The sequence below is a fragment of the Sphingobacterium nematocida genome, from assembly GCF_900168125.1.
GTDB classification, from domain to species: domain Bacteria; phylum Bacteroidota; class Bacteroidia; order Sphingobacteriales; family Sphingobacteriaceae; genus Sphingobacterium; species Sphingobacterium nematocida.
In genome coordinates, this window is record NZ_FUZF01000007.1 from 57,672 (window position 1) to 115,342 (window position 57,671).

General features: G+C 38.6%; 49 protein-coding genes (2 of these 49 cut by a window edge). 20 read left to right on the plus strand and 29 right to left on the minus strand.

The window, feature by feature from the left end; translation table 11 throughout:
- On the plus strand, positions 1-682 hold the 3' portion of the coding sequence (locus B5X76_RS22155; RefSeq protein WP_217699644.1) for a LuxR C-terminal-related transcriptional regulator. It extends 626 nt beyond the left edge of the window; only the last 682 of its 1,308 coding nucleotides appear in the window; its start codon lies off the left edge, out of view; its stop codon occupies positions 680-682.
- Positions 683-784: 102 nt separating this feature from the next.
- Here B5X76_RS22155 and B5X76_RS09505 read toward each other — a convergent pair whose 3' ends face one another.
- The 18 genes from B5X76_RS09505 to B5X76_RS09590 all read right to left on the minus strand — a co-directional run bounded on the left by B5X76_RS09505 (position 785) and on the right by B5X76_RS09590 (position 21,941).
- Entirely contained in the window at positions 785-1,285 is a 501-nt protein-coding gene (locus B5X76_RS09505; protein ID WP_079642982.1) for an META domain-containing protein, read from the minus strand.
- A 222-nt stretch (positions 1,286-1,507) separates the two neighbouring features.
- A complete protein-coding gene (locus B5X76_RS09510) occupies positions 1,508-2,314 on the minus strand; it encodes a hypothetical protein (RefSeq protein ID WP_079642877.1) in 807 nt (268 codons plus the stop codon).
- A 1-nt stretch (position 2,315) separates the two neighbouring features.
- The gene (locus tag B5X76_RS09515; protein WP_079642878.1) at positions 2,316-2,825 is read right to left on the minus strand and encodes a heavy-metal-associated domain-containing protein; all 510 of its coding nucleotides are present in this window, start codon (positions 2,823-2,825) and stop codon (positions 2,316-2,318) included.
- Between the two features lie 7 nt (positions 2,826-2,832).
- The gene (locus B5X76_RS09520; RefSeq protein WP_079642879.1) at positions 2,833-3,312 is read right to left on the minus strand and encodes a TlpA family protein disulfide reductase; all 480 of its coding nucleotides are present in this window, start codon (positions 3,310-3,312) and stop codon (positions 2,833-2,835) included.
- Positions 3,313-3,506: 194 nt separating this feature from the next.
- A complete protein-coding gene (locus tag B5X76_RS09525) occupies positions 3,507-3,935 on the minus strand; it encodes a hypothetical protein (protein ID WP_079642880.1) in 429 nt (142 codons plus the stop codon).
- A gap of 187 nt (positions 3,936-4,122) precedes the next feature.
- Complete coding sequence (locus B5X76_RS09530) at positions 4,123-5,466, minus strand: TlpA family protein disulfide reductase (RefSeq protein ID WP_079642881.1); 1,344 nt, start codon at positions 5,464-5,466, stop codon at positions 4,123-4,125.
- Positions 5,467-5,508: 42 nt separating this feature from the next.
- Entirely contained in the window at positions 5,509-6,729 is a 1,221-nt protein-coding gene (locus B5X76_RS09535; protein WP_079642882.1) for a thioredoxin family protein, read from the minus strand.
- A 21-nt stretch (positions 6,730-6,750) separates the two neighbouring features.
- On the minus strand, positions 6,751-8,262 hold the full coding sequence (locus B5X76_RS09540) for a retropepsin-like aspartic protease (protein ID WP_176141034.1): 1,512 nt from the start codon (positions 8,260-8,262) through the stop codon (positions 6,751-6,753).
- A 13-nt stretch (positions 8,263-8,275) separates the two neighbouring features.
- The gene (locus B5X76_RS09545; protein ID WP_176141035.1) at positions 8,276-9,439 is read right to left on the minus strand and encodes a TlpA family protein disulfide reductase; all 1,164 of its coding nucleotides are present in this window, start codon (positions 9,437-9,439) and stop codon (positions 8,276-8,278) included.
- Positions 9,440-9,603: 164 nt separating this feature from the next.
- Positions 9,604-11,184: a PKD-like family lipoprotein gene (locus tag B5X76_RS09550; RefSeq protein ID WP_079642885.1), complete on the minus strand. Its 1,581-nt coding sequence runs from the start codon at positions 11,182-11,184 to the stop codon at positions 9,604-9,606.
- Positions 11,185-11,199: 15 nt separating this feature from the next.
- Positions 11,200-12,006: a DUF4843 domain-containing protein gene (locus B5X76_RS09555; RefSeq protein ID WP_079642886.1), complete on the minus strand. Its 807-nt coding sequence runs from the start codon at positions 12,004-12,006 to the stop codon at positions 11,200-11,202.
- A gap of 9 nt (positions 12,007-12,015) precedes the next feature.
- Complete coding sequence (locus tag B5X76_RS09560) at positions 12,016-13,440, minus strand: RagB/SusD family nutrient uptake outer membrane protein (RefSeq protein ID WP_079642887.1); 1,425 nt, start codon at positions 13,438-13,440, stop codon at positions 12,016-12,018.
- A gap of 8 nt (positions 13,441-13,448) precedes the next feature.
- Positions 13,449-16,976 (minus strand): SusC/RagA family TonB-linked outer membrane protein, encoded by a 3,528-nt coding sequence (locus B5X76_RS09565; protein ID WP_079642888.1) that lies wholly within the window; start codon positions 16,974-16,976, stop codon positions 13,449-13,451.
- 166 nt (positions 16,977-17,142) lie between these two features.
- Positions 17,143-18,264 (minus strand): FecR family protein, encoded by a 1,122-nt coding sequence (locus B5X76_RS09570; RefSeq protein WP_079642889.1) that lies wholly within the window; start codon positions 18,262-18,264, stop codon positions 17,143-17,145.
- A gap of 70 nt (positions 18,265-18,334) precedes the next feature.
- A complete protein-coding gene (locus B5X76_RS09575; RefSeq protein ID WP_079642890.1) occupies positions 18,335-18,898 on the minus strand; it encodes an RNA polymerase sigma factor in 564 nt (187 codons plus the stop codon).
- Between the two features lie 137 nt (positions 18,899-19,035).
- Positions 19,036-19,920: a tRNA (adenosine(37)-N6)-dimethylallyltransferase MiaA gene (gene miaA, locus B5X76_RS09580; RefSeq protein ID WP_139375266.1), complete on the minus strand. Its 885-nt coding sequence runs from the start codon at positions 19,918-19,920 to the stop codon at positions 19,036-19,038.
- Between the two features lie 14 nt (positions 19,921-19,934).
- Positions 19,935-21,107 (minus strand): Gfo/Idh/MocA family protein, encoded by a 1,173-nt coding sequence (locus B5X76_RS09585; protein WP_079642892.1) that lies wholly within the window; start codon positions 21,105-21,107, stop codon positions 19,935-19,937.
- Positions 21,108-21,161: 54 nt separating this feature from the next.
- Positions 21,162-21,941 (minus strand): hypothetical protein, encoded by a 780-nt coding sequence (locus B5X76_RS09590; RefSeq protein ID WP_079642893.1) that lies wholly within the window; start codon positions 21,939-21,941, stop codon positions 21,162-21,164.
- Between the two features lie 23 nt (positions 21,942-21,964).
- Between B5X76_RS09590 and def the strand changes: the two genes are divergently transcribed.
- Positions 21,965-22,549 (plus strand): peptide deformylase, encoded by a 585-nt coding sequence (gene def, locus B5X76_RS09595; protein ID WP_079642894.1) that lies wholly within the window; start codon positions 21,965-21,967, stop codon positions 22,547-22,549.
- A gap of 38 nt (positions 22,550-22,587) precedes the next feature.
- Here the strand turns inward: def and B5X76_RS09600 are convergent, their stop codons facing one another.
- Positions 22,588-23,643, minus strand: coding sequence for a sugar phosphate isomerase/epimerase family protein (locus B5X76_RS09600; protein ID WP_079642895.1), 1,056 nt, complete (start codon positions 23,641-23,643; stop codon positions 22,588-22,590).
- 394 nt (positions 23,644-24,037) lie between these two features.
- Here B5X76_RS09600 and B5X76_RS09610 point away from each other — a divergent pair, with 394 nt between their 5' ends.
- Entirely contained in the window at positions 24,038-25,780 is a 1,743-nt protein-coding gene (locus B5X76_RS09610; protein WP_079642897.1) for an aromatic amino acid hydroxylase, read from the plus strand.
- Here B5X76_RS09610 and B5X76_RS09615 read toward each other — a convergent pair.
- On the minus strand, positions 25,777-27,003 hold the full coding sequence (locus B5X76_RS09615) for a glycosyltransferase (protein WP_079642898.1): 1,227 nt from the start codon (positions 27,001-27,003) through the stop codon (positions 25,777-25,779). The two genes, B5X76_RS09610 and B5X76_RS09615, sit on opposite strands and share 4 nt — an antisense overlap.
- Positions 27,004-27,088: 85 nt before the next feature.
- On the opposite strand from B5X76_RS09615, the gene B5X76_RS09620 reads away from it, so the two are divergent.
- The 5 genes from B5X76_RS09620 to B5X76_RS09640 all read left to right on the plus strand — a co-directional run bounded on the left by B5X76_RS09620 (position 27,089) and on the right by B5X76_RS09640 (position 32,260).
- Positions 27,089-28,825, plus strand: a complete 1,737-nt coding sequence (locus tag B5X76_RS09620; protein ID WP_079642899.1) for a GMC oxidoreductase — start codon at positions 27,089-27,091, stop codon at positions 28,823-28,825.
- Between the two features lie 6 nt (positions 28,826-28,831).
- Positions 28,832-29,464 (plus strand): gluconate 2-dehydrogenase subunit 3 family protein, encoded by a 633-nt coding sequence (locus B5X76_RS09625; RefSeq protein WP_079642900.1) that lies wholly within the window; start codon positions 28,832-28,834, stop codon positions 29,462-29,464.
- Between the two features lie 61 nt (positions 29,465-29,525).
- Complete coding sequence (gene miaE, locus B5X76_RS09630; RefSeq protein ID WP_079642901.1) at positions 29,526-30,107, plus strand: MiaE family protein; 582 nt, start codon at positions 29,526-29,528, stop codon at positions 30,105-30,107.
- A gap of 128 nt (positions 30,108-30,235) precedes the next feature.
- Positions 30,236-31,270, plus strand: coding sequence for an Atu2307/SP_0267 family LLM class monooxygenase (locus tag B5X76_RS09635; RefSeq protein ID WP_079642902.1), 1,035 nt, complete (start codon positions 30,236-30,238; stop codon positions 31,268-31,270).
- A gap of 141 nt (positions 31,271-31,411) precedes the next feature.
- Positions 31,412-32,260 (plus strand): DUF4349 domain-containing protein, encoded by an 849-nt coding sequence (locus B5X76_RS09640; RefSeq protein WP_079642903.1) that lies wholly within the window; start codon positions 31,412-31,414, stop codon positions 32,258-32,260.
- Between the two features lie 36 nt (positions 32,261-32,296).
- Here B5X76_RS09640 and B5X76_RS09645 read toward each other — a convergent pair whose 3' ends face one another.
- Complete coding sequence (locus tag B5X76_RS09645; protein ID WP_079642904.1) at positions 32,297-32,944, minus strand: hypothetical protein; 648 nt, start codon at positions 32,942-32,944, stop codon at positions 32,297-32,299.
- A 150-nt stretch (positions 32,945-33,094) separates the two neighbouring features.
- On the opposite strand from B5X76_RS09645, the gene apaG reads away from it, so the two are divergent.
- From apaG to B5X76_RS09665, 4 genes are all read left to right on the plus strand, one after another.
- Entirely contained in the window at positions 33,095-33,481 is a 387-nt protein-coding gene (gene apaG / locus B5X76_RS09650) for a Co2+/Mg2+ efflux protein ApaG (protein ID WP_079642905.1), read from the plus strand.
- Positions 33,482-33,752: 271 nt separating this feature from the next.
- A complete protein-coding gene (locus tag B5X76_RS09655; protein ID WP_079642906.1) occupies positions 33,753-35,618 on the plus strand; it encodes an ABC-F family ATP-binding cassette domain-containing protein in 1,866 nt (621 codons plus the stop codon).
- 61 nt (positions 35,619-35,679) lie between these two features.
- On the plus strand, positions 35,680-37,539 hold the full coding sequence (gene mnmG / locus B5X76_RS09660) for a tRNA uridine-5-carboxymethylaminomethyl(34) synthesis enzyme MnmG (RefSeq protein ID WP_079642907.1): 1,860 nt from the start codon (positions 35,680-35,682) through the stop codon (positions 37,537-37,539).
- Positions 37,540-37,738: 199 nt separating this feature from the next.
- Positions 37,739-39,298 carry an Ig-like domain-containing domain gene (locus B5X76_RS09665; RefSeq protein ID WP_245801016.1) on the plus strand — a complete coding sequence of 520 codons (1,560 nt, stop codon included), beginning with the start codon at positions 37,739-37,741 and terminating at the stop codon, positions 39,296-39,298.
- Between the two features lie 9 nt (positions 39,299-39,307).
- Here the strand turns inward: B5X76_RS09665 and B5X76_RS09670 are convergent, their stop codons facing one another.
- Positions 39,308-39,817, minus strand: coding sequence for a gamma carbonic anhydrase family protein (locus tag B5X76_RS09670; protein WP_079642909.1), 510 nt, complete (start codon positions 39,815-39,817; stop codon positions 39,308-39,310).
- Between the two features lie 4 nt (positions 39,818-39,821).
- Entirely contained in the window at positions 39,822-41,414 is a 1,593-nt protein-coding gene (gene nadB / locus B5X76_RS09675) for an L-aspartate oxidase (protein WP_079642910.1), read from the minus strand.
- A gap of 482 nt (positions 41,415-41,896) precedes the next feature.
- Here nadB and nadA point away from each other — a divergent pair, with 482 nt between their 5' ends.
- The 3 genes from nadA to B5X76_RS09690 all read left to right on the plus strand — a co-directional run bounded on the left by nadA (position 41,897) and on the right by B5X76_RS09690 (position 45,998).
- Entirely contained in the window at positions 41,897-42,895 is a 999-nt protein-coding gene (gene nadA / locus B5X76_RS09680; RefSeq protein WP_079642911.1) for a quinolinate synthase NadA, read from the plus strand.
- Between the two features lie 33 nt (positions 42,896-42,928).
- On the plus strand, positions 42,929-43,969 hold the full coding sequence (gene thiL / locus B5X76_RS09685) for a thiamine-phosphate kinase (protein WP_079642912.1): 1,041 nt from the start codon (positions 42,929-42,931) through the stop codon (positions 43,967-43,969).
- A 118-nt stretch (positions 43,970-44,087) separates the two neighbouring features.
- Positions 44,088-45,998, plus strand: coding sequence for an acetoacetate--CoA ligase (locus B5X76_RS09690; protein WP_079642913.1), 1,911 nt, complete (start codon positions 44,088-44,090; stop codon positions 45,996-45,998).
- A gap of 34 nt (positions 45,999-46,032) precedes the next feature.
- On the opposite strand, the gene B5X76_RS09695 is transcribed toward B5X76_RS09690, so the two are convergent.
- Positions 46,033-47,640, minus strand: a complete 1,608-nt coding sequence (locus tag B5X76_RS09695) for an acyl-CoA carboxylase subunit beta (RefSeq protein ID WP_079642914.1) — start codon at positions 47,638-47,640, stop codon at positions 46,033-46,035.
- Positions 47,641-47,777: 137 nt separating this feature from the next.
- Here B5X76_RS09695 and B5X76_RS09700 point away from each other — a divergent pair, with 137 nt between their 5' ends.
- The 3 genes from B5X76_RS09700 to B5X76_RS09710 are packed head-to-tail and all read left to right on the plus strand — an operon-like array spanning position 47,778 to position 50,470.
- Entirely contained in the window at positions 47,778-48,929 is a 1,152-nt protein-coding gene (locus B5X76_RS09700; RefSeq protein WP_079642915.1) for an acyl-CoA dehydrogenase family protein, read from the plus strand.
- On the plus strand, positions 48,919-49,773 hold the full coding sequence (locus B5X76_RS09705) for a beta/alpha barrel domain-containing protein (protein WP_079642916.1): 855 nt from the start codon (positions 48,919-48,921) through the stop codon (positions 49,771-49,773). The genes B5X76_RS09700 and B5X76_RS09705 overlap by 11 nt, the downstream gene beginning before the upstream one ends.
- A complete protein-coding gene (locus B5X76_RS09710; protein ID WP_079642917.1) occupies positions 49,766-50,470 on the plus strand; it encodes an enoyl-CoA hydratase/isomerase family protein in 705 nt (234 codons plus the stop codon). The genes B5X76_RS09705 and B5X76_RS09710 overlap by 8 nt, the downstream gene beginning before the upstream one ends.
- Positions 50,471-50,472: 2 nt before the next feature.
- Here B5X76_RS09710 and B5X76_RS09715 read toward each other — a convergent pair whose 3' ends face one another.
- Positions 50,473-51,246: a segregation and condensation protein A gene (locus B5X76_RS09715; protein ID WP_079642918.1), complete on the minus strand. Its 774-nt coding sequence runs from the start codon at positions 51,244-51,246 to the stop codon at positions 50,473-50,475.
- Positions 51,247-51,457: 211 nt separating this feature from the next.
- On the opposite strand from B5X76_RS09715, the gene dxs reads away from it, so the two are divergent.
- The gene (gene dxs, locus B5X76_RS09720; RefSeq protein WP_079642919.1) at positions 51,458-53,386 is read left to right on the plus strand and encodes a 1-deoxy-D-xylulose-5-phosphate synthase; all 1,929 of its coding nucleotides are present in this window, start codon (positions 51,458-51,460) and stop codon (positions 53,384-53,386) included.
- 382 nt (positions 53,387-53,768) lie between these two features.
- Positions 53,769-55,196, plus strand: coding sequence for a chromosomal replication initiator protein DnaA (gene dnaA / locus B5X76_RS09725; protein WP_079642983.1), 1,428 nt, complete (start codon positions 53,769-53,771; stop codon positions 55,194-55,196).
- A gap of 153 nt (positions 55,197-55,349) precedes the next feature.
- Here the strand turns inward: dnaA and B5X76_RS09730 are convergent, their stop codons facing one another.
- From B5X76_RS09730 to B5X76_RS09745, 4 genes are all read right to left on the minus strand, one after another.
- The gene (locus B5X76_RS09730) at positions 55,350-55,712 is read right to left on the minus strand and encodes a hypothetical protein (protein WP_079642920.1); all 363 of its coding nucleotides are present in this window, start codon (positions 55,710-55,712) and stop codon (positions 55,350-55,352) included.
- A gap of 192 nt (positions 55,713-55,904) precedes the next feature.
- Positions 55,905-56,252 carry a hypothetical protein gene (locus B5X76_RS09735; RefSeq protein WP_079642921.1) on the minus strand — a complete coding sequence of 116 codons (348 nt, stop codon included), beginning with the start codon at positions 56,250-56,252 and terminating at the stop codon, positions 55,905-55,907.
- 99 nt (positions 56,253-56,351) lie between these two features.
- Positions 56,352-57,395, minus strand: coding sequence for a tetraacyldisaccharide 4'-kinase (gene lpxK, locus B5X76_RS09740; RefSeq protein WP_079642922.1), 1,044 nt, complete (start codon positions 57,393-57,395; stop codon positions 56,352-56,354).
- Positions 57,392-57,671 carry the 3' portion of a gliding motility lipoprotein GldH gene (locus B5X76_RS09745; RefSeq protein WP_139375267.1) on the minus strand. Its footprint extends 182 nt past the window's final position, so 280 of the gene's 462 nt are visible here — the last part of the coding sequence; its start codon lies beyond the right edge, outside the window; its stop codon occupies positions 57,392-57,394. The genes lpxK and B5X76_RS09745 overlap by 4 nt, the downstream gene beginning before the upstream one ends.

Sequence of the window (57,671 nt, forward strand, 5' to 3'; positions counted from 1 at the left end):
ATTTACGATTGCCTGTGTAGCTTTATTTACACTAACAGAAATTCAGGTTTTTCGCAATCTGGCCAGTGTATTCTTTTACCTATTTCCTAGTATTTGTGTATACCACGCTGTACGGATGTTTAAAAAAGATGTCTATGCCCGATTTCTGATTTTATTTTATGGGTTGATGCTGCTTGTTGGTGTGGCATATACGCTTCAGAAATACCTTGACTCTCCCTTTCTTTCATTTTTTGATATGAACGTATTTCGCTTGACGAGTATTCTCGAAATTATTGGTGTTAGTTTTGCCTTGATATTTAAAGTACGTGCCTTGCAGAAAGAAAATGAACAATACCGAGCTGATCTAAGAAAACACCTGACTCTCCTCGAAGAGCACGCAATATCCTCAAAACAAGATTTTGAAGCAAGTGAACCACCGCCAAATAATGTGAATACATCTTCAATCCTTATCAGGAGCTTTACCGATGACATCGCCGATCAGTATGAGCTGACTGAAAGGGAAACGGAAGTACTGGCCTGTATCTGGAATGGGGATTCAAACCAGGATATAGCCGATCAGCTCTATATATCCATCAATACGGTAAAATTTCATGTGAGCCGGCTATATGTTAAATTGGATGTAAAAAATAGAAGTGAAGTGCGGTCCATGAAGGGAAAAGTGGCACGATCGCTACCTCTTTAGCTTTTGTTGCTGGCTATACTTAAGAAGCGCGTTCGATAGGATTATCGAACGCGCTTCTACTTTATAAATACCACATCGGCGTCTATTGCCTTATGGTTGTTGCTATTTTTTGCTAAATTTCAGTACGATAATATCTCCTGAAATAAAGAAAAGCTCATTGTTTTGAATATCAAATTTGGAGACTGTTTCTAAGGCTTGCATGAATTCATTATAAGCAACTCCTTCACAGTGCATCATCGTACCTACCAATTTATCTCCGATCTTGATGGAGCTTCCTTCGTTACTCTCGTAAGTCCCTCCAATGCCATTACAGCCATTATTGCCTTCTACTTTCTTTTCTTTGGTATTGAACGTTAAAGTAGGCGCTTTGTCCTTAAACAGCTCAGCTACGGTCTTGCCTCCAGCAGAAGGTGTCGTCATAGCACTTAAGACCCAGCTTCCTTCTAATGCCTCATGGGTTAGTTTAGGTTGCTCTACTGTTTTTGTCGTCTCTATGGAATCCGTGTTAACTGCAGGCTCCCCTTGATTGCTACCTGTACGGGAATTACATGCTGTAAAAAACAATGATGCGACTAAAGCTAATGATAATAGATTCTTGTTCATTACTACTTTTTTTGAGGTTAATACTCTATTGAATTTCTTAAGCATGGAACGAACAATATTCCTGCCAAAATCAAATACCCCAGGCAAGGACAACTATTAACCAGTCGAATACATAAGCACCAAAAACAGCTTAGGCCGGTTTAATAAACCGGCCTAAGCATATGGGTATAACACCAGTTTAACCCCGCATACTATCTGTAATAACCTTCTTCAAAAGCGTTCTTATTTCGTGACGTTGAAGAAAGTATACTCCAGCTTTAGAAATACCCCATCTTTTACCGGACGATGTACCGAACCATATAATTGCTTTTGATAAGCAAGATCAATACGTGCCTGGCTATTGATGATAAACTGTACCGCTGGTACAACGTCCATGTACGACCTTCCATTTTTGGTAATCGTCTGCCCTACCAGTTCGAGCATGGCATTGATATTGGTCTGTTTGTAGCTCGTATAGCGGTTGGGATACATCAACCTTCCGACGGAAAAAGTGTAGTTTACCGCATCTTGGCCCTGTAGCTCCGGGAAATTGTTGCCATCATTGTCTAAGGCCCGCGCGTAGCTTACATTGGTACTGAGGGCGACTTTTTTGATCAGTTGGGTAGCAACCAATCCAACTTCGAAACCAGAATTCTTTCCCATAAGATCAATCGCCTCCTGTCTAATCGGTGTTTTATTCCAACTATACCTTCCAAAAGCCGCCATCCTGAAATGACTCTGTAAATCATCTACAGAATAAAACCGGTACTTGGCATAAGCACTGGCTCCGGCTAAATCAAGTCGACTTCCGGAATTATCAAAGTAGCTAGAAGCCCGAACCATGAGATTCTTATTGATACCCCAGGTTACTTCCGGAGAAAGGGCATACATATAATCGTTATCAAGGTCACTCTTCATCAAAGACTGTCCTACACGCACACTAAGAGAGCCTGCCGGCACATTGCTGGCAGGTTCTGTGACTACAAATAATTCCTGTGCGTATGCACCTATAGAGCTGCATACGAAAAAAATTAGGATTATATACCTCATACTATAATGCTACTATATGGTATACCTTATCGTTTTCTGATGAATAGCTACCATGCTTTGCATAGGTTTTTGATAGCTTCTTATATTCCTTCTGTTTTACGAAACCTTTATCTACGACTCTGTACTGGTTTGAGCCAGCTTTCTTGTCTTCAATAAACACCAAAGAGTCGTCTCCTACAGTAACTTGCTGCGCAGCAGTAGCCTCTGGCGATAGTGTCAAAACCATGGAGCCAACAAAGAAGCCGGCTTTTTCAACAGCATCCTTTAACACCTTGGGACTTACGGCTTGATTAGCATTGAAAGAAATCGTAAAAGTATTGGTATTCAGATCTGTAGCCACATCGGATATCTGTGACAGGGATTTTAATTGTTTATTGATCGCATTGGAGCACATCGAACAGGTAAGTCCTGTAGCCATGATGTCTACTTTTGAAATCTGTGAATAACCTGCAACACTAGTGAATATTAATGCAAAAGCTGCTATAAATGATTTTATTGTGATCGTTTCCATCGTTATGTTATTTTTTTATTTGTGAAATAATTTGTTCTTCTGTGGGATTGATTGCGATAAGCTTGCCGAAGCTGTCAAACAAATAAGCCGCCGGTAAAGCATCGACACCAAAAAGTAGGGCTGATGGGGCATCAAATCCTTTGGGATCGATCAATTGTTGATGTTTTAATCGGTCTTGCTGGATAGCTTTGAGCCATTTTGCGCTGTCGGTATCGATAGAAATCCCTACAATTTCAAAGTTTTTGTCTTTGTACTTATCGTACAGTTTTACAAGATGCTTATTAGCTTTGCGGCAGGGCAAGCACCAAGATGCCCAAAAGTCGACCAAAATGGTCTTTCCTTTAAAGGAATGGAGTTCTACACTGCTATTTTTGTCATTTTGTAATGTAATATCAGGAAGCGTATCTCCAATCTTTAGCTGCGCATAAGAGCCGGTAACAGCCAGTAAAAGGATCATTACCACTCCGAGTATATGTATTGCTTTCATATGAGCATAATTTGTATTTTATTCGCACTGTTGATACGAGCTCGGACATATAATATTGCTATTATACACCATCAGTATGAGAATTCAGTTTATTTACAACCTGGATTCTTTACAACAAGTATCTTATACAATGAATGTTTACCTGAAAAAGGTATTTTGAAAAAGACAGACCATGGGCTGTCAGGAAGGAATTTTTAGCTTATTTTAGGCGGAAGCCAAATAGCTCGCGCATCATTGGAGTGAAATATTTCTAGGTAAAAATATTTTTGCTTTTTTTCCGAAAAATTTAAAAAAGTACCATTATCAGCCACGCTGGCGGCCAATGGTGTCTTCACGTCTAACGAATAAGATACACAGGAACAACTTTTACAGCCGGCCTTACATTTATGTGTTTTGGTAGCTTCCTTTTTTTTCTCTTTACAGCAAGACTTTTCAGATGACACTTTTTTACAACATACTTTAGCAGCTTCGACACGTATTGCCATAGCCGATTGAGGCCCCATGAGAAGGGCTATAACAACAAATAATAGTATGTAAATCTTCTTTGCCATCGTTACAGATGAATAAAGGTAGTACTTTTTAATTTTTTTTCTACCAAAAACACTGTAATCATACTGATACATGATTTAGAAAAAAGAGAGGCTGTCTTTCGACAGCCTCTCTATACACAAAAAAATGACGGATTTGGAACTATCTCTTCGCCCCGATTGAAGCGTAGCGAAATAGATAGCCAGCTCCAACATAGCGATAAAACCCATCAATAAATAATGATATTCAGCAAAATAACAATCGAGTTCAGATTTATAGTCTTTATTTTTTCAACCACTCGTCCAATAACGATTTCAGCTTTGGATCAGATGGACGTGGGCTATCTGCTGTGATCAGATTTCCTGCTTTATCTATTAAAATATACCGTGGGATACCTGTGACTTTATAGGCATTGGATAGTTCATTATTTGTGCCTGCATGGATCTGAAGACCTTTCATATGTTTTGTCTTCACATATTCTTCCCACTTGGGCTTATCTTGATCTACAGATACGCCGACAAATGCAACAGGTTTATCTTTATACTCCTCATTTAACCTTTCCCAGTGTGGTTCTTCTGCACGGCATGGTCCGCACCAGGTCGCCCATAGATCAACCAATACCAACTTTCCTTTTAAATCGTCCAAAGCCACTTTCTTTCCGGTAATATCTGGATAGGCAAACTTAAAAGCGGGAACGCCTGTTTTTGTCTCTACGAGCTTGGCTTCCACGGCAGCTGCACGTTGCTTTTGCTCTTCTAACGTAAAATATTTGTTAAATGCGGAATTCATTTCCTGAAAATCATTGTACGAGCGCGAACTCTCTAACCTCCCCACCACAAATTGTCCTTTCAGTACATCTTCCGGAATAGCTGCTACCTGCTGCTCGAAAGTAGGCCTGCTGGATAGATCGACCTTTCTGTATACTAAGCCCGTTAAAAAACGATCTCCGTAAGGCATATCTAATAATTGCTTTGTAAGATAACGATCTGCTTGAAATGTGGTGTAAAACTCACTCATCTCTTCTTTGCTTGGATGTGCCGTACGAGGCATGTTTAAATACGACGTGGCATAATATGCAAAATCATAGTCAATCAATGTCGGGAAAAGTGAATCAAACTTTGGATTGCCTGTTTTCACAGATTTACCGATAGCAGGAATTTTACTTTTGAAAGCCTCCACTTCGGGAAAAAAATCTACATAGGTACTCATTCCCCCTGGGGTAGTTCCTTTTTCTTTAAAAGTTTGTGCCTGCTTATCCCAAGCATAAAGCGCTTCGTTCTCTTTGCTATTTTTGCCAACGAGATCATACCCTGCCTTTTTCACTTTATAGTTGACCTCTTCTCCTCCTTTAAAGTAAAAACGGTTTAAATCCGTTTGATTCAATGCATTGCCTGTACCAACAGAATACAGGCCCTCGTACTCTGGCGTAAAACGAAAGGCAAAACGCCCCTGTCCATCAGGAGTAGATGTTGCTATCTCGATCAATCTTCCGTTGTACACCTTAAACAAGCTAACTTTTTTATAAGGTGTGCTCTCAAAAGAACCATTGATATTACTAGCCTGCTGTGCCTGTGCAACGAGCAAACCGAGCACCGCTGTGCACAGTAAAATTGTCTTTTTAATCATTATAATTCGTGTTTATTATTAATTTTTATTGCTGCTATTCAACTAGTCCATTGAAAAACCTAAAGTTCGCTTCAAATCCTTCGCCTCAAAACCACCTGCGTCTTTTCTCTTGATTGCAGCCTGCATAGCTAAGGCTTCCTCCTTTTTGATCTTATAATAGGGATTCGTAAAATCACCGGTTAAAAATTGCTCAACCGCCTTATCTGCTTTCTTAAAATCTCCCAAATACGTATACAATAACGTGAGCTTATATTGATCTGTAAAATCTAGTGGCCCCTTGCTGTTCTGATCCTCATACTCCGCCAATAATGCTTTAAGTAGAGCTTTGTTACTCTTTTGGTCGATGATGACTTGACCTAAAGCATTGCTACGTTCTTCCCACTTGGGATAAAGAGTATGCTTATCTATTAAAGCTAAATACGTCTTGGCATCTTTGGAGGAACTGTAATAGTCTGCCACAAAATGAGGCAGGAAAACTGGCCATAACTTGTCATTATACACCGGACGAATGTAAGAAATCAAAGCCTCCAGACTATCTAATTGTTGTGCTGCTCCATATTGCTTACTTTTCGCTTTAGCTACATTATTTATTTTATTCATCAGTAGACTTCCGCCATATAGCTCGATTAGCTTCGGAAGATTATTGTATGCCCAAAGATTATACTTCGGAAAATTGGTTACCGAGTTGGCTAAAAAGGCTTGCTCGTTGAATAAATCTTTCTGTTGATCTAAATAACCCTCCAATTCTGAAAAAGGATGATTTACGCCTGTTTTGATAAAGCGCTCACTATAAGCTGCTGGGTATTCTCTATCCAAATTTGTATCGAACGCTAAATAGTCTTTAGCTGCTTCCAACTGTACAGCCTTTTGTAATAAAGGAACGAATCTGTTTACGCCAAAAAATCCAGATTCTGTCAAAATAGCCTTCCCCTCTTTATTCAAAATGACGTAGGTAGGAAAGCCAGAAGCTCCATATTTCCGTGCCAACTTTTTGCCATCCAATTCTTTCATGACATCGGTTTTGTACAAGATGTAATTTTGTTGGATCTCCTGCTGAACGGAAGGATCGGGCAATACGCGCTTGTCCATCTCGGCACAGGGCATACAACCGACAAAATACATATCGATCAGGATTAGCTTGTTTTCCTTTTGTGCCAGCGCTTTACAATCTTCAAAAGAACCTTTAAAAGATTGGTCTTTCTGCGCGTAAACGCTTACTATTCCTATGCAAAGCATAAGCAAGAGACTTGATATCTTCTTCATTATGGATTTATCTAAATAAGTTTATAAGTTCGTTATGTTTCCACCTTCGATTTCAACCGCAATTTCTTCACCAGCGATAGCCTTTTGCTGTATTTCAGTGATAAGTTCCGGCTTTTTACCCAGCTTATCGGCGGCATAATTCCCTAAGCTTTTAATCTCAGCTCCTTTAGCGAGTTGTACCTTGGCCTCTCCGAAGCCCGCAGTGCCCAATACCACTAATTTGCCGTCATTGTCCCAACCCAACTGATAGTTTTTTAGCACAAAGTCCTGTGGCATGCTATGCAGTTTATTCGGGCTGAAAAAAACTTCTCCTTCGGCCAGATTGATTGTCATATTGTATCGGCCTAGTAAACGTACGCCGATAGATCCATCAGCACCCGGATTCCAGTTTTCATTATTGGATGATCCGCCCATTAATGTGACAGGAAGTCCCGACATCGGGTTTAACCCCGTAATGTTGAAGCCGAAACTCTTGCCCATGAAAGTCGGAGAAGAGATTCCCATGCTTACGGTAGCTGCCTGTACTTCGGGTTTAAAGCCGGAGACCAATAGCTTATTCTGCCGAACAAATGGTCTAAAACATATCAGGTCATAAGATGCACCTGTATCAAAAACAAAGTTTCCTGCATATTTTTTTCCCTGTACTATCTCAAGCTCCCCAGGTAGCATCATAATTCCAGATGGCATGCCGACCTGCACAGTATGTCCTTTACCTTCATATCTATATGGTCCAAAACTGTATAAGGAAAGCATATTGTTATCGTAATCGATGTGGGTAATGTAGCGACGGATGAGTGCATTACCAATAATGCCTTCGGCATTATCTCTGCCCATCTCCGGAAAAATCGCAATCCCCATTTCTTTAAGAGAAAGGGTATCCAGCAATACCGTATTATTATCTGAAACTTGTATTGTTTTGTTTCCGCCGACTACAGAAGCATTATTTTCGCGGGTTACTTTTAATCCGATCTCATCGGCCAACGTTTGGCTCAAGGCCATACCGTCAGCTCCGGTGTCAAACAAAAGATTTAACGGTCTTTCAAATCCATTGATCTTTACTTTCAAAACGATGGAGCCATTATGATTTTCGAAAGGGATCCGTGCAACCAGACGTGATTGTATCTCGCGCTTCAACCCATATAACAGATCAAACTGAGTGACGTACAATAGTTGTCCTTTCGTATTTACCAACGCTTGAGACACCGCTTTCTTTCCATCCTTTTCGGTAAATTCGACCTTGTAAAGTATTCCTTTATCGGTCTTTCCCTCGCCCAAAACCTGTACTGACGTAGCACCATAGTTTTTGATCACTTGATCCAATCGGAATTTAGCCCCTTCTGCCGTATGTCCCGCTACTGCAAACTCATCAGCCAGATATCTAGAGAGACCTGAGGTATCTTTGCTTTGCAAGGATTTATTCATCGCTATTTCAAATAACGACTGATCCTTTAACTGTGCCTGTACAGTACTAATACCAAACAACAGCGCTGCTGATACCAGTATAATTAACTTACTTTTCTTTCTGCTCTGCATAGAATCCTCTGTTTTAGTAACCGTATATATGCTTAAGAGCGACATCAATATCATCTGTTGCTGAAGCTGTGATTCTCAAAATGACCTTGCCTTCGGCATCGACCAATATCTTGGTCGGAAAACCTGTGATACCATAGGATTTAACAACGTCAAACTGCTCCTTATTCTCATTGTTTAAAACATTCACCCAATGTATCCCTAATTCATCTATCGCTTTCTTCCAGGTTGCACTTGCTTCATCCAGGGTTTTGCCTCGCTCTTGCGCTACGCCTACGATTTCAAAGCCTTTGTCTTTGTACTTCTCATGCAGTTCTAAAAGATGCGGCATACCGGCACGACAAGGACCACACCAGCTTCCCCAAAAGTCAATCAGAAAAACTTTTCCTCTTAAATCATCTAATTTAAACGGCTTTCCTGTAGCGGTCGTCCTTGCAAAGGTCTGGGCGGCTGTGCCTTTGGTGGTAACAATCTCCCGCTGTATGTTGCTTTGGATTTCTTTACCCATTTTTGTGTTATGATAACGATGATCTATCGCAGCAAACGCTTTAGCATAATTATCCGTCGTGTAAAGGTTTTTAAGCCTATACAATAAGAATAAGCTAACATAGGAGTGAGGATGGGAAAGAACAAATTTCTTTTGTAATGCTCCTTCTTGTCTATGAAACTCACTAAGCTGTTTCATTAAGATCTTCCCTTCTTCCGTATCGCTCTTTATTTCTCCTTTTTTTATTGGCTCATATAAAGCTGTAATCTTACGCGAAAAGTCTGCGGTAGATTGCCGAAGGATATTGTAATCATTATTTTCCCCTCCTCCAGATACCTCAGCTAATTCTAACTCATCTTGCTGCCCTGTAATCTTGATATCATCTTTGTGAATAAAAATATTTAAAGGCCTATACATAGCCCCATTCATTGGATCTGAACCTGTAAATCTCAACATTCCGTCAACAACTAAAGCCTGTTTAGGAACAGTAAGCTGAAACGACCCAGACATTACATTTGCGGATGCCCGAAAATCCTGTCCATTATGGTCCGTAAATGAAAACCAAACTTTTTGAATCTGATCGGCGGAACCTTGTTTTAATATCCCGCTAACAAGAAGGCTATCTCCCTGTGCATAAGAAAGCGCAGGAAATATTATTAAACCTGCAATAATTAAACTCCAGAATCTATTCATCTTTAAATTTTTACTTTTCAAAAAATGCATAAATCAAATAGATTCCTCTTTCTCCCTCACGAAAGAGATAAAGAGTAACTATAACTGATATACCATTACTAATAATAGTGTTAGGGACAGATGTTCCTAACACTATTGCTTTAAGATTAACGTATTTTAATATATTACCACCCTAGAGGAAATTCTGCTTCCGTCACATCAGCCACTCTGCCGAATCCATTAAAGGATAGGAATGTTTTGTAGTCCGCGTTAAACTGTGGCGTATCAAACACTTCAACTTTACCAGAAGTCTGTGGCGCAACAGGATCTAATGAAGCGACAACTAAACCGACTACGTCTGGAAGAAACCTTTTCCCATAGGTGTTAGCATTATTTGGATTAATAACACTACTATAGGATACTGATGTACTTCTCAAATATTTGAATACAGTTATTTCCTTATTGCCGTAATCTTTCATAAGCTTTACACTACTTTCACTTGGATCATACTGGTATATTTTTCCACCCACAGCATATTGCAAATAACCATAACGAGGATCAACCTCAAAGTGCTGGGCTTGGGCTATACCGGGCAGTGATGTAATATCTGTTAAAAAATTGGCGGAAAAAGCACTTGCGGTATTTGTCATTCGGGCTAGAAAATATTTCCCAGACTTGGTCAATACCGCATAAGCCTGTCCACCAAATGCAACCGTTTGATTCATCCAAACCATATCCATGTCCACTTTATTCGGATTGAATGCCGCATTATTTTGGTCATAAGTCAATGGTGTCTGTGAAACAGCTACAGCTGAGCTCATATTCCTCACGAAACGCTTATTGGTAATATCATACATCAGACAGGAAGGTCCTGCTGTTGGTGCGATAAATGGTGATACTTTAAAATATGTGCCATCTGCAAGTCGGTTTATCGGCGTTCCTACATTGACCTGAAAAACAGCATACTTTACAAAAACGTCATTCCCCTTTACCACATAACCATCCCTACTGGCTGTGGGGCGAATGGCATCAATGGTTTCAAATTCAGTAGGGTTAACTGTCTCATATTTAAAACTGTATTGATCAGACCAGATAAATCCGTCAGTAACATTTGTTTTCTCTGTATTTTTATCGGTGCCGACATACACAAAATACTTAACACCATTCCCTGTAGCTGGTGTTTGATTTGACCAGGTAGTAATAAACTTAGGTTTACCCAATAGAGACATAGTATTTTTACTAACATCCTTGATACTATCCTGGAAGTTGGTATGATGTTTTGAGTAATTTGCTAAAGTATGATTCCACTCGAAGAGATCAATTTTTGATTTTCCATTATCATCAGATAATATCATCCATCCACCATTAAACCCAGAACCAACCCTTATCGTAAATTTTTGTTCCCATAATAGATTCGTAGATTTTTCTTTTGCTTTAAAGTAAACCGTATAATCGCCAATAGGTAAAGAAATAACTTCATTCAGATGTTCTTTGGTACTAATTCGTAATGGTTCTTGGTTTAAACCTTGACGATAGGCTAACCATTCAAAATCATAATCACTTGAAGAGAGCGAACTTCCTGACGAGTGGCTCAACTGAGGAACAATTCCTGGATTACCGCCAATTTTCATAACATATGTTTTTTCAATTCCTTGGATAAAAACACTGTCAATACTGTGATAATTATAACTTCCCAAATCTTTTTTACAACTATAACTAAGTAGTAATAAAATCGGAAAAAACATGTATTTTATAGTCTGTTTCATTAGATATCAATATTTTTAACTTGCGTTAGGCCCAACAGTGATTAATTGTTTGTTTTCATCGTAATAAAATCTATCTTCCGAAGCCTCCTTACCCAACCAATACTTCATGTAAGAACCCCAAAAAGTCAGTCTAGCTATTGAAAAGTAATTAGCTTCCGTATATTGGGGATCGGTAAAATGCTCCATATCTTCATTAAAAAGCTTAATGATAAGATTCAATTTTGCTACAGAAAATTTACCAAGATAGCCCTCAGCCGTTGATCTTCTGGTAGCCCAGAAATAAGGTTCTTCAAAAATATTATCTACTATAAGCCGGAAGTCCAGTATTGGAACTCTTCTTTGCATATTATTGGTATATCTGTAATAGATATCTGTATTGAAGTTCTCATTAGGCAACAACCTGAAAGAAGTAACAAACCTACTTTTTTTCATTTCCTCTGTTTTCTTGATATTCAATCTAACAAAACCATGATTTTTTCCGGCAGGAACGACTAGACTACCGTCCGTAAAGGTATAGTGTTCATTTTCTTTAAGTGTAGCATTGGAATTGGTTGATATTTTAAAAACCCTATCTACGTCATAAATCGGCCCCGTAATAGATACCTGAATCGGCACATCCGTTGATATCAAATCTTGAGGCAAAAAACCAAATCTCACATGCAGGCTATCTGTAGGAGTGGTTGCACTTGCTGTCGAATATGGTAATGAAAAATAGATAGACGAGCCACTTTCAGACTCGTTATAAAAATCTAATGCTTTCTCTTTACAGCCAACGAGTGATAAGAAGAGAACAACAATGTATATGTATTTAAACTGTTTCATAGTTTTTTTCTAACGGTTTGCTAATTCTTCGTCTGGAATGGGTACTACCCAAGCAGAGCTAGGGATAGTTCCGTTATTATTATTCGGAAATGAAGATAATATACTCGTAATTTTACGGCGTTTATAGTAATACCAAAGTTGACCTTCACCAAAAAACTCCTTTCTGTACTCTTTCAGTATTTCTGTTTTAAGATCTACGTTTGGCCCTGCTGTAAGAGATGCCAAGCCTCGTGCATTTAAAACTTTATTTAGATAAGCCAACGCTTTAGTGGGATCGGGCTCTGTCTCTGCTAAAATATAGTACATCTCCGACAATCTGATAACAGGAATAACATTGCGTTGCATCTGTAATCCAGGTCGTTTCTCGGCTATATCTGCGTACTTATAGAATGTCCTATAGGGTACTACAGTAGGACTGGGCTTCCAAGTTGTTTGATAACGATAATCTGCGGTTTTTGTTTCAAATATTTTTTCCAGAAATAAATCAGAACCTCCTGCCAAAACATTGTAAGCTAGTTCAAAATGGAAGTACTTATCGTAGTTGTTATATAAATCATTTGAATAAACAGAAAAGAGTAACTCTGTATGGAATATACGATCGGGATTCTGCAAATCTGCTGTAATTTTTGATCCCACTATCCAAGGAAATAAGAGATCAGACACAGCTACAATTTTTTTGGCAGCCTCATTAGCTCCGGCAAAATCCTTTCTCAGCAAAAGAATCCGTGCCTTTGTAGCCAATACGGAAAAATAATTGAAGCGTTGATTATTTTGTAATCTATAACCTAAAGCCTTGACTGGATCATTTTCTAAAAGAGGAAGAGCTTTGTTGATATCTGAAAGTACGGAATCTAATAAGTTATTTGCAGGTAACAAGGGCTGTATCTCTTCGCCGACTTGAGAATAGTAAGGAATAGAGTTCAATGTAGAGTCCTTACTATCATATATCGGCCCATAAAATCTAAATAAATCAAAATGCAAGAACCCTCTTAATCCTAATAGTTCGCCCTTCATAGTCTTCATCCGGTCAGTACCCAACACCTGCTCACCGGTCTTATCGATGTTTTCTAAGAGCTTATTTATGTTAGCAATTGCTACATAGGCTTCAGTCCAGATTGCATCAAATCTTTTAACAACGTCTTTATCCGTATAATCATAACTTCCTATTTTTGACCACTTATTAACTGGACTTCCATTCGTTTTGAATAACTGTGCAAAAATATCCGGTACGGTCAATGTTAGATTATCTCCATACAAACTATTGGACGATAAATTCAAATAAATTCCATTTATGGCCTCTTCATAACCTTCTCTAGAAGAAAATACCTGTTCTTCGGAGAAGCGATCTTCAGGCTGCACATTAAGCCATTTCGTACATGAGCTTGTGAATGTCAGTAAAGACAACACAAATAATATAAATATTGTATTTTTCATCTTATTTCTTATTGAAAGTTAGCGGATAAACTAAATGACACGGTTCTCGCAAACGGATAATCTATCCCCCGCTCTCGCTTTACAGTAGACCAACGGAATATCTCATTCAAATAACCCGTAAATCTTAAATTACTCAATCGAGCGCTCTTCATCCAACTCTTTTCCCTTAAATCATATCCAAGACTAGCAGATTCTAGAGTAAGCGTATTTTCTTTTTGAATAAAACGAGAGGATGGCTTCGTTGATTCATCAATACCATTTTGCTTATTCCAATCGTTTAACTGGATTTTTCTAAACTCAGCAATATCTCCAATATTTTTCCACCGGGAATAGAGTGCTCGCTTATCTTGGTTATGATCTACCATTTCATCCCAAGTAATATTTTCTACCTTATTAAATAAAGCGGTATTGAAAACGCCTTGATTAATAATGTACCTAAAGTTTAAACCAAAGGTCAACCCTTTATAGCTTAAGTTAGAACTGATTACACCTTGAAATTTTGGTGCTGAATTTGCTATTACCACCTCGTCTGCCCAATCATATTGATATGTAATTGTGCCATCTCGCTTTCTAAACAGTTCATTTCCTGTACTTGGATCTATTCCCAAAGACGGTACGGACCAGATATCATTCGGAGAACCTCCATCGCGGTATTTGGTTAAACTCTTACTTTCTCTAAGACTCTTATTTAGCGTTTCCAAAATCGACCCAAAACCTGAATAAGTTTGTTTAACAGAAGATGAGGTCAAACCTAATGTCCAGACAATCCTTTCTGATGGCCTGAAAATAGGAGAATAACGAGAAATTAATTCTATTCCGTCAACAGTCAGTTCTCCTGCATTTATTGGGTAATTCTTTAATGCAGTTGATGGGGGCAACGATATACCGACAACCATAGGATCGGTAAACTTTCGGTAGGCATTCACCTGTAAAGACATACGACCATGGAATAAGTTGGCATCTAAACCAAAGCTGCTTTGTGTGGTCTTTTGCCATTGTAAATTTGGATTGCCTAATGAAGATAGATAAATCCCCTGTCCAAAATAATTGTAGTCTTTATAATAATTATAAGTGCTGATCGATGTATAACTAGAAAAGTTTTGATTTCCTGTAATACCAATATTTGCACGTAAACGTAAAATATCGATCCAGTTTACTTCTTTTAGAAATGATTCATTATTTAAGTTCCAGCTCAACCCTGCTGAGAAAAATGGGGAATAAACATTATTTGTTCCAAAGGAGGTGGATCCATCATAAGTAAAGGACAAATCTGCATTGTAACGACGATCATAAGAATAGTTCAACGAGCTGACCAACGAATTCCTTCGCGTGATTCTTGTTGAAGCCTCTGGTTTACCATCTGTAGCATACCCGTAAGCAAACCGTGGATTTCCGTTACTATTGGTTGGGAAACCTACAGCAAAAAATCCATTACCTTTGTTTGTCTCATCGCTTACCTCTGCCCTTAACAACCCGTTGATTAAATGATTTCCAAAACTTTTACCATAATGAGCACTTATATTTGCGGTATAAGCCATGGTTTCTCTAGTATTTGATCTTAAAGTTCCCCGTTGTAGTACTGGTGTTTGATCAAAACTAAGATCAAGGGGTGATAAGAATACATTCGACTTTGTTGTAAATTTGTTTATCTGCAACGAAGATTCGAATCTCAATGCGTTGTTCAGTTGATAAATCGCCTTCAGATTGTTGGTTAAATCAAAATTGCTAGTTTTATCAAAATTAGGTAACCCTGCGGCATACAACGGGTTATGAATCATTTTTGAAACGGGAATAGAAACACCGTTGTCGTATTGGGTTACTTCACCAATATATCTTTCAGAAATATCTCTCTTTTCATAGTAAGGATTTGTATTAACCCAAGTAGAAAACTTTCCGTATGGTGATTCCTGACTGTTGTAACCGCTTACGTAAAGTTGATTTACAATATTTAATTTCTTACCCCTATAACCGATATTAAGTCTGGTGCCCCAGTTCTTTCCTCCAGAGCCTTTCATCGTTCCGTTATAGTATCGATAATCTCCGCCTATGGAGTAGGTAATGGCATTATCGCCACCACTAACCAGTAACGAATGACGTTGTGAAAAACTATTCTGTAGCGGATCACTCAACCAATAGGAATCTACACCTCTCGCAATTTCTTTTAAATGAAATGAGTAAAGTGAGTCCAAATACTCCTGCCTCTCCCAAGAATCATTACGATAATGACGGGTAAAACGGCCCGACAATCGCTCAAACTCTATCTTCTCAGCAGCATTCATCATATTGTATCCCGATATGTCAGGAAACTCAATATTACCATCTGTCGTGTAATTAAAGATCAACTCCCCTGCTTTGGGTCTAATGGTTTCGATAACAACTACACCATTAGACGCGCGAGATCCATAGGCCGCTGTTGAAGCAGCATCCTTCAACAACGTAACCGAAGCAATGCGATTTATATCTAAATCAACAATTGTTTTTAAAGATGTTTCGAATCCATCCAAAATAAATAAAGGTTGATTTGGGTCCTTAGAAAATTCATCTCTCAGTCCATCTGTAGATATACTGGTTTGTCCACGAAGTTCAATTGTGGGAAGAGCATTCGGATTGCCCCCAGCAAGGTTATTTTCCATGATCAAAAATGAGGGATCTAATGTCTTTAGTGACTGAATAACATTTGTGTTAGAGACAGCTTTTAACTCCTCCATTGTAAATGATGATGTGGCTCCTGTAAAGGTTTCTTTTTTCCTTTCCATCATACCTGTAATAATGACCTCGCCGACTTCATTTTCCTGCTTTTTCAACCGGACAACCATCTGATTTCGCTCCAGACTAGCTTTGATTTCTTTACTTTGATAGCCCAAATAAGAGATGACAATAACTTCGTTAAGCGCTGTGATAGGCAGGTTAAATGTTCCATCTTCTTGAGTTGCTATTGCTCTCTTGGGATCTGATTTAACACGTACCGACGCTCCCTTTATTGGATTACCGCTTTCATCCAAGACCTGTCCGCGAACAACCTGCTGTAATGCAGACTCTACTACTTTGACCATATTGGGTGATAGTTCCCGATTCATTGTCTGCGATTGAAGCTCCCGTCCTTTCTTAATGACAATGGTTTTGTCAAAGTATTCGAAAGTGAAGTTTGCATTCTTCAGCACGTTATTCAACGCCTGATTCAATGGCATATTCTTGACATCGACATCGACTCCTTTAACAGGAGATACATCGGACTTTTTGTAAAAAAAAGTATAGCCACTTTGCTTCTCAAAATCTTTTAAGATAGCTTCTAAACTTGTCTTTTGACGCTTTAGCGTGACCTGTTGGGCGTAGGTACTGGCATCTACCTGAGACAATCCTAGCCCTAGCAGTAAGGTGATTAGGTTGATTTTCATCAATGATCGACATAGCGGTCCTGCTAGAAAAGGCGGGGTCTTTGTTTTTTCAAACACCGCCCGTGGGTTAGTTTGAGATGGCTCAATTAGAGACACGCCATCTTTCCCATTCTGCGAGAACGGATTTAAAGAAATTTTCATTAATTTCGAATGTTGGGTTGTAACGATTAAAAATTAGTTCACTTATTGATCTTCGGCCTTCAACTACTCATCGGGTTCTGCGCCAACAGAATCCGATTTTTGCTTTACTCACCCTGAGCTATCCTGAATTGTGGTATTGTCTTTCTGTTTTCTTCATGTTTTTAGATTATGTAATAGTTAAGTTAATTCGCTTATCAGTGCCCACAACGGCTTTGATCTGCAGCTCCGCATAGTTCAATAGTTCAATAAGTCTATCCAATGGAAGATTTCTCGGAATCTTACCTATATATTGTGCCACATTGTGCTTCCGTTCGTAATCGATATCGATATCATACCAGCGTGCAATCTCTTGCAGTACCTCGCCCGTATTGGTTCCATCAAAACAAAACTGCCCTCTGGTCCAACTCAAAACATCATCAATATTGACGGTCTTGGTCTCTAAACGCTGGCCTATGGAACTCGCCTGCTGATTGGGCTTTAGTATAGCCGTACTTGCGGCTAACGTAACCTGCACTGATCCTTCTGCCAGTGTTGTCTGTTCATTTTTTTCTTGTGGATAGGATTTGACATTAAATTTAGTTCCCAAAACTTGTATTTTCTGTCCTTTAGCTTCTACGATAAAGCGGCTTTTGTTGTTCGTTTTTGTCACTTCAAAATAACCTTCGCCTTCCAATTGTACGATACGATCTCCTGCACCAAAAGAGGAAGGATAGGTCAATTTTGAATCCGAATTGAGTGTAACGCGGGTTCCATCGACTAAGGTCAATTGATAGGTTGCTGCCTTCGGGATACGCAAGCTGTTGGATTGAATCTTTTCTTTGCCGTCTGACGCATTATGATAGCTTACCTTTCCCTCCGCATCCTTGGTGATAATGGTCTCTCCTACTTGCAGACTTTGATTGAGCGCAAGTTGATCTAAATCTATTTCCTGGCCGTTCTCTAAGACAATGATCGCCCTTTCTTTTGCCGGTTCAACCTGTGCCAACTGCGCTAACGTGGCAATCTCCGGTCTATTAATGGTGTTCCATATAAAGTATCCGCCGATCAAGAAGACGGCTGCAGCTGCCGACCAGCGATAGATATGTTTTACATTAAAAGGCTTTGACTCATTCTTAATAGAAAGCAGAATACGTTCTTTGGCTTGTTGCTGGATATGCCCGACCTGAGTATCGTCTACCGTGGAGTTCACATTCAAATCTTCATACCACGAAGTCACCTCACGTCGATCGCTCTCCGTTGTATTTAAAAAATTAGTTAGCTGTTGATATAATCTCTTTATATACATCATAACAAAATGGCCAAAATATAGGGTCAGTTATTAGATAAGTGTATAAAAAGGGAGGTAACCTCTACTCTATTTAGAAAAAAAGTAAAAAATTCTTTGAAATATCACGCAACTTACTGATAGCCTTATTAATATGTTTCTCAACAGTAGACTCCGAAATGTCCATACGCGCTGCTATTTCTTTATTAGTAAGATACTCGTGGCGGCTCAATTTAAAAACGGCCCTACATTTATCGGGAAGATTTTCGATTTCATGGTTCACCATATCGATGACATAGCGATAGTGCAAACGATCCTCTAGGGGAACTGTTTCGTCAAGAAGATCCAGTTCTTCCAAATCCACCGGATTTGCTCGCTTCAACTCCTGGCGATAATGGGCCAAAATAAGATATCTGCAGGAAGAGTAAAGATACGCTGGAAGAGATGCTATCTCCAACATATTATGTCGGTTGCGCCAAAGGGAAAGAAAAAGATCGTGGAGGATGTCCTCTGCCACCTGGTAGTCCGATACTTTGGACAGTATATGTCGGGTGAGGTCTGCTGAAAACAGATCATACAGCAATGAAAAGGCTCTTTCATCTCCTTTTACAATACGCTCTAAAAGCGGCCGAAAATCTGATAATTCGCTCTCCTTCATAACTATTCGCTGCTAAAGCTAACAAATTTATAATACAAACGAATGTGAAACTTACTTCGCGACAAAACGTATGTTCTCCGAATCGACAGCAAATATAAAACAAAGACTACTATTTCTATAGATTATTTTAAACTTATTTAAAACCACTGGATATCAACACCGTCTTTCTCCATCTTCCGGAAATAGGTCATCTGACGCTTGGCGTAACGGTGTATCTCTGTTTCAAGTTTCTGAACAAAATTTTCGTACGATAAAAGCCCTTGTAGGTAATGGCTAATGTATCGATACTCCAAGCCATAATAATCCAATTGGTCATGCGTAAGACCTTTGCCGAGTAAAGCCTGGACCTCCTCGATCATGCCCTGTCCAATGCGCTCGTATAGACGCTTAGAAATACGCGCTCTGCGTGTATTTACATCAGGATTAAGACCAATTACGATCGCTTTATAAACGGGTACGGGGGTAGGCAATACATGCCCCGGTTTGGAAAGCCAGATTAAAATCTCCAATGCGCGCACCATTCTTTTTTTTGATGAACGGTCTATTAAATACCCTTCAGGAATCGGGTAATGATTCAAAAGTTTTTCTATTTCCTCCTTGCTTCTGGACTCTTGCTCTCGTCTCCAATCGAAGTCTGTAGGTATCTGATTGTAGGGTTGGGAAGTAAGTAAGGCCTGCAGATAAAATCCTGTGCCACCGCATACGATTACCCGATTGCCTCTTGCCTTGATCTTAGCATATGCTTGTTCAAAATCGGCCAGAAAACGCGATACATTATACTGTTCGCCCGGTTCAACTATATCAATAAGATGGTAAGGGATATTTTCATATTCCTGAATATCCTTACCTGTACCTATATCCATATCGCGGTAAACCTGTCGGGAATCGGCGCTGATTATTTCTGCACCAAGGGTTTTGGCCAATTGTACAGCGAGCCTTGTCTTACCAGATGCTGTAGGGCCCAAAAGAACTAAAATATCTTTATCAAGAAAGTCTACTTCCTGATAAAGATATTCCAGCATATTTGTAGGGTTTATCACAGGACAAATTTAGTCCATTTTTCGTTACCCTCATTATTTTTTACTACGGTATCTATAAATGCCATACCACGTACTCCATCGGCAACAGTCGGAAAGTCTTGTGCCTCAGCGCTAGGCGTTAAACCTTCCCGCTTTGCGGATACGGTTAATGCGAAATTCCGATAGATATTTGCAAATGATTCCAACAGACCCTCAGGGTGCCCGGCTGGTATGCGTGTATTGTGTGTCGCGAATGAGCTCAACGTGTAAGGCGCCGCATAAGCATTGCCCGTACGGTACAATTGACGCGGCTGATCTAGCATTTTGATGATCAGATTGTTTGGATCTTCATTTGCCCACTCTAATCCCCCCTTTTCGCCGTAAATACGGATCCGAACGGCATTTTCCTCACCTGCTGAAATCTGCGATGCCATAAGAACTCCTTTTGCTCCATTATCAAAGCGCAACAGTACAGAACCATCATCATCCAACAAACGACCTTCTACGAACGTTGTTAAGTCGGCACAGAGTTCTGTAATACGGTGACCAGATACATACTCTGCAAGATGTGCCGCATGGGTACCGATATCTCCCATTACCAAGGATTTGCCGGAACGTTTTGGGTCTGCCCGCCATGCCGCACCAGCATTGCCTTCGCGCTCGGAAAGACGGCTCAACCAACCTTGAGGATACTCTACTACAATCTTACGGATCTTGCCAAAGTGCCCCTCTCTAACCATCGCTTTCGCTTGCTTCACCATGGGATAGCCTGAATAAGTATGCGTAAGGCAAAGAGTACGCCCTGTACGCTGTACAATCTCTTGTAATTCTTGCGCCTCTTCCAAAGAAACAGTCATAGGCTTCTCTACAACGACATCAAACCCACTCTCTAATGCAAGTCGTGCTGGTTCAAAATGGAGAAAATTGGGCGTTACAATGGTCAAAAAATCCATCCGCTCTCCTTCTGGTAACAGCGCTTCTTTTTCAATCATTGTTTTATAATCTGGATAGACACGGTCATCATCAACGAACAACTCTCTTCCGGACTCTTTTGATATCTCCGGATTGACACTGAAAGCTCCGCAAACCAATTCGATTTTTCCATCCATAAAGGCTGCTATACGGTGTACTGCGCCAATAAAAGCGTCTTTTCCCCCGCCGACCATGCCCATGCGTAATCTACGTTTCATATATGTATATTATCTAAGTTTAATGTTGAAGGATGTTAAAATAACAAAAACTATTTAAAGAATAAGTTTTAATTTTAAACTTCCCTTATTTTCAACGTAGTAGTCGATTTGGTCTAGATCTGTAAAATGAAGCTGCCGTCGGCCTCCTATTATGGCAAAGCGCAATGGGGACATAAACCCAACCGGTTTAAAACCTATTGTCTGCAGGGAAGAGTCGTCTGAAGACCAATCCCTGTCGGTATAGGTCATGATATCTTGTGGAGCAAAGTCCTTAATAAAGGATTTCAACAATTTGGATAAACCACCAACGACCAACACGTCTCCTTTGTGGCAAAAACGTATTAACTCAAAGGATCTATAATTCGGGCCTAACGTCTGCATAATACGTCCTCCACTGAATACAGCAACAGAGACCAGCTCCCCTTGATGGAATAGCCCATATCGGTATTTGCCAGGTATTGCTCCCTGAAGATGATGTTCTTCTTGAAAAGCCATGGATACCCCCTTGTCGATACGAGCCACGACAGTACTGCGCGCATAAATCCGCTCTCCTAACCCCTGTAGCCCTCTAACCCGATTGATAATTTTTTGAGGAACGGTCATCAATTGGTCGTAGTCTATATGTATTACCGTCTGATCTTGGCTCTCGGCTGCACGAACCGTTTTGGGGTAATATAAAAACAAGATAAACCGTTCAGTACGAACTTCAACAAAGTCAAGATGCTGCTTTTCCTGTTGGATAAGAAGTTGTTTTCTTAATAGCTGAACAAAGCTTACTATATCTTTCTTTGGATCTTGCACGGGTATAAATTTACGACAAAAATAAAAATTCATACCTTTGCAGAAGATTTAGTAGAATGAAATTACCAATAGTAGCATACGGTGATCCGATATTGAGGAAAAAAGCCGAAGAAATAGAAGAAGATTATCCTCAATTGAAAGAGTTGATTGATAATATGTTTGAAACCATGTACGGAGCACATGGCGTTGGTCTGGCAGCACCTCAGGTTGGCCTTGCTTTGCGCCTATTTGTAATAGATGGCTCTCCCTTCGCAGAAGATGAGGACGGTGAAGGCGACCCAAACCTGAAAGATTTTAAGAAAGTCTTTATTAATCCCATTATTGTAAAAGAGCATGGAGAAAAATGGGCTTTTAACGAAGGTTGTCTTTCTATTCCGGATATTAACGAAGAGGTTTTGCGCCCTTCGAACGTCCTTATTAACTATCTAGACGAAAACTTTGAGGAACACGAAGAAGAGCTGTCTGGTCTAGCCGCACGTATCGTGCAGCATGAGTATGACCATATCGAAGGCAAACTATTTGTAGACAAACTCGGTCCATTGAAAAAGACCATGTTAAAAGGCAAGCTCGACCAAATTTCCAAAGGTCAAATACGAGTGGGTTATAAAATGAAATTTCCGCTTCAAAAGAAAGGAAGATAAAACAAAGCGGCCCGAAACATTTCGGGCCGCTTTCTATTTTAACTTAGTCCTAAGATTTCTTTATTAAATGCCGCATCGGCTCCGGTAGAAGCAAAATCATCAAAAGCCTTGTCCGTAACACGGATAATATGATCGGCTATAAACTTCGCTCCCTCTGTAGCTCCATCAATTTGATTCTTGATACAGCACTCCCACTCCATAACAGCCCATCCATCGTAACCATACTGGGTCAACTTGCTGAAAATAGTTTTGAAGTCTACCTGCCCATCTCCAGGAGAGCGGTATCTACCTGCCCGATTTAACCAACTCTGGTATCCACCAAAAGTACCTTGCTTGCCCGTAGGATTAAACTCGGAATCTTTTACGTGGAATGCCTTAATACGTTCATGATAAAAGTCGATGTACTGTATGTAGTCCAACTGTTGCAATACGAAGTGCGATGGATCATACAACAGACAGGCTCTCGGGTGATTATTTACCTTCTCCAAAAACATCTCATAAGTAATACCATCGAATAGATCTTCTCCGGGATGAATCTCGTAACAGACATCTACGCCACAGTCTTCAAACGTATCAAGAATCGGAGTCCAACGTTTAGCAAGTTCGGTAAACGCCTCGTCCACCAAGCCGTCAGGGCGCTGTGGCCAAGGGTGAAAATATTGCCACAACAACGAACCACTAAATGTGGCATGGGCTGTGATTCCCAGATTCTGAGAGGCTTTAGCGGCATATTTGAGCTGCTGAATAGCCCACTCGGTACGAGCCTTAGGATTGTTTCTGAGCTTCTCTGGAGCGAAGGCATCAAATAACTTGTCATAAGCAGGATGAACAGCCACTAACTGCCCCTGTAAATGCGTAGACAATTCGGTGATTTCCAAACCCGCTTCATTAAGTTTTCCTTTATACTCATCTGCATAGGTCTTGCTCTCCGCTGCCTTTTGCAGATCAAAGTATTTTGCATCTCCTGTAGGAATCTGCAGTCCCTTAAAGCCTAAGGATTTTGCCCATTTAGCGATATTATCGATAGAATTGAATGGTTCTTCTTCAGCAATAAATTGCGCTAAAAAAATACCAGGACCTTTAATTGTTTTCATTCGTATGTGTATAATTATTCGTGCATTTAATTGTTTTCTCGATGGAACTCATGAATGCTTCGCATCTATTTATGAAGGTGTCTAAAAAGGAACCAATAATCGTCATTGCGAACCTGAGGAAGAATAACGAGAATTTCGACCTTTTTAGGCAGTCTCTGTTTATTTTTTTTAAAGTAAGTTTAAGTCGTGTTATACCGCTCTTCTGCAACAAATCGGAAAAAGGCCCGTTTTTAAAACAAGAAACTACGATTTACGAACAATAAAGATAGGATTTTAAAGTGGCAAAACTTATCGATTAGTAACAAAAAGGTTTGTAAAATATTATTTCACGATTCATCTATTTCTTAGAATTTATGCGAGATTTTATTAAGTTTGATAATTAAATAAGCAAGTTATGCACACAAATTATGAGTCAAATCCTATTTTAGACCGCCTACCCCAACACTTAAGGCAGTTTATCAAACCCCAGAATTACGAGGATTATACACCTATAAATCAGGCTGTATGGCGCTATGTCATGCGGAAAAATGTAGACTACCTTTCTAAAGTGGCACATGATTCTTATCTGGAAGGGTTAAACAAAACGGGATTGGAAATCGATAAAATTCCTGACATGTACGGTATGAACCGTATTTTGAAAGAAATAGGATGGGCTGCTGTAGCTGTAGATGGTTTTATCCCTCCCAATGCATTCATGGAATTTCAGGCTTATCACGTCCTGGTCATCGCATCTGATATCCGTCAACTGGAGAATATAGAATACACTCCTGCACCGGATATCATTCATGAAGGTGCTGGTCATGCACCTATTATTGCAAATAAAGAATACGCAGAGTATTTAAGACGTTTTGGTGAAATTGGCAGTAAAGCAATATCATCGGCGCATGACTACCAAATTTATGAAGCTATACGTGAACTTTCGATCCTTAAAGAGGCAGAAGGAACTCCAATAGCCGAAATAGAACGGGTCGAAAAGCTGGTCAATGACCTACAGAATAAAAAAATTGAACCATCGGAGATGGCTTTGATTCGCAATCTACACTGGTGGACTGTAGAATATGGCCTAATCGGAACCCTAGATGACCCGAAAATATATGGTGCAGGCTTACTTTCTTCCATTGGCGAATCGGCTTGGTGTATGCGCGATGAGGTAAAGAAAATTCCATATGATATAAGTGCCGCTTATCAAGGTTTTGACATCACAAAACCACAGCCACAACTGTACGTTACACCGGATTTTGCTTTCTTAAGTCTTGTTCTGGAAGATTTTGCCAATACTATGGCCTTGAGAACCGGTGGGTCTAGTGGCATAAAAAAGCTTATAGAATCTCAGGCATTGGGTACATTGGAGTTGTCTACCGGAATCCAGATATCTGGGATTTTCAACCGTGTCATTGAACACGAAGGTAAACCTATCTACATCCAAACGGGCTCTCCAACCGCGCTTGCTTATCACGACAAAGAGCTGATCAACCATGGTACAGATTACCATAGCCATGGATTCGGTTCGCCAATAGGCAAGTTAAAAGGCATCAACCTCTCGATAGAAGATATGAGCCCCAAAGATCTGCAAGCCTACGATATCGAAGAAGGGAAAGAGGTTCGATTAGAGTTTGAAGGCGGGGTGACTGTAGAAGGACGTATCGTGACGGGACGTCGCAACATTAGGGGCAAAATAATTCTGATAACGTTAGAAAACTGTACGGTGCACCATCACGATGAAGTACTCTTTCAACCCGAATGGGGTACATATGATATGGCTATAGGAAAGAAAGTCGTATCTTGTTTTTCAGGACCTGCAGACAACAGCAGTTTTGATCTAAACTCCCATGTTTCGGAAACAAAAACAATAAAGCAACCGAAAACAAAGCAAAAGCTAGACTTAGAAAAATTATACTTAAGTGTGCGCGAACACCGGACTCAAGTTCATAAAACAGACCTTGATTCTATATTACAAACAGTAAACAACTCCTACCCAGAAGACTGGCTACTTACATTGGAAGTCTGCGAACTAGCGCATAAAGAAGGAGACAACGTCCTTTTTGAAAAATCAAAACAGTTCTTAAACAAGCTAAAGATTTCCAAGCCAGGGATAAGCCATTTAATTGAAGATGGTCTACAATTAATTGTAACTTAAGGCTGCTGCTTATTTTTCACTTCAATCCATAAGGACATATACTTTGTGGATTGAAGTGATTGATGCATCAATATCTTACCGATGAAGTTGTTATTCCTAAACATGCTGGTATTCTCCAATATTTCCCGAATACGACCGAGTAGTATCTCGCTAAGAGAAGTATCCGCACAGGTATAATTAAATAGGCGAAAGCCGATATCTTGTTTTTCCTTCCAAACCTCAACATTTGTATACAAAATGAGGCTTTTTTGAACGAAACGCAATACGTCATCTTCTACAAATCCAGCCCAGTCCTCATTATCGCTCATAGATTCAACGCCGATGCTACTGCTTACAGAAGGTGTACCTGCATACATCGCATCAACTAGCTTTCCCTTTGCTCCTGCACCAAAAGGAATCGGGGCCAACAAGACTTTGTACTGAGCTATAGTCTGACGGGCATCCTCTGCCCTCCCTTTAATATGAAAACCTTCTTTCGGCTTATGAAGTTGAAAAACCTTCTCAGACGCGTAGGCTCCGAAGATATGAAGTTCCACATGAGGTTCTTTCTTTCTGATTTCTGGCCAAATTTTATGCTTTAGAATCTCTACTGTCCTCCAATTAGGTTCATGTACAAAATTACCAATAAAGACAAAGTCTCTGCGTTGCTCGAAAGTAGGCAAAATACCCATATGTATTTCTTGTATTTTTTCCTCTTGAAAGGGCAAATAGAACAATCTTTCTGGAGAGACCGCAAAGCTATTCATCAAAAGATCCATTTCTGTCTTTGAAATAATCAATGATAAATCGGATCGTAAGATTGCTGCTATTTCTCGCTTAGCCACATCAGTATCAAAACTTATGGGGTTGCCCTTTTTAAAGGCCTCCTGTCTTGCTAGTCGAACAAAATGAAGGTCTTCGGTATCTAATATCCGTAACGTATCAGGGCATTGAGCAGCGACGCGCCATCCGTATTGCTCTTCAACCATAAACCGATCAAATATGACAATGCTTGGAGATAGCTGTTGAATAAATTTATCAAAGGACGAATCATTCAATTGAATAGCGTGTTCATTTATTCCTATGCTTTTCAAGTCAAACGAGTATTCACTCTTGCCTGCTGCAGAAGCAAAATGAACTTCGTAGTGATTTGAAAACAAGCGTATCAAATGTAAAATCCGCCAACCGGCAGCCGAAGATGTGGGTTCAGGCCAAACCAGACCAATAAAAAGTATTTTTAGCATTTATGTAATCTATGCTTTTGTTTTTTAATTATCTTTAAACAAACTTAAATACAAAAGTAGAACAATTAAATAAACCTAATAATAGATGACATCTTTTCAGATCATTGAAGATACTACTACCTATGATGCAATTGTTGTGGGATCCGGTGCTGGAGGGGGAATGGCCGGCTACATCCTAGCCCATGCAGGCCTCAAGGTCCTAATGCTTGAGGCCGGACCATTTTTTGATCCCGCCAAAGATGCCCTGCAGCTAAGGTGGCCATGGGAATCCCCGCGCCGGGGAGCGGGTACAACTCGCCCTTTTGGAGATTTTGATGCCGCTTACGGGGGTTGGCAGTTGGATGGCGAACCTTACAGCACAGAAAAAGGTACTGAATTTGATTGGTTTAGAGCCCGGATGCTTGGGGGGAGAACGAATCACTGGGGACGAATTTCACTACGAATGGGACCCGATGATTTTAAACCGAAGGATGGTGTGACCGAACAATGGCCCATAACCTATGAAGAGGTCAAACCATTCTACGATCGGGTAGATCGTCTTGTAGGAATCTATGGTACAGTAGAGAATCTACCCAATGAACCAGATGGCATATTCTTGAAACCACCCAAACCCCGATTAAATGAACTGTATATCACCAAAGGTGCTAAGAAAGCTGGGGTCACTGTAATACCAGGACGGGGATCCGTACTGACGGAAGCGCTTCCAGGAAACAAAGACCGCGGAACCTGCTTTTATTGCGGGCAATGTGGCAGAGCATGTAAGGTATATGGCGATTTTTCCTCTTCATCATGTCTGGTAATTCCTGCAATTAAAACCGGTAATCTTAAGGTGATAGACAACGCTATGGTCCGAGAAGTACTGACCAATGACGAAGGGCTAGCAATCGGTGTGTCGTATGTCAACACGAAGGATATGCAGGAGTACGCGGTAAAAGCCAAAACGGTTATTCTGGGTGCATCTGCCTGTGAAAGTGCACGACTAATGTTAAACTCTAAATCTGCTGCACATCCAGGCGGAATCAGTAATAGTTCGGGCTTGCTCGGTAAATACCTTCACGACTCTACTGGAGCCAGTCTCGGTGGTTTCCTTCCACAGCTCCTTGATAGAAAAAGATATAATGAAGATGGAGTGGGTTCTGTACATATTTACTCTCCTTGGTGGCTTGGTGATAAAAAGTTAGATTTTGCCAGAGGTTATCATATCGAATATTGGGGAGGAATGGGAATGCCTTCTTATGGTAGTATGCACGGCATACCAAATATTAATCACCTTGCTCCGCGAACAGACGGATTGCCTCAGGAAAGCGGTGGATATGGTGCTGCCCTAAAGCAAGATTATAGACGCTTTTACGGATCCAGTGTAGGTATGGCTGGTAGAGGTACCGCTATCGCCCGTAAAGAAAACTACTGTGAAATAGACAACGCCAAAGTAGATAAATTTGGTATTCCTGTATTGAAATTTAACTATACCTGGTCAAATGAGGAAATCAAGCAAGCTAAACACATGATGGAGACTTTTCAATCTATTATGCACGAGATGGGAGCTATAATAACCTCTCCTATTCCTGGTGCGGACACACTATATGGTCTGGAGACCCCAGGAAGAATCATTCACGAAGGCGGCACCACCCGTATGGGTAACGATCCTAAAACATCCGTCTTAAATAAATGGGGACAGGCGCACGAATGTAAAAACCTATATGTGGTAGATGCCGGGCCTTTTGTACAACAGGGTGACAAAAATCTAACATGGACAATATTGGCCCTGTCTATGCGCACGGCGGAATATATACTGGAAGAGCGAAAGAAACTAAATACCTAAGAAAAGATGAATAGAAGAGATTCATTAAAAGCCCTCGGCTTTTTAGCGGCTGGAACAGCTGTTCTTAGCCAAAACTCCTGCAACTCTAAGGACAATACTGCAACGAATGCTGCTGATCAGCCCGATAAATTACCCGGCGTACAGGACTTTGAATATGATAGAACCAAAAAACTTGAAGAAGAAACTTTCTTCAACGAACATGAAATGGCTACGATTACCTGTTTGGTCGATATTATTATCCCTAAAGATGATATCTCCCCTTCCGCATCGGAGGTAGGAGTACCTGCATTTATTGAGTTTATTGTAAAAGATATTCCCGAACATAAGATTCCAATGCGAGGTGGCCTTAAATGGTTGGATATCCGAGCTCAGAAAAAGTATAAAAAAGTATTTATAAATTGTGAAAACAATCAACAGGTTGCTATTATAGACGAAATAGCTTATCCTTCCAAAGCTAAACCAGAGGTCGCACAAGGAGTCAGCTTCTTTTCGAGAATGCGAAACCTTACGGCTTCAGGATTTTACACGACAAAAGAAGGTATAGCCGACTTAGGATATCAGGGCAATAGGCCGGGGGTATGGACAGGAGTACCGGACGATGTATTAAAAGCACACGGATTTAATACTGTTGATGGTTGAAATTAAGAGGTCATCTAGTATAAATTATCTAAGTTTGTAGGTAAACAAATCTAGAATAACAATGTTAGGATTAAAACTATTAACGGATCCGCGTTGGGCCAATGTGGCGGAGTCCAATTTAGAGGAAATTTTGACGGACCATGCTTGGTGCGAGCAAAAGGCCGCTTCCAACGCTATAATGCTGATTACCCAAAATCCAGAATTTGAAGATCTCGTTCATGAGTTAACAGACATCGCTCTTGAGGAAATGGAACATTTCAAAATGGTAATAGAAATTATTAAAAAGCGTGGTTATACATTGGGTAGAGAACGAAAAGATGACTATGTAGGCCAATTAATGAAATTTTCTAAAAAAGATGGCTCCAGAAACCAAGCTTTTATTGATCGTTTACTTTTTGCAGCGATGATAGAAGCCCGTAGTTGCGAACGCTTTCGTGTGCTCTCTCAAAACATCGCAGACCAAGAGTTAGCAAAATTCTATCACGACCTTATGGTTTCTGAAGCTAATCATTATACGACCTTTCTAAATTTCGCACGCAAGTATACAAAAGATGTCGACGTAGAAAAGCGCTGGAAGGAGTGGTTAGCGTTTGAGGGCGAGCTTATACAATCGTATGGCACCAAAGAATATATACATGGTTAATTTTCTTAAACTACCTTAATTTTTATAATACACACGCAGCCTATATTTGTATAAGTTAATATGGTCGGGGGTATCTATATTTGATTGATAATCTTGACTTTTGGTTTTACGCTATACATCAACAAACTATGTTAGAATTAGGAATAGGAATGTTTGGCGATCTACAGATCGATCCTCAAACTGGACAAATACAGTCTACACAACAACGTCTTCAGGAAATAATTGAAGAAATAAAATTGATGGATGAAGTGGGGCTTGACTTTTTTGGAATGGGCGAACACCATCGTGCAGATTACGCTGTTGCTTCGCCAGAAATCATTCTAGCCGCTGCTGCAACGGTAACAAAAAAGATAAAGCTAGGTTCTGCTGTGTCTGTATTAAGCTCGGCAGACCCCGTAAAATTATATCAAGACTTCGCTACGGTAGACTTGATCTCGGGTGGCCGTGCTGAAATCATGGCAGGTAGAGGATCTTTCATTGAATCTTTTCCATTATTTGGTTATGATTTGAAAGACTACAGCGAACTTTTTGAAGAAAAACTGGAATTACTATTGAAGCTTAAGAAAAATGAGACTATAAACTGGACCGGAAAATTCAGAAAATCATTAGTCAATCAAGAAATACATCCTAGAGCGACTAAGGACGGACTACCGGTATGGGTAGCTGTTGGAGGTACTACGTCCTCAGTAATCCGAGCTGCAAAATTGGGACTACCGGTGATGTTTGCTATTATTGGTGGTGCATGGGAACAATTCAATCCCTTATTTGAAATGTACAAACAGGCTTATGAAGATAATGGACATGATATGGCCAAATTTCAGGTCGGAGTACATATGCATGCATTCTTTGGTGAAAACGGTAAAGATGTAGCAGACAAGTATTTTCCGATATATGCTGCTCAAATGAACCGTATCGGTGCTTCTAGAGGCTGGCCTCCATACCAAAAGTCTCAATATGACTTTGGTAGGTCTAGTCATGGTCATCTCATTGTAGGCGATGCAAATGAATCTATCGAAAAAATATTGGCTGTTCAGGAAACATTTGGTCTGACCCGTTTTTCGGCCCATATGGACGTAGGAAGTCCTAATCATATAGATATGATGAAGGCAATCGAGATATTCGGAACCAAGATTGCTCCTAAAGTAAGAGAGGCAACAAAATAAAAAAAAGCGCTTATACAAGCGCTTTTTTTATGGAATAATACTTGTTATTACATCTATCAAGGAAAACCAAAATAGTACGACTGTTTGTAAACAGAAGACGAATAGGGTTTATTTTTATAAGAATTCTAAATATATTGAAAAATGAACAAAACGTTATTTATCGCCCTTCTCTTCGGTCTCACTCTTACTTGGAGTTGCGGACAGGGTAACAAAGAAATTTCAGCCTCTCTTGACGCTAAAACAGCGGAAATGGCCAACGATGAAGCGACAGCTCTTCAAAGCGAGAGTGCGCCTGCCGCAAATAAAACAGAACCGGAAAAAACTGCTTTAGAAAAGAAAATCATCCGTACTGGAAATATTTCGGTAGAGTCTAAGGATTTGAAAAAAAGCAAAACCAGCTTTGATGCTTTAGTGAAGCGGGCTGGAGGTTATTATGAACAAGAGAGCACTTCTTCTGGTTCTACCTACACCCACTATAACCTGACGATTCGGATTCCCTCGTCTCAATTTGATAGTTTTTTAGAGGGGATCGAAAAAGGCAAGGATAAAATAACTGAAAAATCGATCCAGGCACAAGACGTCTCGCTGCAATATTACGACCTTGAATCCCGCTTAAAAAGCAAGAGGGCCTATTTAGATCGGTATCAAAAAATGGTAGTGAGTGCCAAAAATGTAAAAGATCTTCTTGAAATAGAAGAACAGATAAGACAACTACAGGAAGAGATTGAAAGTACAGAAAGTACTTTAAGAGCAGTAAAAGACCAAGTAAGCTACAGTACGATTCAAGTTAACATATATAACTCAGACTCTCTGATGCCGCACAGCGACAGTGGATTTTGGATGAAAGTAAAAGAAGCCTTGGATTTTGGGTGGAAATTAATTGAGAATATAGTTATCGGTTTGGTAGGTATATGGCCCATACTCCTTCTTGCGATAGGCGGTATATTTATCTGGCGTCGGTTTAGAAAAAAAAGAAAAGCTCAACAGTAACTAAAAAGGGGAACTACAAATAGTTCCCCTTTTTAGTTACTTAAGGGAGGATAGATCCATTTTCTTAAAAATTGCAATAAGTTCATCCAGAGAATAACCATCTCCCTCTAATTCGATTACGAATCGCTTGTTATAAACCCATTTTATTTCTGAATCTTTTATTCCCTCATCTGTATCTTCCTTTACAGCGACACGCATACCATCGATATCCATTGTCTTTTCAAAACCTGTTTCCGTTATCTCCTCTTTATCAGCATGTAACCCCATAAACACCAAAGATACTATACTCGATGCCCCCTCGCCCGCCCCATCCATAACATCAACGTTAATCCGTTTAGATCCGTCTTCATTCTTATATTCTGCTTTGGCACTCGCAAAATTCAATGCGCTCATTTCTCCGACCTTCAAAGAAGTTCGTTTCAACCCTTCAAACGTCTCAGGCAATACGCTTTTGAGTACGTCATTAGAAACAGGTGTCTGCGCTTTCAATGTACTTATTTGAGATTCGAGTTCTTTGCTGTACTCTTCTAACTTGCTAAGATTCTTCAAAGCGCCTACAGATTCGGAAACCTGTTCCAGTGCGCCTTTGTCTTCTACTGTCTCCTGTTGCTTAGTACTACTACCACAGGAGCTGAGGATGCCTACTCCCAACAAGGCTGCTAAAATAACTTTTGTTCGGTTCATATTTCGATCATTGTGTTTATAGATAAACAACACGCTCAAAAATTATACCTCAAAGTAAAATAGTCAAAACAATCTAATAAGTTTAAGCTATTTATTATCAACCGTTAATAGAATTATGATTTTTAAAACATAGTTCCTAATTTTGAAAATATGATTACACAGTCAACTGCAGGAATTAACGTATCTGTAGAATGCATCTATCAATCGGAATATTCTAATCCGGACAATATGCATTTTATGTTTGCTTATCGTATAACTATAGAAAACAGCTCAGATTACACCGCACAGCTCGTAAGCAGGCATTGGGAGATATTTGATTCGATCGGAGAACACAAGCAAGTCGACGGTGAAGGGGTCGTTGGTGAACAGCCTATTTTAACTCCTGGAAAATCTCATCAATACGTTTCCGGCTGTAATCTAAAAAGTGAACTTGGCTATATGGAAGGGTATTACGTAATGGTACGTGAAATTGATGGACAGCAATTCAAAGTCGATATTCCCCGCTTCAATCTTATTGCACCGTTCCGTTTAAATTAACAACATACGTTAATAAGTATCTATCTATACTCTTTTTCTGACTAACAAACAATAATTTGCTTATTTTTGTACTTGGATAGTTGTGTCCTTACAAATACGTAACACGTAACAGATTTGCTATTACGCATATTAGTATTTTTATTGTTAAACAATAAACATGGTGATTACGAAGGAAACAGCGATCTAATCTCCAAACGTATTAAAGAGGAGATCAATAAGAAAACAATACAAAATCTTCCCTATAGAAGGGATTGAATATAATAGAAAAAAAGTGAGTATACTTAGCACAGAACAAGTTGGCCATTCCTTTAACGACAGGTGGTTATTTAAAGAATTACATTTCGCGCTTCAGAAAGGAGATCGTGTAGCACTAGTGGGAATAAATGGAACGGGCAAATCCACTTTATTAAAACTACTAGCAGAAGTTTTTCCACCAGAAGAAGGCAAAATTGTCAAGGAAAAAGGTATACGCATAGGTTACCTACCTCAGGAACCTAATTTTATAGGTCTAAACACAATAAATGACTTTATATACAGTGCTGATAATGAACAACAGCAATTGATCAAAGCGTATGAAGATCTTATAGACTCCCCTACTGTAGACGAGCATAAGCTCGCTCTAATAACAGATCAGTTAACTGCCCTTAACGCTTGGGAGTACGAATACAATATCAAAACAATCTTAAATAGACTACAAATATCCAACTTTGACCAAAAGATAGAAAGTCTTTCTGGTGGCCAAAAGAAAAGGCTTTCTCTAGCCAAGTTACTAATAGATGAACCGGATGTATACATTCTTGATGAGCCGACCAACCATTTAGACATTGAGACTATTGAATGGTTGGAAAAACTATTAACAACCGGCCAAAAAACAGTACTCACCGTATCACACGATAGGTATTTCTTGGACAATATATGTACGGAAATCCGCGAACTAGACAAGGCTAAAATACATCTTTACAAAGGGAACTACGCCTACTTTCTAGAGAAGAAAGCCGAACGTGAGTACAACGACGTAATCCAAGCAGAAAAAGCACGTAACTTATTAAGAAGAGAACTAGAATGGATGCGTAGACAACCTCAGGCACGAGGCACTAAATCAAAATCTAGGATAGATGCCTATTATGCCCTGGAAGAAAAATCCAAAGGACCTCGCGCACATGATAAGGTAGAACTTAGTGTTAAGGTATCTCGCCAAGGTTCGAAAATCCTTGAACTAACCAACGTATCTAAGTCCTTTAACAGCAATACACTAATAGAAAACTTCTCCTACATATTCAAAAAAGGAGATAGAATAGGTCTTGCAGGAAAGAATGGAACAGGCAAAAGTACATTTCTAAACCTATTAACAGGAACACTCCTTCCAGACGGAGGCACTGTAGACATCGGCGAAACCACTAAGTTTGGATATTACAAACAAGGCGGACTAAACTTCAACGATGGAGATCGTGTTCTTGATATCGTAAAAAATGTAGCCGAGTATATCAAGATGGCAAATGGTGACACCCTAACAGCCTCTCAACTTTTGACATTATTCCTCTTCCCTCCTGAAAAGCAATTCGGTTTAGTGAGCAAACTAAGCGGTGGAGAAAAAAAACGTCTTCAGCTTATGCGGGTACTTATGGCCAATCCAAACTTCCTGATATTAGATGAACCTTCTAATGATCTTGACATAGACACTTTAAATGTACTTGAGGACTTTCTGATGAATTATCCAGGTATATTATTACTTGTATCGCACGATAGATATTTAATTGACAAGCTCACAGAACAATTATTTATTTTCGACGGCATAGGCAATGTAACCATATATAATGGAAACTACGCAGATTATAAAACAGAACAGGAACTAAAATTAAAAGAAGAGAAATTCTTAGAAAAGCAAATAAAGGAAACTCCTATTCCAACCGCTAATAATGTAGAAAAAAGAAAACTCAGCTATAAAGAACAACACGAATACGACAATATTGAGAAAGAAATAGAGTTGCTAGAAAAAAATATCTCAGAAAAGACAGAACTATTAAACAAAAGCACAGAACACGAAACACTATCCGAGATATCAAAAGAAATCGAAAACCTCCAACAACTGCTTGATAAAAAATCAGACCGTTGGATTGAATTATCAGAATACATTTAATCTGTTCCACGTGAAACATCGAAAATAAAACAATGTTTCACGTGGAACGCTACTAAAAAATATGTTTAATAAATATAACGTAATCGTAGTAGGTGCTGGTCACGCAGGCTGTGAAGCTGCAGCAGCGGCTGCCAACTTAGGGTCCTCTACCCTCTTAATAACTATGAATATGGGGGTCATCGCTCAGATGAGCTGCAACCCAGCTATAGGTGGGGTCGCAAAAGGACAGATCGTACGGGAAATAGATGCAATAGGTGGATACACGGGAATTATTGCCGATAAATCTACTATCCAATTTAGAATGCTCAATAAATCGAAAGGCCCCGCTATGTGGAGTCCGCGAACACAAAATGACCGTATGCGCTTTGCCGAAGAATGGAGACTTCAACTCGAAGCAATACCAAATCTGGATATGTGGCAAGATACAGTGAAAGAGGTTATAGTAGAAAATGGAAGAGCAAAAGGTGTGATTACCTCTTTGGGTATACGTATAGAATCTGATGCTGTAATCTTAACAAACGGCACTTTCCTCAACGGTATAATACATATAGGTGAGAAAAAATTTGGAGGAGGTCGAACCGGAGAAAAATCCGCGACTGGGCTTACCGAACAACTCGTATCCTTAGGCTTTGAATCGGGACGAATGAAAACGGGAACTCCCCCACGTATAGATGGCCGTAGCTTAAACTACACACTAATGGAAGAACAATGGGGGGATGAAGAAAAAAGTCGATTCTCATATACAGATGTGGCTATGCCGACAGAACAACGTTGCTGCTGGATTACCTATACAAATGATAAAGTTCACGAAGTACTTAAGACGGGTTTCGAGAAATCTCCTATGTTTACCGGTAGAATAAAAGGGCTCGGACCGAGATACTGTCCCTCTATTGAAGACAAGATAAATAGATTTGCAGAACGAGAACGTCATCAAATATTCGTTGAGCCAGAAGGATTTCAGACCGTAGAGATATACGTAAATGGCTTTTCGACCTCTCTCCCTGAAGATGTACAACAAAAAGCACTACGTCTTATTCCGGGATTTGAGAATGCAAAAATGTACCGCCCAGGGTATGCTATTGAATACGACTACTTCCCTCCTATGCAACTAGACCTTACCTTAGAAACACTAAAGGTTAAAAATCTATTTTTTGCTGGACAAATAAACGGTACCACCGGATACGAAGAAGCCGCTGCCCAAGGCCTTATAGCGGGTATCAATGCACACCAGAAAATAAATGATCTGCATGAATTGATTATGAAACGTTCTGAATCTTACATTGGTGTTCTCATAGACGATTTAGTAACAAAAGGAACGGAAGAGCCTTACAGAATGTTCACCTCCCGTGCTGAACATCGCCTGCTCTTAAGACAGGATAATGCAGATATAAGACTAAGTCCAATAGGACACAAACTGGGACTGATATCAGATGAGCGTTTAAGAAAAGTGGAAGAAAAAATATCTAATTCGGATAAACTAGTTGAACATATGAAACAATTATCTGTATCGCCTGAATCAATAAATGACATTCTAACGAGAGAAAACTCCTCCCCGATTACACAAAAAGCTCGAATGTTTAATATGTTAACAAGACCACAGATAAACATCTATCATCTTGCTGAAGCGGATACGGACTTTAAACAGATCCTCGATCAATACGATAAAGAATCTGTAGAACAGGCAGAAATAAAAGTAAAATATGATAGCTATTTCGAGAAGGAAATCGAGATTGTAAATAAGATGAAAAAAATGGAGGATAAAGAAATAAATCCTAATTTTGACTATTCTTCATTAACATCCTTGTCTATTGAGGCTAGAGAAAAATTACTCAAAGTAAAACCTAGAACACTAGGCCAAGCTTCGCGTATATCTGGAGTATCACCATCAGACATAAGTGTATTAATGGTACATATGAGCTAATATATTATATACCAACAAGTTACAGATAAATCAGATAAGTTAAAATAAAGCGATATAAGAGATTATTATAATAATTATGATACAGGAGTCCAAAAATAATAAAAACACGACAGTAAGCTTAAAAACACGCTTATTTCAAAACACAATAATTTTAGGTTTCGTTTTTCTTATATCGCTCACATTTTTTCGCTGTGCAAACATGCAAAGACCAACCGGAGGCCCGAAAGACTCTCTCCCACCAAAAATACTAAATGAGTCGCCGGAAAACTATACTACAAACTTTAAAGCAAAGGAGATAGTACTGACAATGGATGAGTACATCAAGCTCAATAATCAATTTAAAGAGTTTAGCATTTCGCCAGATCTGGACAAGCAGCCTGAGTACAAAATAAGGAAAAAAACGCTTCATATTATACTGCCAGATTCCCTCGAAAAAAACACGACTTACACAATTAATTTTGGGAAAGGTCTTGTTGATTACAACGAGGGAAATCCTATTCTAAATTATAACTATGTGTTTGCTACGGGTCCAGAACTAGACTCCTTACAAATTACAGGATCAGTGACCAACGCTTTCACGAAGGTATTTGATGAAAAGATAGACAAAGACGTCAAAGTCTTGCTTATTCCAACCAGTCAAGACACGATATTTGGAAAACGCAAAGCAAATATATTTACATTAGTAGATTCATCCGGAAATTTTACATTCCGAAATCTTAAGGAAGATACCTATCGTATATATGCTTTAAAAGAACAAAATAACGACCGAATATATAACAATCCAGAAGAATCTGTAGGTTTTATAAAAGACAGTATTGTACTAAATCGTAATATATCGGGCGTAAAAATTGCTTATTCGAAGGGAAAACCTGAAAAATTCAGGACTATTGAAAAGAAAATAGAAAAAAATGGGCGAATCCTATTAACGTTCAACCAACCTATTGACGATCCAAATATTTCTATAATTGAACCTCAGCTCAAAGACGATTCTTATACCATACAATATGCTAATAGCAAAGACTCTTTATTTACATTTATTGACAAACTAGACTTTGACTCTATTAAATTTCAGATAGCCGATAATAAGAATATTCTAGATACCGTACTAATTAGACGATCAAAAAATGAAAAATACGAACGCTTTATAGAGCCTATTCTAAATATAAACAACAAAGTAGATAAAATAAAACATATCACACTGACTGCCACCTACCCTATCGCTAATGTTGACAAAGCAAAAATACTATTGACTGAAGATAGTACTTCCAGACGCAATTTTCAGCTTCAGCAAGATAGCATTGTTAAAAACCTATATCATATTCGTTTCAATTGGAAACCGAATAAGAACTACGAACTTACCTTGGAAGAAAAAGCTATCTTAAGTCCATTTGAGGACTTCAATAAAGAAGTCAAAACCAAATTTACCTTAGATCAATCTGAAAATTATGGAGATATCAAGTTTAAAATTAGTGGTATAGAAAAGGATATACCATACATAGTAGAGCTAATTGACGAGAAAAAAGAGAAAGTTTTCGACTCACGAATCCTAGTAAATACAGCCGAAATATTTTATAATAAGTTCCCTGGTGGTAAGTATAGCTTACGCATTATAAAAGATCTAAACGGAAACAAACGTTGGGACGGAGCCGATGTTTACAAAAAAATACAAGCCGAACCCATATGGTATTTGGATAAAACCTTTACAATTCGCGCAAACTGGGAACAAACTGAAAATATAACACTTAAATTCGACGATTAATAATTACTATTAATGGAACCAAGAAGCATATTTAACGTAGTTATGTGGTAGTTTTTGTAATAAGTCAAGCTGTTCTTCAGTAAGTGGTTTAATCTTCTTAGCAGGTACTCCAGCATACAAAAAACCGGATTCGCAGACTGTGTTCTCTAATACTACGGCACCAGCAGCGATAATAACATTATTTTGTATATGTGCCTTATCCATGACAATAGCGCCCATGCCAACTAGCACATGACTATCAATAACACAACCATGTACAATTGCATTGTGCCCTATATTGACGTACGAGCCAATGTCTGTCCCGTTACGTTCATAGGTACCATGTATAGTTACATTGTCCTGGATATTTGAAAAATCACCTATTTTAATATAATTAACGTCACCACGTATCACTGCATTAAACCATACCGAGCAGCCTTCGCCAATAGTCACATCACCTACGATTGTACTATTAGGAGCTAAATATGTATGATCACCTATGAAAGGAAAACTTTCCTTAACTGGAAGAATAATAGCCATAGATCTATAAAATTGTATCTGCTAATTCATTAGCGTGTTCAGGATAATCCGTTGTATAATGCAAGCCTCTGCTCTCTTTTCGAGTCATTGCGGATTTGACAACCAAATATGCCACTTGTATAACGTTCCTCAGCTCGCAAAGTTTAACGGACAATTTGGTGCCTTTATAAAAAGATTCAGTTTCCTCATGCAATAAGCCTAGACGACGCATCGCACGTTCCAACCTAAAATCTGAACGTACTATACCTACATAATCACTCATAAACTTCTGTGTCTCACGCAAATTATGCGTAACCAATATATCTTCGTTTAATAACTTGGTATTTGAATCGTCCCAATCTGGAACTCCTTCCATAAAAGAAATGGATTCAAACTTCAACTGAGAATTTACAAAAATACGATGTGCGTATACTGCTGCTTCAAGTAAAGAATTGGAAGCCAACCTATTAGCACCATGAAGTCCAGTTGATGAACATTCGCCACAGGCATATAAATTGCCTATAGAGCTAGCCCCAAACTCGTCTACCATTATGCCGCCGCACAAGTAATGAGCGGCCGGAGTAACAGGAATAAAATCCTTCGTCATATCTAATCCGATAGATAGGCATTTCTCATATATATTAGGAAAATGAGATAATAAATCGGCTTTACTTTTATGCGTAATGTCAAGATATACATAGTCTAAGCCAGATTGCTTCATTTCAGTATCAATCGCCCTAGCTACTATATCGCGCGGAGCTAAAGAGCCACGGTCATCATATTCTTCCATAAAGGATTCACCGTTTTGTCTCCTCAACACGCCTCCGAAACCTCTTACTGCTTCAGATATTAGAAATGCGGGATACTCGCTCGGATTATACAACGAGGTAGGATGAAACTGAATAAACTCCATATTCCGAACCTTTCCTTTAGCCCGATAAACCATAGCTATTCCATCTCCCGTAGCTATTATTGGATTGGTCGTACTAGAATATACATGTCCCGCCCCTCCTGTAGCCATCAACGTTACCTTAGCAAGGAACTTTTCCACATTGTTAGTATAAGTGTTGAAAGCGTAAATACCGTAACATACAATGTCTGTAGACCTTTTATCCACATGCTGTCCTAAATGATGTTGCGTAATAAGATCTACTGCAAAATAATGTGTTAATATCTCTATGTTGGGCTCCTGGTGAACCTTCTCCAATAAAGCCCGTTCGATCTCGTATCCAGTAATGTCCTTATAATGAAGGATTCTGTGTTCAGAATGCCCGCCTTCTTTTGCTAGATCATAACTACCAGAATCTTCTCTGTCGAACGAAGTACCATAAGCTATCAATTCATCGATGCGTGCCGGACCTTCCTTAATTACGTTTTCCACAACTTGTGAATCGCATAAGCCATCGCCGGCAATCAGCGTATCTTGGATATGCTTCTCAAAACTATCGTCATGATCTGTCACCACAGCTACTCCGCCTTGTGCATACTTTGTATTGGACTCATCCTCATTAGACTTGGTGACTATCAATACCTTACCTAATTTAGCTGCTTTCAATGCAAAACTCAACCCTGCTATTCCCGAGCCTACTATTAAAAAGTCAACCTTTCTCTCCGACATAAAAAAAACTTAAACCTATAACCTTTATACGTTAACAAATTAACAAAATATGTGGAAAACGTGTAAATAAATAGTGAATTAAATTTAAAAACTATTTTTTACTCCACAATCCACATAAAATACACACATATCCACATCTATAATTAGACAAATACGAACCAGATATTAACAAATTGTAAACATAAATCAATTCACAACTTAATATGGAAAAAATAAAAGACGAAAAATTACAGCATTGAAAATCAAGGCTTATCTGTTTCAATCCTGTGGATAAGTTGTTAATAAAATGAGATTATCTCAAAAATAAAATAAAATCTTACCCACTTATCCCCATTTTCCACAGACTAATAAACAATAAGATTGATTTATATAAAATAGATTATTAATTATTGAAAAAAAGGAATGTGGATTTCGTTTGAATTTCTTTGTTTACTTTTGTGATGTTGATTTAGTCCCATTGATTGACATATTAAAGAAGAGAGATGAATATTACTTTTGAGAGAGACTTAGAAGCCAAAGGCTTTATCGATGTACCTATTGATCCAAGTATTGATTTGGTCGATGAAATAAAAAGACTGAAAAAAGAAAAGAACGCTGTTATTCTGGCACATTATTACCAAGAGTCTGAAATACAGGATTTGGCAGATTATATTGGTGATAGTTTAGGTTTATCGCAACAGGCTGCAAAGACTGATGCTGATGTGATCGTGTTTGCAGGGGTCCATTTTATGGCAGAGACAGCTAAGATACTGTCTCCCAGTAAAAAAGTATTATTGCCAGACCTAAAGGCAGGCTGTTCGCTGTCGGACAGTTGTCCGCCACATTTGTTTGCAAAATTTAAAGAGCAATATCCAGATCATCTGGTGATTACCTATGTCAATTGTACGGCAGAGTTAAAAGCACTTTCGGACATTGTATGTACTTCGAGTAATGCTGTACAGATTGTTGAAAGTTTACCTATTGATCAAAAGATCATTTTTGGTCCGGACAAAAACTTAGGTGACTATGTAAAAAAGAAAACGGGAAGAGACTTGGTACTATGGAATGGCGCCTGTATGGTACATGAAATATTCTCTCAAGAAAAGATACAACGTTTACGAGAAGAGTATCCAGATGCTAAATTTATAGCCCATCCGGAATGTGAAGAACACATATTGCGTGAAGCTGATTATATTGGTTCTACGTCTGGAATGTTAAAGTTTACCATTGAAGATGCGAGTCAGACGTTTATTGTAGCGACGGAATCTGGTATTTTGCACCAAATGCAAAAATCCAGCCCTAATAAAAAGTTTATACCAGCTCCGCCGAATAATGCTTGTGCGTGCAACGATTGTCCACATATGAAGCTAAATACCCTGGAGAAATTGTATAATTGCCTCTATTATGAGCAGCCTGAGATTATTCTTCCTGAAGATGTGATCGTTAGAGCTCAAAAACCCATTGAACGTATGTTGGAAATTTCAGCACAATTGGGCTTGTAATAAATAAAATATGGAAAATTGAGTCAAAAAAATATGTTTGATAATATAGACAAGACAAATATCAGTGAATTAGGAGAATTTGGTTTAATAAAGCATCTTACTCAAGCTGTGGAATTAACCGAAACTTCTACGATTAAAGGGATCGGAGACGATGCTGCAGTATTGGACTTTACCAATAAAAAGACTTTGATTTCTACGGATCTTCTGTTAGAAGGTATTCATTTTGATTTGCGTTATGTTCCTTTAAAACATTTGGGGTATAAAGCTGTACAGGTAAATTTAAGTGATATTTATGCTATGAATGGCATCGCATCGCAAATTACCTTCTCCATAGGCTTGTCATCAAAGTTTCCATTAGAAGCTGTCGAAGAAATCTATGAGGGAGCGTTAATAGCCTGTAAAAAGTTTAATGTTGATTTGATTGGCGGTGATACTTCTGCTTCAGCTCAGGGATTAGTAATTTCGGTAACTAGTATTGGTTATGCCGATGAGGGGGATATCGCCTACCGGTCCGGTGCCAAAGAAGGGGATTTGATATGTGTTTCGGGAGATCTTGGCGGGGCCTATGTGGGATTACAGTTATTGGAGCGTGAAAAGAAAATTTATTTGGAGAATCCTAATATACAGCCGGATTTGGAGGGTAAAGATTATATTGTTGAGCGGCAGTTGAAACCCGAAGCTCGAAAGGATGTTGTTGAGCTATTGGAAGCGTTGCACGTGAAACCTCATGCTATGATCGATATTTCCGATGGTTTAGCTTCTGAGATTCTACATATTTGCAAAGCTTCAAATGTGGGGTGTAAGCTTTACGAAGATAAAATACCTATCGATCCAATGACTTATGAAACTGCCCGGGAATTTGGTTTGGATCCTACCGTGTGTGCGCTTAGTGGTGGCGAGGATTATGAACTTTTATTCACTGTACCTCAGTCTGATTATGATAAAATAAAAGGACAATTGGATATTTCGGTAATTGGCTATATTACAGAGGCTGCTGCTGGTTGTGCCATGATATCTAAGTCTGGTCACGAGCACGAAATTAAAGCACAAGGATGGAATGCTTTTAATAAATAAGCGATCATAGCGAGATATAAAGAAATTGAAAGTCCAAATTACGATATATGTATAATTCTTGCTTATTTTGTGGCTTAAATTGCTAATTTTGCAACTGTAATAGCCGAAAATAAACATTATGAGCAAAGCTTTATGGACTCCATCGTCCGAGTATATACAAAAGTCTGGACTTTTTAATTATCAACAGTTTTTAGAATCTGAAAAAGGAAGAATATTTTCTTCTTACCATGATTTGCACCAATGGTCTATCGACAATCTGGATGAGTTTTGGACTAGTCTGCTCTCCTACTTTGATATTTCTTATTCTGGTACGTATAGTCAAGGTGTGACCTTGAATTCGAAATCAACAGATTTTATTGATACACAATGGTTTGAAGGCATAGAGTTGAGTTATGCAGAACATATTTTCAAACAGACAACTACAGAACGGCCAGCGCTTAAATTTGCTAGCGAATCGATAGGATACGAAGAGGTCTCCTGGAAAGAATTGGCAGAGATGGTTAGCCGTATTCAACAATTTCTTATTGAAAAGGGGGTAGAAAAGGGGGACCGTGTCGCAGCTGTTTTAAATAACACCACTGAATCTATTGCTATATTCTTAGCAGTCAATTCATTAGGCGCTATATGGTCTTGTTGTTCCCCTGATTTTGGAGACGTTAGTATTTCCGAACGTTTTACACAAATAAAACCCAAAGTACTATTTATAGAGACTTCCTATCAGTACAACGAAAGGATATTTTCTAAGTTAGATACACTTGAAAGACTGAAAGCTGATCTGGTCGATCTTTCGGCAATTGTACAGGTCTATGAAGATGATTGGAAAAAAATTATATTCGGATATGTACCTAAAAATTTAACGTTCGTACGTGTTCCCTTTTCGCATCCCATATGGATATTGTATTCATCCGGAACAACAGGAAAACCTAAAGCTATTACACACAGCACCGGAGGAAATCTGCTTGAGCATTTTAAAGCCTTGGTTTTGCATCAAAATGTACTGGATGGTGAAAATTTTCTTTGGTATACGACCACGGGCTGGATGATGTGGAATTATGCGTTATCTTCACTATTGTGTGGAGCTACCCTGTGCTTATTTGATGGCATTATTAATCACAATAAACACCTTACTTTTTGGACATTTTTGAAGCGTGCTAAGGTCGATCATTTAGGTGCTGGTGCAGTATATTTTAGCTCTTTAGAGGGACTTGAAATAAAAGATTATGCACCCAAGGTAATAGGATCTACTGGTTCGCCGTTGCCCGTAGCTACTTTTGAAGACTTACAACATAAGTTTCCTGAGGTTCATATTGTGTCTCTGAGTGGAGGGACAGATGTTTGTTCAGCATTTTTATCAGGATGTCCTACCCTACCGGTATACGCTGGTATGTTGCAGTGTAGGACATTAGGATCTGATATTGTAGCATATAATGATGAAGGGATTGCTGTATATGATCAGGTAGGCGAGTTAGTAATCCGTAAGCCTATGCCATCTATGCCTATCTATTTTTGGAATGATGAACAAAATATCAAATATCACGACAGTTATTTTGCTAATTTTTCCTCCGTATGGAGCCATGGTGACTGGATAAAAATAAATGAGGAAGGTATCGTGATTTATGGTCGTTCTGACGCTACATTGAACCGTGGTGGTGTACGCATCGGTACGGCAGAGATATATAATGCAGTGAATAGTTTAGCCGATATTGAAGATAGTCTGGTTGTTTGTGTCGATTATGAAAACGGCACATCATCGATGTTATTATTTGTACGTTTGGAAAATACGGCTAGTTTTACCGAAGAATTAAAAGATAATATAAAACGTACGTTAAGAGGACAATATAGTCCGAGACACGTTCCTGATTTTATCTATAGTGTCTCTGATATTCCGTATACGCTGAGTGGCAAAAAACTGGAACTTCCTATCAAGAAGATTTTTTCGGGTACCGATGTCAATAAGGCGGTTTCGACGGATATTATGCGTAATCCAGAATCTTTAAAGGATTATGTCTCTATTTATAAAAGTATTTAGGGCTGTATTACAGCCCTAAATACTTTTATAAATATCAGGTTTGTATAACCCCCACATTGTATTTCGGAATATCGGGGTTATTGTTTGCCGCCTCAATTCCCATACTTATGATTTTTCTGGTTTCCTTAGGATCTATTACGCCATCCACCCAGAGTCGAGCAGCAGCGTAATAGGGACTTAGTTGTTCATTATATTTTTTTTCTATTTCAGAAAGGAGATTATTTTTTTCATTCTCCGATAGCTCTACTCCTTTACCCTTGAGGGTGGCTTCTTGTATTTGTAACAGTGTCTTTCCTGCCGATGCGCCACTCATTACGGCCATTTGTGCTGTGGGCCAGGCATATATCAGACGGGGATCATAGGCTTTTCCGCACATAGCATAGTTGCCGGCACCGTAGCTATTGCCTACTATAAAGGTAAACTTAGGAACGACAGAGTTGGCCATAGCATTCACCATTTTTGCACCATCTTTAATGATACCACCGTGCTCTGATCTCGAACCAACCATAAATCCAGTCACATCTTGGAAGAATACTAACGGTATCTTTTGCTGATTACAATTCATAATGAATCTTGCAGCCTTGTCGGCCGAGTCTGAATAGATAACACCGCCCATTTGCATCTCTTGAGTACCTCCCGGTTTCTTTGCTTTGACCACTTCACGTTGATTGGCAACAATACCTACTGCCCACCCATCTATTCGCGCTAATGCGCAGACTAGTGTCTTGCCATAATCCTTTTTATATTCTTCAAGTGAACCTTCGTCTACAATTGAATCCAATAATTTGAGCATATTATAAGGTTTAAGCCTATCTTCTGGAAGGTTTTTATAAACGGCATCTTTAGCTAATAAGGGTAATTTTGATTCTATTCTCGAAAAACCTGCTTTTGGGGTATCACCAAACTTGTCAATAATATTTCTGATCGCATCTAAACAGCTTTCGTCATTTGGATATTTGTTATCTGTTACACCTGATATCTCAGAATGAGTAGCAGCTCCACCTAGACTCTCGTTATCAATGACCTCACCGATAGAAGACTTAACGAGATAAGAACCTGCTAGAAAAACAGAACCTGTCCCTTCTACAATGAGTGCATAATCGGACATGATGGGTAAATATGCCCCTCCAGCTACACAAGACCCCATAATGGCCGCAATTTGTGGTATACCCATTGCTGAAATTTTAGCGTTGTTTCTAAAAATTCTTCCAAAATGCTCTTTATCAGGAAATATTTCATCTTGCATAGGTAGATATACACCGGCAGAGTCTACTAGGTAGATTATTGGAAGATGATTTTCCATCGCTATCTCTTGTGCTCTTAGGTTCTTTTTGCCGGTAATAGGAAACCAAGCGCCAGCCTTTACGGTAGCATCATTTGAGACTATAACACATAGTCTCTTCTTGACATAACCTAAAACAATAACTACACCGCCATTAGGACATCCTCCGTCATTAAGATACATATTGTCTCCGGCAAAGATGCCTATTTCGGTATATGGACTATCCGAATCTAATAAATATTTGATTCGTTCCCAAGCGGTGAGCTTTCCTTTTTCTTTGTGTTTTTGAATTTTATCTAAACCGCCTCCTAAGTACAGTTTTTCAGTTTTTTCTTTTAATATTTCAAGAAGGTGTTCCATATGCTATGGATTATTAATTTAATATTTACAAAAGGTCTTTTGAATTATTTTTATAAATATCGTAAAATATTATTTGTTTTTTTTGATATTTGTAATAATAATTATAAACTGAATATAAACATAAGTAAAATTTCATTATGTACAATGCGAAGGATACCGAGCAAATGGTAATGATACGTGAGAGCGCACGTGAATTTGCAAAAACGCACATCAAACCCTTTGTTATGGAGTGGGATGAGAAGCAATTTTTTCCAGTAGATCTTTTTAAAAAAATGGGGGAGTATGGATTTATGGGTGTATTAGTTCCGGAGAAATACCACGGTGCCGGGCTTAGTTATCAAGAATACATCACTATTCTGGATGAAATATCTAAAGTGTGTGGTTCGATAGGTCTATCCGTAGCAGCCCATAACTCGTTGTGTACAAATCATATCCTTTCTTTTGCTAATGAAGCTCAAAAGGAAAAATATTTACCTAAATTAGCTACAGCAGAGTGGATTGGTGCTTGGGGATTGACCGAAACAGGATCGGGATCCGATGCTGGCGGAATGACAACAGTAGCTGTTCAGGATGGTGATTATTGGGTGATAAATGGATCTAAGATATTTATTACACATGCCATTAGTGCAGATGTCGCCGTTGTTATAGTACGTACCGGTGAAAAGGGGGATAAACATGGTATGACAGCTTTTATTATTGAGAAAGGTACCCCAGGATTTACGGCTGGTAAGAAAATTGATAAATTAGGAATGCGGGCCTCGGAAACAGCTAGTTTGTTTTTTGATAATTGTAGGGTACATAAGGACCAAGTGATAGGAGAAGTTGGAAATGGTTTTGTGCAGGCTTTAAAGCTCTTGGATGGAGGTCGAATTTCTATCGCCGCATTATCACTCGGTATTGCACGAGGTGCGTATGAATGTGCATTGCAATATTCGAATGAAAGGGAGCAGTTTAATCAGAAAATATTTGATTTTCAGGATATTTCTTTCAAATTGGCGGATATGGCTACAAAAATAGAAGCTTCAGAACTATTGATCAGGCAGGCAGGTTATTTAAAAGATACACATCAAAAAGTAACTAAAGAGGGGGCTATGGCCAAGTTGTACGCCTCAGAAGTAGCTGTTGAAGTGAGTAATGAGTCTGTACAGATTCATGGTGGCTATGGTTTTACAAAAGATTTTCCCGCAGAAAAGTTCTTTCGTGATGCCAAGCTATGTACTATAGGTGAAGGTACTAGTGCCATTCAAAAGATGGTAATCGCACGAGAAATACGAAAAAATGTTAAATAGTTCGGAAATAAAACTAGTAGAATGTCCGAGAGACGCCATACAAGGTATAGGTGATTTTATTCCTACGCAGAAGAAAATCACCTATATAAATGAGTTACTGGCCTCCGGATTATTCGAATATATAGATTTCGGGAGTTTTGTTTCTCCCAAGGCGGTTCCTCAATTGGCTGATACAGTAGCGGTGTTGGACGGTTTGGAAAAGGGAAAAACTAAACTATTGGCTATAGTAGCTAATGAAAGAGGAGCAGAAGTTGCTTCTAAGCTTAGGCAGATAGATTATCTAGGGTATCCTTTTTCTATCTCTGAAACATTTCAGCGACGTAATGCTAATTCTACGGTGGAAGAATCTTTAGAGCGGGTAAAGCGTATTTGCGGTCTTTTACAATCTGGAAATCAAGAGCTAGTTGTATATATATCTATGGCTTTTGGAAATCCTTATGGTGATCTATGGCACGAAGATTTAGTATTACAGTGGATCGATCGACTCTCCGATCTTGGGGTAAATAGGTTTTCTATTGCAGATACAACTTCCGAAGCTTCGGTAGAGGCTGTTTCTACACTTTATGGGCTTGTGGCTGATCAATTTACAGGTATAGAACTTAGCTTGCATCTACATGCACGTATTGAAGAGGCTATTTTGAAAGTTAATGCAGCTTATGAAGTTGGATGTAGACGTTTTGAAGGAGCTTTTTTAGGATTTGGTGGATGCCCATTTGCAAAGGATGATTTAGTAGGTAATATTCCTATGGAATTGCTTTTGGATAGATTTGGAAAAGGAAATCAGGAACAGAATATGCTATTAATGGAAGCATTTCAAAAAATGATAAGACACAACGATGTATAAATATATTAAAGTTGAAAAGGAAGGATTTAAATGTAATGTAACGCTAACGCGATCAGAAAAGCGGAATGCTTTTACACCTACCATGGTCAATGAAATAGACTATGCTTTTAGACAGATAAATGATGATGGGGATATAAAAGTTGTGATAATTCGCGCTGAAGGGCCAGTCTTTTGTGCTGGAATGGATTTAAAGACTTTCGAAGACCCAACACTCGATGTGATTAATCCACATATTGTCAATAAAAATATATCGCTCGGCGAAGTATTTGATAGCTTATTAAAGCCGTCGGTAGCCATTTTAGAGGGAAATGTGATTGCCGGTGGTTTTTTGATTATTCTGGGCTGTACTTATGTTTTTGGAAGTAGAGAAATAAAATTCAGATTACCGGAACTGGAGTTGGGAATTTTTCCTTTTCAGGTAATGGCTAGTTTATTGAAAGTAATGTCTGAAAAACAGGTCTTACAGTTATGCTTGGATACCGGATATTTTGGAACAGAAAGAGCATTGGATTTGGGTATTATCGATGGTTTTTTAGAGGACGGTAAAGCAGAGGAGGTAATAAATTCTTTTGCAGAAAAAGATGAGAAAGCACTTAAGACGGGAATTTATGCTATGCGGAGATTGGATAGTATCGCTCCCGATGAGCGATTTTCATTCTTAAAAAATGTTTTAGACGAATTGAAACGAAGCCGATAATTTTATTGTTCTTCTTCAATATGTTCGACCGCATTGGGATCCCTTTTTTCTATAGAAAAGCTATTGTAACCGGCTCCTATTTCGATTTCCAGTAATTTTTGCTGCAACATTTCTAGAATAGCGAGAAAGTTGAAGACAAACTGTACCCGATTTTCAGAGTTTTTTAGAATATGTTGGAAATCTAATTTTTTGTTTAATTCTATAAGCTCGGAAATAGCTTTCTTTTGCTGTTCTATTGAGTATGGGAACTTTACAACAGTATGTGTTATTGGTAGGACACGGTGTGTAAAGTGATACATCATTTTTTCATAGACCATCATCAGTTTATAAAGGTCAAAAGAAGCAAGTTCCTCTTCTGTGATTTGTCGTTTGGTGTGTTTCAAATCATAACTGATATTCGCTCTATGGTGTAACTTTTCGCGATCAGCTTCAAAAACTCTTAATTTTTCGCAAATATCTTTGAATTGCTTATATAGAATAAGTTTTTGGACAAGTTGCTCTTTCAGATCTATTTCATTCTCGTTGCCATCCAAATCTGGTCTAGGAAGTAACATTTTTGCTTTAATACGCATTAGCGTAGAGGCAACAAATATAAACTCGGATGCTAACTCAATGTTTAGTGATTGCATTTTCTGGATATAGTCCAAAAAATCATCTGTAATCCGTGAAATAGGGATATCATGGATATTTAATTCATCTCGTTCGATAAAGAACAATAAAAGATCGAAGGGACCTTCAAATTGCTCAAGTTTTATTTCGTAGTTTGTCGCATCCATAACCAAATTCAAAAATAGGTATTTGAAAGGTAATATTTATGTTTTTGAACAACATAAGGGGATTTTTATCCTACAGTATAAAAATAGGAGAATGATAATGCGAATTTTGTTTTGATTGACGTGATCGCTGAGTTAAAAGTTTTTGTCTATATATTCTATTGTTTATGGAATTAATTGTTACTTTGTATCTTATTTTGAAACTTTTTAAGGTATGCAGGTAGAAGCAGGAGCACTTTTGAAAGGAATTCAATTTCCGTCTGATTTACGTAACTTGAAAGATGCTGAATTAGAGGAAGTTTGTAAAGAACTTAGACAGTATATAATTGATGTTGTTTCTGTTAATGGGGGACATTTTGCCGCCAGTTTAGGAGTTGTAGAACTCACGGTAGCATTACATTACGTATTGAATACACCTTATGATCAGATTATTTTCGATGTGGGCCACCAGGCCTATGGCCACAAAATTTTGACCGGGCGTCGGGATTTATTTCATACAAATCGAATATTAGGAGGTATTTCTGGCTTTCCTAAACGGGATGAAAGTGAATATGATGCATTTGGTGTGGGGCATTCCTCTACGTCTATCTCTGCTGCGCTGGGTATGGCGGTAGCTTCTGCTTATAAAGGAGAGACAGATAGACAGCACGTGGCCATAATTGGTGATGGCGCGTTGACCGGGGGAATGGCTTTTGAAGCTTTAAATCATGCTGGAATAGAGAAATCTAACCTACTGGTGATATTGAATGATAATTGTATGTCAATAGATCCTAATGTAGGTGCTATGAAGGAATATCTTACGAGTATTACGACTTCTAAAAGCTACAATAGATTCAGGGATGATCTTGTAGCAGTACTAGCGAAGATTTCTAAAAATGGCCCTGATGCCTACGGTTGGGCGAAGAAACTGGAGCTGAGTATCAAAGGGACTCTTTTGAAAAACTCTAATTTATTTGAGTCGCTTAATTTTAGGTACTTCGGACCTGTAGATGGACATGATGTCAATAAGTTGGTAAAGACGTTGGAAGATTTGAAGCATATCAATGGTCCTAAATTGTTGCACGTGGTAACAGTAAAAGGTAAAGGATATGCTTTGGCGGAGCAGGATCAAACAAAATGGCATGCTCCAGGTCTTTTTGATAAGATAACAGGAGAAATTAAGAAATCTAATCACGACAAACCACAGCCACCTAAGTATCAAGATGTTTTTGGACATACGTTGGTGGAATTGGCTGAAAGTAATAGTCGGATAATGGGAATTACCCCTGCCATGCCGAGCGGATCATCGATGAATATTATGATGAACGCGATGCCGAATAGAGCATTTGATGTTGGTATTGCGGAGCAACACGCTGTCACTTTTAGCGCGGGATTGGCAACACAAGGACTGATACCTTTCTGTAATATATATTCTTCATTTATGCAGCGGGCATATGACCAGGTTATTCACGATGTCGCATTACAAAATCTAAATGTAGTATTTTGTTTGGATAGAGCTGGGGTGGTAGGTGCCGATGGGCCAACACACCATGGTGCTTATGATATTGCATTTATGCGATGTGTTCCAAACATGACCGTAGCAGCACCAATGAATGAAGAAGAGTTGCGTAATCTGATGTATACAGCGCAGCTGGAGAATATGGGACCATTTGTAATCCGCTATCCTCGTGGATCGGGCGTTATGGTTGATTGGAAGCGACCTTTCAGAGCCTTGGAAGTGGGAAAAGGTCGTAAACTTGTAGATGGTGAGGAAGTAGCGGTTTTAAGCTTTGGACATGTAGGAAATGAGGTATCAAAAGCATTTCATGTATTGAATGCAGAGGGAATCTACCCTGCTCATTATGATATGCGATTTGTAAAGCCATTGGATGAAGAACTGCTGCATGATATCTTTGCTAAATTTAAAAAGGTAATTACTATTGAAGACGGTGTATTACCTGGTGGATTTGGTTCTGCAGTGATTGAATTTATGGCCGATCATAAATATACAGCGAACTTAGTACGTTTAGGTATACCAGACGAAATAGTGGAACACGGAGAGCAACCTGAGCTTTGGAGATTGTGTAACTATGATGCTAATGCAGTTGTTGTGGAGTGTCGAAAATTGATGCAATCTCAACCTACGAAGACGATGGTTGGTTAGTAAACCATCTTTTGAAAAAATAGAATTAATAAAATGATTAAGCCACAGGTAATTGTGGCTTATTTTTTGCTCTATACTTTCTGAAAATTGATTAAATCAAGGGGATGAAAGTTTTCCACAGTTTTCAATTTCTAATCTAAATTTTACTGAAAATAACAATGTATTATTGCTATCTATGATGTGTGTGGAAAAGTAAAATTTGACACCACAATAATTGCTTAAACACCTTTAAAAACTATGTAAATAACTGTATTTTAGTTTGTTGTGTTTTTTTTAGATTTTGATTTTTTTAGCTCAGAAATTTTTGTCATCTTCGTTGAGAGAGAAAGTTATAAACAATTTTTTATCATTAATTGGTTATCAAGTTATTAACAATTTAGGAATGGAAAAAACGTATACGGGTGTTTGGAATAATTGTCTTCAGGTAATAAAAGATAACATTCCAGCACAAAGTTTCAAGACATGGTTCGAGCCTGTAAAGGCAATTAGGTTGGAAGGAAACGTTTTGACTATTCAAGTACCGAGTTTATTTTTCTACGAATGGTTGGAAGAACATTATGTAGGAATTCTTCGTAAGACTGTCAAAAAGTTTTTAGGAGAGCAAGGAAGATTAGAGTATAATATTGTGGTTGAGAAATCATCTGCTAATATACCTTATACAACCAATATACCATCGAATGGTAACGGCGCAGAAGCAAAGAGACAATCTATTCCTGTCCCTGTCGCACTGAATAAAAATATAAAGAATCCGTTTGTCATCCCTGGTTTGAAAAAACTGCAAGTGGATCCGCAATTGAATCAAAATTATACTTTTGAAAACTTCGTAGAAGGAGAGTGTAATCGGTTGGCGAGATCTGCTGGATATGCAGTAGCGAATAAACCAGGAGGAACATCATTCAATCCACTGATGTTATATGGAGATGTGGGGTTGGGAAAAACGCACCTGGCGCAAGCTATTGGAAACGAGATAAAAAAGAATTTATCGGATAAGTTGGTAATATATGTGTCTTGTGAAAAGTTCTGTCAACAGTTTGTAGATTCGTTAAAGAATAATACAATCAATGATTTCGTTAACTTTTATCAAGCAATGGATGTAATCATTATGGATGATGTACATAACTTTGCTGGTAAGGAGAAAACGCAGGATATTTTCTTCCACGTATTTAACCATTTGCACCAGTCCGGAAAACAAATTATTTTAACATCAGATAAGGCTCCTAAGGATCTTTCGGGTTTGGAGGAACGTTTATTAAGCCGTTTTAAATGGGGATTGTCTGCTGATATTCAGGCTCCGGATTTGGAAACAAGAATGGCTATTCTTAAAAAGAAGATGTATTCGGATGGCATAGAGCTGCCGGAGAACGTAGTAGAATATGTTGCAACGCAAATAGATAATAGTGTGCGTGAGCTAGAGGGAGCAATGGTATCCTTATTAGCACAATCTACATTAAATAAAAAGGAAATAGATCTGAACTTGGCTAAATCCATGCTCAAGAACTTCGTTAAAAATACACACAAAGAGATATCGATGGAGTACATACAGAAATTGGTATGTGAGTATTTTGAGGTACCTGTAGAAATGGTGAAATCCAAAGTTCGTAAGCGTGAAATTGTACAGGCTCGTCAGATATCAATGTATCTTGCCAAAAATCACACTAAATCGTCCTTAAAGTCTATTGGTAGTTTTTTTGGAGGAAGAGACCATTCGACAGTAATCTACGCCTGTCAGACCGTTGAAGATTTAATTGAAACCGATAAGAAATTTAAGACTTACGTACAGGATATTCAAAAGAAATTAAAGACATCCTAATCGAATAATGAAAGATAATAAACAAGAAGAAGCAGCGTATCATTCAGATACGCTGCTTCTTCTTTTCTTGCAAAATTATAAAGTAAAAATCGGGACAGTCCACTTTGACTGCCCCGATTCAGCTAGGTAATTATGAAATTATAAATTCTGTGGTTATACAGATTCTGTACTTTCTTCTTTTTTAGCCGCTTTTTCCTCTAAGTATTTAACGAATAGCGGTTTTTGTTCTTCTGTCAACAGTTCGTTTATTTTAGTATTTGCTGTTGTGGTTAACGCTTCTATTTGTTGTTTTACAGCTTCAGGTGTTAACGTGGTATCCGACTTAATAGCCACTTTTGCTTTTACTTTTTCAAGAACGACTTCGTATACCGCAGTTTGCTGATCATCATTAAGGGTTAGTTTTTCTGTTAACTCAATAACTGTTTCTTTTGCTTTATTTTCTGGATTTATCTCTTGAGCAAAAAGAATTGTGATAGCAAAAAGAAAGCTTAAACCTGTTAAAATTAATTTTTTCATAGCATTTAAATTTGAAGTTTTGAAATATATTATTTATTCGTTTCTGTAATAATAACTCCGAATAGCAGTGCTTTATTGTCTTTATTGTATCTCTTTTGTTACAATTTAACATCATTTAACAAAATGATAACGGGAGGTAATTATATGTTACCTCTCGTTATCTGATTTATTTACAGTATTTTATGTGTTTTCTTAATTAGGTCTTCTATTTTGCCTACTCTTTTGTAGTTCTTCGTATTGAGTGATCTGTTTTGGCGTAAGAAAAGACTTAATTTTTAAATTACGCGCCTCTAATGACTTTTTAATTTGGGCTTGATCATTTTCCTTTCGATGCAAACTAGAGGTCTTCATGGACTGAAGGATATAAGTGTAGATGGAATCTTGTTGTGACTTATTTAACTCCAGTTCTTTGGTAAGACGTTCTACTTGCATTTTTGTTCGTTCTTCAGGAGTTCGGTTTTGGCGAGATTCTTTTTGTTGGGCGACGGATATACTTATTGTAAATACGGCCGCAATTAGTAGTGTGATTACTGTTTTCATGATACATCAATTAATTATGAATAGTATAAATTTCAATAAATTAATTGATTATTAGTTAGTTATATGGTTAAATTTAGCGAATATTAACCTTTGTTAATGCTAATTAACGTTGGTGTGGTTGTTTAAATAGTTAAAAATAAAGTGATCAAAGGTTTCTTTTTGCTGATCCATCGATTTCAAGCGAATAGGAATATAATATAAAGGTAAGTCTGAAAGATGGTTTGATTCTACTCGTTGTATATCCTTTTCTGTAGTTATTATTATTTTTTCCTTAGCGGGTATCGAGTTATAGAGATTTATTATTTTATTGAAATCATAATGGGTATAATTGTGATGGTCCGGAAACCTTAATAAATGAACTCTATTACCAAGATTAACTAAATAATCTTCTAAAGGAGTTGGATTTGCAATACCACAAAATAAAAGTATATCGAGGTTCTTAAGTTCGTTCTGTAAAATATGGCCCTCTCTGCTTGTTGGGATGTCATATGCAATCGCTGTATAAAAAATTGGAGCTAAAGATAGAGTTCTTATTTTGTGCTCAATGTGCTTTTTATGGTCTTCATTGAGGCTTTCAGGGCATTTTGTTATCAGTATAAGGTCTGCCCTTTTGGTAGCTGAGAAGTTGTCTCTGAAGTTTCCTGTGGGAAGAAGTAGTATTGGAGTGAAAAGAGAATGAAAATCAAATAGCAAAATGGAATATCCAGGATTTAATTTTCGGTGTTGGTAAGCGTCGTCTAGAATAATCAAGTCATGATCGGCCTGTAGCTTTTCAATACCAAAGCAACGATCTTCTGAAACAGCCACAGTGATATCAGGAAAGTTTTTTTTGAATTGAAGCGGTTCGTCACCAACTTCAGTAGCGTTGGAGTTTTCACTTACTAGTCGATAACCTTTCGTTTTGCGCCCATACCCTCGACTTAAAGTGGCTATTTTGTAATGGTCTTTTAGTAATCGGACGATATATTCTGTCATTGGGCTTTTTCCGGTCCCTCCTATCGCTAGGTTTCCAATGACAATTGTTGGTATGGAGAATTTCGTGCTTTTAAAAATACCCTTATCATAGAGAATATTCCGTATCCATATAATAAGGGAATAAATAAGTGTAACAGGGAGTAATATCCATCGAAGTATAGCAATCATTGCTTCACCACTTTAATGCCGACATCTACAACATCTTTTAAGGGCGTCTCACGCATATTTTGTTCAATGGTGAACGTATACATACCGGTATCTGGAAAAACGAAGCCATCTTTTGCTAAGTACTGTATTTCGTAAAGAGACCCAGCAGAGTTTCCTAACCAACGACCATCAAGTTGGGCCAGCGAGATTTCTTTGCGGTATGCTGTGTCTAATAGTTTATTTCCTTTTTCATGAAGAAGAACGAAAATATTAGAAAAGTCATATTCATTGGAATGA

What these genes read in the sequence shown, in the direction of transcription:
- B5X76_RS09550 (WP_079642885.1), bottom strand. Translation starts at nt 11,184, where the DNA reads ATGAAACAGACTATAAAATACATGTTTTTTCCGATTTTATTACTACTT.
- thiL (WP_079642912.1), top strand. Translation starts at nt 42,929, where the DNA reads ATGTTTGATAATATAGACAAGACAAATATCAGTGAATTAGGAGAATTT.
- B5X76_RS09535 (WP_079642882.1), bottom strand. Translation starts at nt 6,729, where the DNA reads ATGAAGAAGATATCAAGTCTCTTGCTTATGCTTTGCATAGGAATAGTA.
- B5X76_RS09520 (WP_079642879.1), bottom strand. Translation starts at nt 3,312, where the DNA reads ATGAAAGCAATACATATACTCGGAGTGGTAATGATCCTTTTACTGGCT.
- nadB (WP_079642910.1), bottom strand. Translation starts at nt 41,414, where the DNA reads ATGTCGGAGAGAAAGGTTGACTTTTTAATAGTAGGCTCGGGAATAGCA.
- B5X76_RS09565 (WP_079642888.1), bottom strand. Translation starts at nt 16,976, where the DNA reads ATGAAAATTTCTTTAAATCCGTTCTCGCAGAATGGGAAAGATGGCGTG.
- B5X76_RS09700 (WP_079642915.1), top strand. Translation starts at nt 47,778, where the DNA reads ATGTACAATGCGAAGGATACCGAGCAAATGGTAATGATACGTGAGAGC.
- B5X76_RS09590 (WP_079642893.1), bottom strand. Translation starts at nt 21,941, where the DNA reads ATGAATTTTTATTTTTGTCGTAAATTTATACCCGTGCAAGATCCAAAG.
- B5X76_RS09615 (WP_079642898.1), bottom strand. Translation starts at nt 27,003, where the DNA reads ATGCTAAAAATACTTTTTATTGGTCTGGTTTGGCCTGAACCCACATCT.
- nadA (WP_079642911.1), top strand. Translation starts at nt 41,897, where the DNA reads ATGAATATTACTTTTGAGAGAGACTTAGAAGCCAAAGGCTTTATCGAT.
- dnaA (WP_079642983.1), top strand. Translation starts at nt 53,769, where the DNA reads ATGGAAAAAACGTATACGGGTGTTTGGAATAATTGTCTTCAGGTAATA.
- lpxK (WP_079642922.1), bottom strand. Translation starts at nt 57,395, where the DNA reads ATGATTGCTATACTTCGATGGATATTACTCCCTGTTACACTTATTTAT.
- dxs (WP_079642919.1), top strand. Translation starts at nt 51,458, where the DNA reads ATGCAGGTAGAAGCAGGAGCACTTTTGAAAGGAATTCAATTTCCGTCT.
- B5X76_RS09505 (WP_079642982.1), bottom strand. Translation starts at nt 1,285, where the DNA reads ATGAACAAGAATCTATTATCATTAGCTTTAGTCGCATCATTGTTTTTT.
- B5X76_RS09515 (WP_079642878.1), bottom strand. Translation starts at nt 2,825, where the DNA reads ATGGAAACGATCACAATAAAATCATTTATAGCAGCTTTTGCATTAATA.
- B5X76_RS09730 (WP_079642920.1), bottom strand. Translation starts at nt 55,712, where the DNA reads ATGAAAAAATTAATTTTAACAGGTTTAAGCTTTCTTTTTGCTATCACA.
- B5X76_RS09665 (WP_245801016.1), top strand. Translation starts at nt 37,739, where the DNA reads ATGCAAAGACCAACCGGAGGCCCGAAAGACTCTCTCCCACCAAAAATA.
- B5X76_RS09555 (WP_079642886.1), bottom strand. Translation starts at nt 12,006, where the DNA reads ATGAAACAGTTTAAATACATATACATTGTTGTTCTCTTCTTATCACTC.
- B5X76_RS09585 (WP_079642892.1), bottom strand. Translation starts at nt 21,107, where the DNA reads ATGAAACGTAGATTACGCATGGGCATGGTCGGCGGGGGAAAAGACGCT.
- B5X76_RS09735 (WP_079642921.1), bottom strand. Translation starts at nt 56,252, where the DNA reads ATGAAAACAGTAATCACACTACTAATTGCGGCCGTATTTACAATAAGT.
- B5X76_RS09510 (WP_079642877.1), bottom strand. Translation starts at nt 2,314, where the DNA reads ATGAGGTATATAATCCTAATTTTTTTCGTATGCAGCTCTATAGGTGCA.
- B5X76_RS09695 (WP_079642914.1), bottom strand. Translation starts at nt 47,640, where the DNA reads ATGGAACACCTTCTTGAAATATTAAAAGAAAAAACTGAAAAACTGTAC.
- apaG (WP_079642905.1), top strand. Translation starts at nt 33,095, where the DNA reads ATGATTACACAGTCAACTGCAGGAATTAACGTATCTGTAGAATGCATC.
- B5X76_RS09640 (WP_079642903.1), top strand. Translation starts at nt 31,412, where the DNA reads ATGAACAAAACGTTATTTATCGCCCTTCTCTTCGGTCTCACTCTTACT.
- B5X76_RS09620 (WP_079642899.1), top strand. Translation starts at nt 27,089, where the DNA reads ATGACATCTTTTCAGATCATTGAAGATACTACTACCTATGATGCAATT.
- B5X76_RS09670 (WP_079642909.1), bottom strand. Translation starts at nt 39,817, where the DNA reads ATGGCTATTATTCTTCCAGTTAAGGAAAGTTTTCCTTTCATAGGTGAT.
- B5X76_RS09715 (WP_079642918.1), bottom strand. Translation starts at nt 51,246, where the DNA reads ATGGATGCGACAAACTACGAAATAAAACTTGAGCAATTTGAAGGTCCC.
- B5X76_RS09575 (WP_079642890.1), bottom strand. Translation starts at nt 18,898, where the DNA reads ATGAAGGAGAGCGAATTATCAGATTTTCGGCCGCTTTTAGAGCGTATT.
- B5X76_RS09540 (WP_176141034.1), bottom strand. Translation starts at nt 8,262, where the DNA reads ATGCAGAGCAGAAAGAAAAGTAAGTTAATTATACTGGTATCAGCAGCG.
- B5X76_RS09635 (WP_079642902.1), top strand. Translation starts at nt 30,236, where the DNA reads ATGTTAGAATTAGGAATAGGAATGTTTGGCGATCTACAGATCGATCCT.
- B5X76_RS09625 (WP_079642900.1), top strand. Translation starts at nt 28,832, where the DNA reads ATGAATAGAAGAGATTCATTAAAAGCCCTCGGCTTTTTAGCGGCTGGA.
- miaE (WP_079642901.1), top strand. Translation starts at nt 29,526, where the DNA reads ATGTTAGGATTAAAACTATTAACGGATCCGCGTTGGGCCAATGTGGCG.
- B5X76_RS09690 (WP_079642913.1), top strand. Translation starts at nt 44,088, where the DNA reads ATGAGCAAAGCTTTATGGACTCCATCGTCCGAGTATATACAAAAGTCT.
- B5X76_RS09570 (WP_079642889.1), bottom strand. Translation starts at nt 18,264, where the DNA reads ATGATGTATATAAAGAGATTATATCAACAGCTAACTAATTTTTTAAAT.
- B5X76_RS09710 (WP_079642917.1), top strand. Translation starts at nt 49,766, where the DNA reads ATGTATAAATATATTAAAGTTGAAAAGGAAGGATTTAAATGTAATGTA.
- B5X76_RS09705 (WP_079642916.1), top strand. Translation starts at nt 48,919, where the DNA reads ATGTTAAATAGTTCGGAAATAAAACTAGTAGAATGTCCGAGAGACGCC.
- B5X76_RS09645 (WP_079642904.1), bottom strand. Translation starts at nt 32,944, where the DNA reads ATGAACCGAACAAAAGTTATTTTAGCAGCCTTGTTGGGAGTAGGCATC.
- def (WP_079642894.1), top strand. Translation starts at nt 21,965, where the DNA reads ATGAAATTACCAATAGTAGCATACGGTGATCCGATATTGAGGAAAAAA.
- mnmG (WP_079642907.1), top strand. Translation starts at nt 35,680, where the DNA reads ATGTTTAATAAATATAACGTAATCGTAGTAGGTGCTGGTCACGCAGGC.
- B5X76_RS09525 (WP_079642880.1), bottom strand. Translation starts at nt 3,935, where the DNA reads ATGTATCAGTATGATTACAGTGTTTTTGGTAGAAAAAAAATTAAAAAG.
- miaA (WP_139375266.1), bottom strand. Translation starts at nt 19,920, where the DNA reads ATGCTGGAATATCTTTATCAGGAAGTAGACTTTCTTGATAAAGATATT.
- B5X76_RS09560 (WP_079642887.1), bottom strand. Translation starts at nt 13,440, where the DNA reads ATGAAAAATACAATATTTATATTATTTGTGTTGTCTTTACTGACATTC.
- B5X76_RS09610 (WP_079642897.1), top strand. Translation starts at nt 24,038, where the DNA reads ATGCACACAAATTATGAGTCAAATCCTATTTTAGACCGCCTACCCCAA.
- B5X76_RS09545 (WP_176141035.1), bottom strand. Translation starts at nt 9,439, where the DNA reads ATGAATAGATTCTGGAGTTTAATTATTGCAGGTTTAATAATATTTCCT.
- B5X76_RS09530 (WP_079642881.1), bottom strand. Translation starts at nt 5,466, where the DNA reads ATGATTAAAAAGACAATTTTACTGTGCACAGCGGTGCTCGGTTTGCTC.
- B5X76_RS09600 (WP_079642895.1), bottom strand. Translation starts at nt 23,643, where the DNA reads ATGAAAACAATTAAAGGTCCTGGTATTTTTTTAGCGCAATTTATTGCT.